Raw genomic sequence first — 57,329 nt, 5'->3', positions numbered from 1 at the left:
CAGCCCGGAGGGGTCGCCCACCGGCGTGCCGTCGGCCCGGAGGATGACCGGCCGACCGTCCTGGCCGAGGACGGGCTGCCCGTGTTCGTCGAGCTTGACGGTGAGCCCGGGCACGCCGACCAGCTGTTTGCCGTCCTTGCCCGCGAGCAGGACCAGCCCGGTGCCGTCCGCGCCGAGCACGCCCGGTTCGCCGAGGGCGACGGGCAGTCCGGCGGCGAGCGGGTCGAAGGCGCCGGTGCGATACGAGGCGGCGGTGATCCCCGTCCCCTGCGCGGTGCCGAGCCGGAGCAGGGCGACGGCGGCCGGTTCCTTGAGCACGGTGGCGAGCGCGTCCTTCATGGCACGGCCGAGTTCGGCGAGCAGCCCGCCGATCTTCAGCGCGGCGGCGTCGACGACGACGGCCGACACGCCCGCCGCGACCTGCTCGGTGGCAGTGTTCTGCACCGTGGTGGCGAGGCCGCCGACGGCCTTCTTCAGCCCGCCGACCACCCCGCTGTTCTCCGCCCCCGGGCCGGGGGCGCCGTCGACCGCCGCAGCGAGCTTGCCCGCCGCCTCCTTGGCCTTGGCGGCCTGCTCCTCGGCCTGCGCGAGGTCGGCGGCGAGCTGTTGCAGGGTCGCGATGATCTCGGCCTTGCAGGTGTCCACGGCCCGCGCGGCCGTGTCGAAGGCGCTGGCGACCAGCCCGACCGCGGCGTGCGCGTCGTCCAGGTGGCCTTTGCCGCCGCCGCTGAAAGCCTGCCAGTACGCGCCGAAGGCTTCGACCGCGTGGCCGGAGTTGTCGGCGGTGACGCGCTGGACGGACTCGCCGCAGCGGCGGGTGAGGCGGTCGGCCTCCTTGCCGAACTCCCGCCAGACTCCGGCCGCCTTGCGTAGGCCCTCCTCGTCGGCCTGCGGCCACTGGTGGCCGGTCCTGGCCAGCACCGGGGCCAGTTCCTCGGGCAGTTTCCGGGACACGCGCTTCCCCCTCCGAGCCGGGTCCGTCAGACCGACATGTCCTTGGGGACGGCGGGCGCCGCCCCCGGGGTTGCCCCCGTCGTCGAATAGACCGCGGACACCGCCGCCGCCCCGGGCCCGGGCCCGGTCACGCCCTCGGCCCCACCGCCGACCCCACCGCCGAAGCCGCTCGCCGCCGAGGTGTCCGTGTCCGTCGTCCGCTCGGCCATCGCGTGCAGCCCGGTCCCGACCTTCCCCACCCGCCCGGCCAACCCCCGCAGCCCGCCGACGAGTTCGCCGTGCGCCGGACCGTACACGGTGGCGAAGCCGCTGCCCGGCGTGTCCGTTCCCCAGGGGGCGCCGAGCGCGGCGAGGTCCCGTTCCAGGGCGGCGACGGCCTTCGTCAGCTCGCCCCCGATCTTCTCGAACTCCCGCCCCTCGCCGTGCAGTTCCCACGGCTTGAGGACGAACGCGCCGCCCGCGCGGTCGGACGCCCCGGTGCTGCCGCCTGCCATCCCCGTACCTCCCCGTAGCGGACCGCCATCCTAGGCACGCTCCCGGGCCCGCCCGCAGCGCCCGACGGACCTCTTCACCCCGCCTTCACCCGTACCGGGCCCCCGCCCGGCCCCGTGCCGAAGCCGGCGCCGAACCCGGCCTGAGCCCGGCCCGAACCCGGCCCGAGCGCCGTGCCGAAACCGCCGCCACGCGCACCGACCCCGTCACCACGCCCGCGAAAGCTCTACCCTTGCCGGGTGGCACCAGCAGAAACGTCCAAGAAGAAGGCCAAGGCGAAGCCCCCGGCCTCCCCCGCCCCCGTCGACCTCGCGATGCCGACCCTGCGCCGCGAGATCCCGCGCGACGAGGTCCCGCTCGATTTCCCGCGCGCCTGGGTCGAGTTCGCCGACCCCGCCGACGAGGAGCAGGTGTTCCGCTGCGACCTCACCTGGCTGACCTCCCGCTGGTCCTGCGTGTTCGGCCAGGGCTGCCACGGCATCCGTGAGGGCCGCGGCGAGTCGGACGGCTGTTGCACGCTGGGCGCGCACTACTCGGACGAGGACGACGAGAAGCGCGTCCTGGGCCACGCGGCGCGGCTGACGCCCGAGCTGTGGGAGAACTTCGCCGAGGGCACCGACGCCAAGGGGCGACTGGTCTCCGACCCCGGCAACGGCGGTAACGGCGACGCCCGCGGCATCACCATGCTGGACGAGGACGGCGACCGCCAGACCCGCCGGGTCAACGGCGCCTGCATCTTCGTGAACAGCCCGGACTTCGCGGGCGGCGCCGGCTGCGCCCTGCACGCGCTGGCGCTCAAGGAGGGCCGCGAGCCGCTGGAGACCAAGCCGGACGTCTGCTGGCAGCTGCCGATCCGCCGCACCTACGACTGGATCGACCGCCCGGACGACACCCGCTACCTCCAGGTCTCGATCGGCGAGTACGACCGCCGTGGCTGGGGCCCGGGCGGCCACGACCTGCACTGGTGGTGCACCGGCGCCCCCGCGGCCCACCAGGGCGCGGAGCCGGTGTACGTCAGCTACCGCCCCGAGCTCACCGAGCTGATGGGCGGGGCGGCGTACGACGTGCTGGCCCGCCTGTGCGAGGAGCGGATCGCCACCAAGGGCGACCGCAGGGTCGCCCCGCACCCGGCCGACCCGATCAGGAAGGACCCCGCCAAGAAGGCGGACCCGACCAGGACGGGCAAGAAGGCCAAGAAGGACTGACCTCCTTGAAGGTCTGACCTCCTTGAAGGTCAGACCTACTTGTCGATGTCCCCGACGACGAAGAACATCGACCCCAGGATCGCCACCATGTCCGCGACCAGCGTCCCCGGCAGCAGTTCGGTCAGCGCCTGGATGTTGTTGAAGGACGCCGAGCGCAGCTTGAGCCGCCAGGGCGTCTTGTCGCCGCGCGAGACCAGGTAGTAGCCGTTGATCCCGAGCGGGTTCTCGGTCCACGCGTAGGTGCTGCCTTCGGGTGCCTTGAGCACCTTGGGCAGCCGCTGGTTGACCGGGCCGGGCGGCAGGGTGGCGAGCTTGTCGAGGCAGGCGTCGGCGAGGTCCAGGGCGTTGAGGCTCTGTTCCAGCAGGCATTCGAAGCGGGCCAGGCAGTCGCCCTCTTCGCGGGTGACCACGGTGAGCACCTGCCGCAGTTCCTCGGAGCCGTACGCGAGGTAGGGCTCGTCGCGGCGCAGGTCGAGGTCGAGGCCGCTGGCCCGGGCGATGGGGCCGCTGACCCCGTAGGCCTCGGCCTGTGCCCGGGTGAGGGTGCCGACGCCGGCGGTGCGGGCGCGGAAGATCTCGTTGCCGAGGACGAGTTCCTCGAACACCGGCATCTCCGACCGCACCTTGGCGACGGCGGCGCGGACCCGGCCGAGCCAGCCCGCCGGGAGGTCCTCCTTGAGGCCGCCGACCCGGTTGAACATGTAGTGCATCCGGCCGCCGGAGGCCTCCTCCAGGACGTGCTGGAGGTCTTCGCGGCCGTGGAAGGCGTGGAAGATCGGGGTGATGCCGCCGAGCTCCAGCGGGTAGGAGCCGAGGAACATCAGGTGGTTGAGCACCCGGTTGAGTTCGGCGAGCAGGGTGCGGATCCACACCGCCCGCTCGGGGACCTCCATGCCGAGCATCCGCTCGACGCCGAGGACGACGCCGAGTTCGTTGGAGAAGGCGGAGAGCCAGTCGTGCCGGTTGGCCAGCATGATGATCTGCCGGTAGTCACGGGCCTCGAACAGCTTCTCCGCGCCCCGGTGCATGTAGCCGATCACCGGCTCGGCGGTGATGATGCGCTCGCCGTCGAGCAGCAGGCGTAGCCGCAGCACGCCGTGCGTGGCCGGGTGCTGCGGACCGATGTTGAGCACCATGTCGGTGGTGCCCGCCGCGCCGCTGACGTTCTCGGCTCCCGCCCCGATGCCGACCGTGGTCTCCCTCATGCCCCCAGAGTCTGCCATCCCGGCAGGAGCTCCAAGCTCGCCGGTACCGGCATGCGGACAGCCTGCAGCAGCCACCCGAAGCCGCCCAGCCCGTTCGGGTCGGTCAGCTCGGCCCCCTCCCCCGCCCCGCTCAGCGCCCGCAGGTAGCCCGCCGGGTCGGTGGAGGCGAGCAGGAGCGGCGGGCGCCCGCCGCTCACGCCGAGCGCGCGCAGGGCCTCGCGCTGTGTCGTCCACAGGCTGTGGAGACCGGGGACGGCGATGGCGTCCAGGGCCACGTGCGCGGTCACGTCGCAGGAGCCGTCCGGCACCGGGGACACCTCCCGGCCGTCCCGGAAGCCGGTGAAGGTGCCGAAGGGCGGCCGCCGCCCCGCCGTGTGCCCGTAGTCGACCGCGACGGCCAGGCCGCGCTCCAGTCCGGCGACGGCCCGCGCCCAGGCGGCGTCCCGCGGTCCACCGAACTCCACCACCTCCCCGGGCTCCGAGACCGGCCACCAGCGCGCGGCCCAGGCCGATTCCGCTTCCGGCGCCTCTGCGCCCAGCCGCAGCGCTCCGCTCTCGGTGTCCACCTCGACGCAGCGCAGCACTCCGTCCTCGTCCACTTCGCCGGCGTCCAGCGGCACGTTGTCCAGCCACTCGTTGGCGAACAGCAGCCCGGTCACGCCCTGCGGCAGCTCGTCCGTCCACAGGGCTGTGGACGGGAGCCCGGCCGGGCGGTCCGCGATCTCCACGCCGTACGGGCGCAGCCGCGCCAGCACCTCGGCGGGCAGCTCGGCCAGGACGCCGGTCAGCAGTTCCCCCCGCCCGGCCCCGACGTCGACGAAGGCCAGCTCCTCCGGACGACCGAGGGCCGCGTCAACCTGGAGGAGCAGCCGGGCCACCGCACGGGCGAACCTCGGCGAGGCGTGCACCGAGGTGCGGAAGTGCCCGGCCGGGCCCTCGGGCCTGCGGTAGAAGCCCCGGTCGGGGTCGTAGAGGGCCTGTTCCATGGCGGGCGCCCACCGCATCCAAGTCATGGGGCGGGACGCTACCCGGCAGTCGGAAGGCCCTCCCAATCGGAGCCGGGGCTTCTCCGACCTACGGAGTAGGACGGATCGCCCTACCGGCGGACCTGGACACGCGGAGCGACTGCCTACGCTGGACACGTGCATCGACTCAACGCCTGGCTCCGCCGTCACCCCATGGTGGTCGACGCCGCATGGGCGGCGATCGTGCTCTTCCTCGGCCTGCTCCCGGACGGCAACTTCCCCGACGGCGGCTGGCGCTTCGACGCGAACATCCTGGTCGCGCTGGTGCTGCCCGCGCTGATGGTCGTCCGCCGGCGCTATCCCGACGTCACGGTGGCCGCCGCCACCGGCCTCGGCGTCAGCCAGGTGCTCGCCGGCGTCGAGCCGGGCGCCTCCTCGATCGCCTACCTGGTCTTCGCCTACACCGGCGCCGCCTTCGGCCAGAAGTGGACCTCGCGGCTGGCGCTGGTCGCCGGGCTGTCCGCCGGGCCGCTGGTGTTCTGGCAGATGCACCCGATGAAGACGGTCCGCGAGAACTCCGGTCACTACATCTCCCGCGACTACAACCTCGGTGAAGCAGCGCTGATCATGCTGCTGATGAGCACGCCGTTCATCCTGTGCTGGGCGTGGGGCCGGCTGACCCGGGTGCGCCGCGCCTACCTGACCGAGCTGGAGGACCGCGCCGCCCGGCTGGAGCGCGAGCGGGACGCCCAGGCCAAGGTGGCGGTCGCCGCCGAGCGGGCCCGGATCGCCCGCGAGCTGCACGACGTGGTCGCGCACAACGTCTCGGTGATGATCGTCCAGGCCGACGGCGCCGCGTACGTCCTCGACAACTCCCCGCAGCAGGCGAAGGAGGCGCTCGGCACGATCGCCTCCACCGGCCGCCAGGCGCTGGTCGAGATGCGCCGCCTGCTGGGCGTGCTGCGCACCGCCGATACCGCCGAGGAGTACGTGCCGCAGCCGGGCGTGGAGGAGCTGCCGGAGCTGCTGGAGCAGGTCCGCACGGCCGGACTGCAGGTGGACTACGCGACCTCCGGGCACCCGCGCGAGCTGCCGCGCGGTGTCGAGCTGACCGTCTACCGGATCGTCCAGGAGGCGCTCACCAACGTCCGCAAGCACGGCGGCCCCGATGTGCACGCCCGGGTCGCGGTCGACTTCGGCGAGCGCGAGCTGGCCGTGCTGGTGGAGGACGACGGGCGCGGCAGCACCGACGAACAGCTGGCCTCCGGCGGCACGGACGGTCTCGGCCACGGCCTGATCGGCATGCGCGAGCGGGTCGGCATGGTCAGCGGCAGCCTCGACGTGGGCCCCCGCCCCGGCGGCGGCTTCCGGATCCGCGCCGTCCTGCCGCTCAAGGCCGCACACTGACCCTCCGCCCTCTCTCTAGGAGCCACCTTGACCATCCGCGTGATGCTCGTCGACGACCAGGAACTGCTGCGCACCGGGTTCCGGATGATCCTGCAGTCGCAGGGCGACATCGAGATCACCGCCGAGGCGGGCGACGGCGCGCAGGCCCTGGAGCTGCTGCGGCACACCACGGTGGACGTGATCCTGATGGACGTCCGGATGCCGCGCCTGGACGGCGTGCAGGCGACCCGCCGGATCTGCCTCGCCGAGGACGGCAGCCCGCTGCCGGGCGCCCCGCACGTGCTGATCCTCACCACCTTCGACCTGGACGAGTACGCCTTCGCCGCGCTCAAGGCCGGCGCCAGCGGTTTCCTGCTCAAGGACGTCCCGCCAACCGAGCTGGTGGCCGCGATCCGCGCGGTGCACGGCGGGGACGCGGTGGTCGCCCCGACCACCACCCGCCGGATGATCGACCGCTTCGCCGAGGTGCTGCCCACCCCGCAGAGCGCGCCCGGCTCGGACGTCCTCGGCCCGCTGACCGAGCGCGAGCGCGAGGTGTTCCTGCTGGTCGCCCAGGGCCTGTCGAACGGCGAGATCGCGGCCCGGCTGGTGCTCTCCGAGGCCACCGTGAAGACCCACGTCGGCCGGATCCTGGCCAAGCTCGGCCTGCGCGACCGGGTCCAGGCCGTGGTGCTGGCGTACGAGGCCGGGCTGATCCGCGCCGGGGCCACCGACTGAGCCGCGCCGGGGCCACCGACTGAGCCTCCTCGGCGTCCGGGCGCCGACCGTAGACTAGGGCGGTACGTCCGGTACCCGATGAGTGGACCGGAACGGTCATTCACGACAAGGGTGGATGCGTGGATCCGTCCGACTTCGCCGAATTCGGCGAGTTCGCCCCGCTCGCCGACGGCCTCGGCGACCCGAGCGATCCCGGCAACCGTCCGGCCCGACTCGCCGTCGGCGTGGTCGGCACCGGCCGGGTCGGCCCCGCGCTCGGCGCCGCCCTGCAGCTCGCCGGGCACACCGTGGTCGCCGCCTCCGGGGTGTCCGCCACCTCCCGCCGCCGCGCCGAGGCGCTGCTGCCGGGCGTGCGGATCGTCACCCCGCCGCAGGTGCTGGCCGCCGCCGACCTGGTCCTGCTGACCGTCCCGGACGACGCCCTGGCCGACCTGGTGGTCGGGCTGGCCGCCACCGGCGCCGTCCGCGCCGGCCAGCTGGTCGTGCACACCTCCGGCGCGCACGGTGTCGCCATCCTGGAGCCCGCCACCCGGGCCGGGGCGCTGCCGCTGGCCCTGCACCCGGCGATGACCTTCACCGGCACCTCGGTCGACCTGGACCGGCTGGCCGGCTGCCCGTTCGGTGTGACCGCCCCCGAGGAGCTGCGGCCGGTCGCCGAGGCGCTGGTGGTGGAGATGGGCGGCGAGCCCGAGTGGGTGCCCGAGGAGGTCCGCCCGCTCTACCACACCGCCCTCGCGCACGGCGCGAACCACCTGGTCACCCTGGTCGCCCAGGCGATGGAGCTGCTGCGCACGGCCGGCGTCGCCGAGCCCGGCCGGATGCTCGGCCCGCTGCTGGGCGCCGCCCTGGACAACAGCCTGCGCTCCGGCGACGCGGCCCTCACCGGCCCGGTCGCCCGGGGCGACGCAGGCACCGTACGGCGTCACCTGGCGCAGCTCAGTACGGTGTCCCCCGACATCCCGGCGGCGTACCGAGCGATGGCCCGCGCCACCGCGCAGCGGGCGCTCGCCAACGGAACGATCGACGACACGTCGGCGGCGGCGCTGCTGGACGTACTGAACGAGGAGAAGCCCTGATGGCACGCGGCAAGCAGCCGAACAAGCCCCAGCGGACGCCGAAGGTCCACCGGGCCGTCGTCACCCGCACCGTGGACGACTTCGAGGCCGCGTTCTGGCCGGACGAGCAGCCGGTGGACAACGCCGTGGTGATGACCATGGGCGCGCTGCACGAGGGCCACGCCGCGCTGATCCGGGCCGCCCGCAAGCAGGTCGGCCGGGACGGCCGGGTCGCGGTGACGGTCTTCGTCAACCCGCTGCAGTTCGGCCCGAGCGAGGACCTGGAGCGCTACCCGCGCAGCCTCGACGACGATGTGAAGCTGGCCGAGGAGAACGGCGCCGACGTGGTCTTCGCGCCGTCCGTCGAGGAGGTCTACCCGAACGGCGAGCCGCAGGTGCGCATCGTGGCGGGCCCGATGGGCGAGCGTTTCGAGGGCGCCACCCGGCCCGGCCACTTCGACGGCGTGCTGACCGTGGTCGCCAAGCTGCTGCACATCACCGACCCGGACTTCGCCTTCTTCGGCGAGAAGGACGCCCAGCAGCTGGCGGTCATCCAGCGGATGGTCGCCGACCTGGACTTCGACGTCGAGATCGTCGGCGTGCCGACCGCCCGCGAGGAGGACGGCCTGGCGCTGTCCTCGCGCAACCGCTACCTCTCGGAGGAGGAGCGCGCCCGCGCCCTGGCCCTGTCCAAGGCCCTGTTCGCCGGCCGGGACGCCGCCGCCCAGGGCCCGAAGGCCGTCCGCGAGGCCGCCTCGGTCGTCCTGGACGCCGCCGAGGGTGTCACCCTTGACTACCTCGCCCTGATCGACCCGCACGACTTCAGCGAAGCGGCGGACGACTTCCAGGGCGAGGCGGTGCTGGCCGTCGCCGCGCAGGTGGGCTCGACCCGCCTCATCGACAACGTCCGCATCATCGTTCGCTAAGCACCACCGTTCGGTAGCCCAGCCCTCAGGCATGCACTCACAGGAGGCGTGACCCCATGCTCCGCACCATGCTCAAGTCCAAGATCCACCGGGCCACCGTGACCCAGGCCGACCTGCACTACGTCGGCTCCGTCACGGTGGACGAGGACCTGCTCGACGCCGCCGACCTGCTCCCCGGCGAGCTGGTCCACATCGTCGACATCAACAACGGCGCCCGGCTGGAGACGTACACCATCGCCGGCCCGCGCGGCTCCGGCGTGATCGGCATCAACGGCGCCGCCGCCCGGCTGGTCCACCCCGGCGACCTGGTCATCCTCATCGCCTACGGGCAGATGGACACGGCCGAGGCCAAGGGCTACGAGCCGAGCATCGTCTTCGTGGACGAGCGGAACCGGATCACCGGCCTGGGCGGCGACCCGGCGGAGGCCCAGGAGGGCACCGGGCTGCTCCGCGGCGACGCGGCGTACGGTGGCCGGGACGACGCGGCCGACGCCGCCTCTCGCTGAAGGAGCCACTGAGCCATGTCCGTTACGCATCGCCTCACCGCCCCGGCCCCCGGCTGGACCGCCGCCACCGACGTGGTGGTGGTCGGCTCCGGCATCGCCGGTCTCACCGTCGCCCTCAACGTCCGCAAGGCCGGCCTGCGGGCCATGGTGGTCACCAAGGCGATGCTGGACGAAGGCTCCACCCGCTGGGCCCAGGGAGGCATAGCCGCCGCCCTGGGCGAGGGGGACACCCCCGAGCAGCACCTGGACGACACTCTGGTGGCCGGCGCCGGGCTCTGCGACGAGGAGGCCGTGCGCACCATGGTCACCGAGGGCCCGGACGCCGTCCGTCGGCTGATCGCGGTCGGCGCCGCCTTCGACCGCGACGAGGCCGGCGAGATCCTGCTCACCCGCGAGGGCGGCCACCACCGCCGCCGGATCGTGCACGCGGGCGGGGACGCCACCGGCGCCGAGGTCTCCCGCGCCCTGGTCGCCGCCGTCCGCGACGACCCGGACCTGGAGCTGATCGAGCACGCGCTGGTGCTCGACCTGCTGACCGACGCCGAGGGCCACACGGCCGGCCTCACCCTGCACGTGATGGGCGAGGGTCAGCGGGACGGCGTCGGCGCCGTCCGGGCCCGCGCGGTGGTGCTCGCCACCGGCGGCATGGGCCAGGTCTTCTCCGCCACCACCAACCCGGCGGTCTCCACCGGCGACGGTGTGGCGCTCGCGCTACGGGCCGGCGCCGCGGTCACCGACCTGGAGTTCGTCCAGTTCCACCCGACCGTGCTCTGGCTCGGCCCCGAGGCCGAGGGCCAGCAGCCGCTGGTCTCCGAGGCCGTCCGCGGCGAGGGCGCCCACCTGGTGGACGCGGACGGCGTCCGCTTCATGGTCGGGCAGCACGAGCTGGCCGAGCTGGCCCCGCGCGACATCGTCGCCAAGGCGATCACCCGGCGCATGCAGGAGCAGGGCGCCGAGCACATGTACCTGGACGGGCGGCACTTCGGCGCCGAGATGTGGGAGCACCGCTTCCCGACCATCCTCGCCGCCTGCCGCGCCCACGGCATCGACCCGGTCACCGAGCCGATCCCCGTTGCACCGGCCGCCCACCACGCCTCCGGCGGCGTCCGCACCGACCGGCACGGCCGTACCTCCGTCCCCGGCCTGTACGCCTGCGGCGAGGTCGCCTGCACCGGGGTGCACGGCGCCAACCGGCTGGCCTCCAACTCGCTGCTGGAGGGCCTGGTCTTCGCCGAGCGGATCGCGGCCGACCTGGCCGGGCGGCACCTGGCCGGCGAGCTGCCCGAGCGCGCCGTGGACGTCGCCGCCGCGCAGGCCGCGCACCCCGTCCCGCTGCCGCCGTCCGAGGCACGCGCCGACGTCCAGCGGCTGATGTCGCGCGGCGCGGGCGTGCTGCGCTCGGCCGCCTCGATGGCCGACGCCGCGGCCGGGCTCACCCTGATCGCCGAGCAGGCCTACGCACACGTCGCCGAGGAGAAGCCGGCCGACCCCCGGGTGGAGACCTGGGAGGCCGCCAACCTGCTGCTGGTCTCCACCGCGCTGGTCGCGGCCGCCGCGCAGCGCGAGGAGACCCGCGGCTGCCACTGGCGCGAGGACTTCCCCGAGCGCGACGACGCCCACTGGCGGCGCCACCTGATCACCACCCTCGCCGCCACCGGCGGCCCCGTCAGCACCCCTGAGGAGCAGTAGAACCATGACCCACTCCCACGAGGAACTCCCCCTGGCCGACCAGGGCGGCTGCGGCGACGGCTGCGCCTGCGGGGACGGCGAGGGCTACGAGACCGGTCTGGACCCGCAGCTGGCCGAGCTGCTGGAGCAGGCCGGGCTGGACCCGGTCGAGGTCGAGGACATCGCCACCCTGGCGCTGGCCGAGGACCTGGCCGGCGGCGAGGACGTCACCTCGGTGGCCACCGTGCCCGCCGACGCCGTCGCCACCGCCGACTTCACCGCCCGTCAGGCCGGCGTGGTGGCCGGTCTGCGGGTCGCCGAGGCGGTCGTCTCGCTGATCTGCGAGGAGGAGTTCGAGGTCGAGCGGCACGTCGAGGACGGTGACCGGGTCGAGGCCGGCCAGGTGCTGCTCTCGGTCCGCTCCCGCACCCGCGACCTGCTGACCGCCGAGCGCAGCGCGCTCAACCTGCTCTGCCACCTGTCCGGCATCGCCACCGCGACCCGCGCCTGGGCGGACGCCCTGGAGGGCACCGGCGCGGTGGTCCGCGACACCCGCAAGACCACCCCGGGCCTGCGGGCGCTGGAGAAGTTCGCGGTGCGCTGCGGCGGCGGCGCCAACCACCGGATGGCGCTGTCCGACGCCGCCCTGGTGAAGGACAACCACGTGGTCGCGGCCGGCGGTGTGGCCGAGGCGTTCCGGGCCGTCCGGGCCGCGTACCCGGAGCTGCCGGTCGAGGTCGAGGTGGACGAGGTGGAGCAGATCGCGCCGGTGCTGGAGGCCGGGGCCGACCTGATCCTGCTGGACAACTTCACCGTCGAGCAGCTGAAGGAGGCCGTCGCGCTGGTGGCCGGCCGGGCGAAGCTGGAGGCCTCCGGCGGACTGACCCTGGCCGACGCGCGCGAGGTCGCCCAGACTGGTGTGGACTACCTGGCCGTGGGCGCGCTCACGCACTCCTCGCCGATCCTGGACATCGGCCTGGACCTGCGCGCCTGACCGTCAGGACCAGCGCAGACCCGTCCCGACTCGCAGAAAGCGCCCCATGCTCCTCACCATCGACGTCGGCAACACCCAGACCACGCTCGGCCTGTTCGACGGCGAGGAAGTGGTGGAACACTGGCGGATCTCCACCGATCCGCGCCGCACCGCCGATGAACTGGCGGTGCTGCTGCAGGGGTTGATGGGCAACCACACCGCGGCCCGGGAGGCCACGGTGGACGGCCTGGCGATCTGCTCGTCCGTTCCCGCCGTGCTCCACGAGCTCCGCGAGGTGACCCGCCGTTACTACGGCGACGTCCCCGCGGTGATCGTGGAGCCCGGCGTGAAGACCGGGGTGCACGTCCTGATGGACAACCCCAAGGAGGTCGGCGCCGACCGGATCGTCAACGCCCTGGCCGCCAACCACCTGTACGGCGGCCCGTGCATCGTGGTCGACTTCGGCACCGCGACCACCTTCGACGCCGTCAACGCCCGCGGCGACTACGTGGGCGGCGCGATCGCCCCCGGCATCGAGATCTCGGTGGAGGCCCTCGGCGTCCGCGGCGCCCAGCTGCGCAAGATCGAGCTGGCCCGCCCGCGCAACGTGATCGGCAAGAACACCGTCGAGGGCATGCAGTCCGGCATCCTCTACGGCTTCGCCGGGCAGGTCGACGGCCTGGTCGACCGGATGGCCCGCGAACTCGCCAAGGACCCGGACGACGTCCAGGTGATCGCCACCGGGGGCCTGGCCCCCCTCGTCCTCGGCGAGGCCACCACCATCGACGTCCACGAGCCCTGGCTCACCCTCATCGGCCTGCGCCTGGTCTACGAACGCAACCGTCCGAGCTGACCGGCTCCCCCCGTCGGGCCGAACGTGGGTGGTTCGGCGCGACGTTACCGACAAATCGGATATTCGTCACGTAGTGTCCACCCATGCCTACGCCACACGGATCGCGCGGCGGCATGGCCTTCAGCGCCGACGAAGTCCGCGTGCTGCGCCGAGCCCTCGCCCAAGCCCTGCACCCCGCCGTTCCCGTCCATCTCCAGGTGCCCGACCGGCCGGCCCTCACCGGGCCGGGCGCCGAACTGTGGGCGGAGGACGTCCAGGACGCGCTGCGTCTGACCGAGGCGATCGACGAGGCCGTCCAGGAGGGCGGCCGACTGCGCGCCTTCCTGCTCGCCGACCTCGGCCGCTACCGCTCCGCCCTGCCCGGCAGCGCGCCCGGCTACCTGGAACGGCTGGAGGAGGCGGTGTCCGACGGATACCTGCCCGGGCCCGAGGACCTCACCGCACTGCGCGGGCTGATCCGTCAGCCCTGCGGCCACGGTGAACGGTCGCGCCGTTCGCGGCTGGCCGGGCGCTGCCACGCGCTGGCCGAGGCCGCCGTCCGCGAACGCCTCGCCCTCACCACCGGCCAGCCGCGCCACCTGGTGGCCGTACCGAGCCCCGCCGCACCCCCGAGCAGTCACCCCACCCCTGTAGGAGGACGGACCACCATGAGCAGCACCGACTCCCGCCCGGAGCAGCCCGCCGAGCCCGCCGCCGCGAACACCCCGCCCCGCCCGCACCGGATGCCCACCCCGGCCGAGCTCTTCGGCCGCCGGCCCAAGCCCCCGGCCCGGCCCGCCCCGGCCGCCGACGAGGCCCCCGAGGAGATCGAGCTCGCCACCGGCACCGGCTGAGCCGCCCCGCCCGCCCCGCAGGGGGGGGAGACCGCGACGGCGGTCTCCCCCCCTGCCGCGTCCCGGCCTGTCCTTCCTGCCGGTCCCGGCCCGCTTCCCGCCGGTCCCGTCACGGAGCACCGTGTGTGGCTGGCTACCCTTGTGGGGTGAGCGATCAGAGTCTTGTTCCCGCGACCGACGACCTTCCCGAGCAGATGCGCGTCCGGCGCGAGAAGCTGGACCGGCTCCGGGCGGCCGGCGTCGACCCGTACCCGGTCGGATTCCCCCGCACCAGCACCATCGCGGACCTGCGTGCCAAGCACCCGGACCTGGAGCCGGACACCGCGACCGGCGAGCGGGCCGGCATCACCGGGCGGGTGATCCTCTCCCGCACCGGTGGCAAGCTGTGCTTCGCCACCCTGCGCGACGGCACCGGCGACCTGCAGGTGATGCTCTCCCTGGACAAGCTGGGCGCGGAGCGGCTGGCGGCCTGGAAGGCCGACATCGACCTCGGCGACCAGGTCGGCGTCGAGGGCGAGGTGATCACCTCCAAGCGCGGCGAGCTGTCCGTGATGGTGGACCGCTGGGAGCTCACCGCCAAGTGCCTGCGCCCGCTGCCGGACAAGCACAAGGGCCTGACCGACCCGGAGGCCCGGGTCCGCCAGCGCTACGTGGACCTGATCGTCAACCCCGAGGCCCGCGAGATCCTGCACCTGCGCAGCCGCGTGGTCCGCTCGATCCGCCGCACCTACGAGGACCGCGGCTACATCGAGGTCGAGACCCCGATGCTGCAGCCGGTGCACGGCGGCGCCAACGCGCGTCCGTTCAAGACGCACATCAACGCGTACGACATCGACCTCTACATGCGCATCGCCCCCGAGCTGTATCTCAAGCGGCTGGTGGTCGGCGGCGCCGAGAAGGTCTTCGAGATCAACCGCAACTTCCGCAACGAGGGCGCGGACTCCACCCACAACCCGGAGTTCACCTCGCTGGAGTCGTACGAGGCCTACGGCGACTACGACACCCAGGCCGAGCTGATCCGCGAGACGATCGTCAACGCGGCCCGGGACGCGCTGGGCACCACGGTGATCAAGGGCGTGGACGCCCACGGTGTCGAGCACGAGATCGACCTGGCCGAGCCGTGGGAGGAGGTCAGCGTCTACCCGGGCATCTCCGCCCGCCTGGGCGCCGAGGTCACCCCGGAGACCGGCGTCGAGGAGCTGCGCAAGCTGGCCGCCGAGCACGGCATCCCGTTCGAGAAGGACTGGGGCCACGGCCAGATCGTCCTGGAGATGGTCGAGCGCCTGCTGGAGGAGAACGCCGTCCGGCCGACCTTCATCAAGGACTACCCGACCGAGGTCTCCCCGCTGACCCGCCAGCACCGCTCGATCCCGGGCGTGGCCGAGAAGTGGGACCTGGTGATCTTCGGCACCGAGATCGGCACCGCCTACTCCGAGCTGGTCGACCCGGTCGAGCAGCGCGCCCGCCTCACCGCCCAGTCCCTGCTGGCGGCCGGCGGCGACGTCGAGGCGATGCAGGTGGACGAGGACTTCCTGCGCGCCCTGGAGTACGCGATGCCCCCGACCGGTGGCCTCGGCCTCGGCGTGGACCGCCTGATCATGCTGCTGACCGGCAAGAACATCCGGGAGACCGTGCTCTTCCCGCTGGTGAAGCCGGAGCCGAAGGCTGCCGCCGCGACGGCGGAGAAGACCGAGGAGGAGTGACCTGATGGACTACGTCAGCGCGATCGTGCCGCCGCTGGTCATGGCGATCGGCTTCGGGTTCCTGGTGCGGGCCATCGTCCGCAGCCAGGGCGGGAGCCAGCGGGCCAAGGAAGACTTCGACTGATCCCCCGGGGTCCCGGACGGTTCCGGGCCCCGGACGACCGGCGCGCCGCCATTCCCGATTCCCCGGGGTGGCGGCGCGCCGGTTTGGTGCACTTCACAAGATTTGCCCCAATCACTCCCTATCCTGGCCGCACTATGGTCCGGCAACTCGGCGAACTTGAGAACGCCATCATGACCCGGGTGTGGCAGTGGAACCGACCGGTGACGGTTCGCGAGGTTCTCCTGGATCTGCGGTCGGAACGCGAAATCGCGTACACCACGGTGATGACCGTCCTGGACAAGCTCCACAGAAAGGGCTGGCTGCGCCGCGAGCGGGTCGGCCGGGCCTATCGATATGAACCGGTCTCCTCACGTGAGGCGTACACGGCGGCCCTGATGAACGACGCCTGGGCCACCAGTGACAATCCGGCGGCCGCCCTGGTGCACTTCTTCGGCCTGATGTCGCCCGAGCAACGCGAGGCACTCCGGGACGCGCTGCGGGTCGCCGCGCTGCCCCCGCCCGATCCGCCGGGGGCCGATTCCCCGGCGGACGGGCCGGATACCGACGGGGCGGAAACCGGCGGACCCGATACCGGCGGACCGCATACCGGGGAGACCGCGCCGGGGCCGACGCGATAACGTCCCGCCATGGAGGTCACCATCCGCCGCGCACGGACCACGGACGTGCGGGCAGTACGCAGGCTCATCGACGCCTACTCGCGCGACGGCATTCTGCTGGACAAGCCCACTGTCACCCTGTTCGAATCCGTCCAGGAGTTCTGGGTCGCGGAACGCGACGACAACGGCGCGGTGGTGGCCTGCGGCGCCCTGCACGTGATGTGGGAGGACCTCGCCGAGGTCCGGACACTCGCGGTGGATCCGGCCTGCCAGGGCTTCGGCATCGGACATCTGCTGCTGGAGAAGCTGGTACAGACGGCGCGCTGGCTCGGCGTCCGTCGGATTTTCTGCTTGACGTTCGAGGTCGCGTTCTTCGCGAAACACGGTTTCGTCGAGATCGGGGAGCTCCAGGAAACCGATGATGGTACGACAGACCCGGCGGCGATCGCTACGGATGTCTATGAAGAACTCCTCCGCTCGTACGATGAAGGCGTCGCCGAGTTCCTTGACCTGGAGCGGGTGAAGCCCAACACACTGGGCAACTCGCGCATGCTGCTGCACCTCTGAGCGGCTCCGCCGGGGTCAAGGGTTTGTGTTTTCCGGAGAAAAGCGCTTTCCTTTCCTTAGGCAATGGGTCGTTTAGCGGAAAGGGAAGCCCGTGGCACAGAGGGTGCAGGTCATTCTTGAAGACGATCTCGACGGTGGTTCGGCGGACGAGACGGTGACGTTCGCGCTCGACGGCGTTGCCTACGAGATCGACCTGAAGAGCGCCAACGCGGACAAGCTCCGCGGTCTGCTGGCGCCGTACGTGGAGAAGGGCCGTAAGCAGAGCGGCCGGCTCGCCGGCCCCCGCCGCCCGGGCCGCGGCACGGCCCAGCGCCCCTCCGGCAGCGCTCCGGACACCGCGAAGGTGCGCGCGTGGGCCAAGGAGCAGGGCATGGATGTCAACGACCGCGGCCGCGTGCCGAGCACGGTCCGCGAGGCCTACGACAAGGCCAACGCGGCCTGACCCCGGCGCTGCCGGCACGCCGGAGCGGGTGCGGGGCCCCGGCGGCTGTGCACGGCGTCGACGACACACGCGCGGGGCGCGGAGGAGCCTCCTCCGCGCCCCGCGGCGCGTACCCGAACGACCGGGGCGCCGCCGGTACCGGCTCCGGTCCCGGAGGACGTCCGGGGGTCGGACTCGGGCGGCGGAACAATCACGAGCTGTGCAACGCTGTAGGGGCGAAGCGGTAACGCGGACACCACCGGGATGGCGTACCGACCACCTGGGCCTCCGTTGAACCACCGTCACCACGGCCCGACTTCTCGCCAGGCGAACACCGCCACCGCGGAAACTGCGCGAGAACCGCCCCGATACCGGGTATGAATGCAGGTGGACGGGTTCTGCGCCCGTCCAGGGGCAGTATGCGCGACCGGCCGGAGGGAGTCCGACCGCGTCCGGCGGCGCTTGTTCGCCGATGGCGTAGCGGATTCCGGTGCATCCGGCCCACCAGTGGGAACACCGAATCCCAGCATCAGGTTGGGATTGGTGTCGGCTGGTCGCGCAGCATCTCGCTCCTCTACCGGGGAGTGAATCCGTGGGCCGCGCCGCTGAGCGGGACTAGCATGCGGAAGGACAGGGCGGGGACGGACCCCGAACTGCCCGACCGCTCTGAGGAGCGATAAACGATGTTCGAGAGGTTCACCGACCGCGCGCGGCGGGTTGTCGTCCTGGCTCAGGAAGAAGCCCGGATGCTCAACCACAACTACATCGGCACCGAGCACATCCTCCTGGGTCTGATCCACGAGGGCGAGGGCGTCGCCGCCAAGGCCCTGGAGAGCCTCGGGATTTCTCTTGAGGCCGTTCGCCAGCAGGTCGAGGAGATCATCGGCCAGGGCCAGCAGGCCCCGTCCGGTCACATTCCCTTCACCCCCCGGGCGAAGAAGGTCCTGGAGCTGTCGCTCCGAGAGGCCCTGCAGCTCGGCCACAACTACATCGGCACCGAGCACATCCTGCTCGGCCTGATCCGCGAGGGCGAGGGCGTCGCCGCCCAGGTCCTGGTCAAGCTGGGTGCCGACCTCAACCGGGTACGCCAGCAGGTCATCCAGCTGCTCTCCGGTTACCAGACCAGCGGCGGCAAGGAGTCGGCCACGGCCGGCGGGCCCGCCGAGGGCACCCCGTCGACCTCGCTGGTCCTGGACCAGTTCGGCCGCAACCTCACCCAGGCCGCCCGCGAGGCCAAGCTCGACCCGGTCATCGGGCGCGAGAAGGAGATCGAGCGGGTCATGCAGGTGCTGTCCCGCCGCACCAAGAACAACCCGGTGCTGATCGGTGAGCCCGGCGTCGGCAAGACCGCCGTGGTCGAGGGCCTGGCGCAGGCGATCGTCAAGGGCGAGGTCCCGGAGACGCTCAAGGACAAGCAGCTCTACACGCTGGACCTGGGCGCGCTGGTGGCCGGCTCGCGCTACCGCGGTGACTTCGAGGAGCGCCTGAAGAAGGTGCTCAAGGAGATCCGCACCCGCGGCGACATCATCCTGTTCATCGACGAGCTGCACACCCTGGTCGGCGCGGGCGCCGCCGAGGGCGCCATCGACGCCGCCAGCATCCTCAAGCCGATGCTGGCCCGCGGCGAGCTGCAGACCATCGGTGCCACCACCCTGGACGAGTACCGCAAGCACCTGGAGAAGGACGCCGCGCTGGAGCGCCGCTTCCAGCCGATCCAGGTCGCGGAGCCCTCGCTGCCGCACACCATCGAGATCCTCAAGGGCCTGCGCGACCGCTACGAGGCCCACCACCGGGTCTCCATCACGGACGCCGCCCTGGTCGCCGCCGCCACCCTGGCCGACCGGTACATCTCGGACCGCTTCCTGCCGGACAAGGCGATCGACCTGATCGACGAGGCCGGCTCCCGAATGCGCATCCGCCGGATGACCGCGCCGCCGGACCTGCGCGAGTTCGACGAGAAGATCGCCGACGTGCGCCGCGAGAAGGAGAGCGCGATCGACGCGCAGGACTTCGAGAAGGCCGCGTCCCTGCGCGACGACGAGAAGCAGCTCCTGCAGGCCAAGGCCAAGCGCGAGAAGGAGTGGAAGGCCGGCGACATGGATGTCGTCGCGGAGGTCAACGAGGAGCTCATCGCCGAGGTCCTGGCCACCGCCACCGGCATCCCGGTCTTCAAGCTGACCGAGGAGGAGACCTCGCGTCTGCTGCGCATGGAGGACGAGCTGCACAAGCGCGTCATCGGCCAGAAGGACGCCATCAAGGCGCTCTCCCAGGCCATCCGACGCACCCGTGCGGGCCTCAAGGACCCGAAGCGCCCCGGCGGTTCGTTCATCTTCGCCGGCCCGTCCGGCGTCGGTAAGACCGAGCTGTCCAAGACGCTGGCGGAGTTCCTCTTCGGCGACGAGGACGCGCTGATCGCGCTCGACATGTCCGAGTTCTCCGAGAAGCACACCGTCTCCCGGCTGTTCGGCTCCCCGCCCGGCTACGTGGGCTACGAGGAGGGCGGCCAGCTGACCGAGAAGGTCCGCCGCAAGCCGTTCTCGGTCGTCCTCTTCGACGAGGTCGAGAAGGCCCACCCGGACATCTTCAACTCGCTGCTGCAGATCCTGGAGGACGGTCGCCTGACCGACTCCCAGGGCCGCGTGGTCGACTTCAAGAACACCGTCATCATCATGACGACCAACCTCGGCACCCGGGACATCTCCAAGGGCTTCAACCTGGGCTTCGCGGCCACGGGTGACACCCAGAGCGGGTACGAGCGGATGAAGGCGAAGGTCGGCGAGGAGCTCAAGCAGCACTTCCGCCCCGAGTTCCTGAACCGTGTCGACGACATCGTGGTGTTCCACCAGCTGTCCGAGGAAGACATCATCCAGATCGTCGACCTCATGATCGACAAGGTGGACGAGCGGCTCAAGGACAAGGACATGGACCTCGAGCTCAGCGTCGAGGCCAAGAAGCTGCTGGCCAAGCGCGGCTACGACCCGATCCTGGGTGCCCGTCCGCTGCGCCGCACCATCCAGCGCGAGATCGAGGACCACCTCTCCGAGAAGATCCTCTTCGGGGAGCTGCGGGCCGGCCACATCGTCGTCGTCGACGTCGAGGGTGAGGGCAAGGAGGCCAAGTTCACCTTCCGCGGCGAGGAGAAGTCGGCCGTCGCGGACACCCCGGCCGCGGTCGCCTCGTCCGGTCCCGACCTGACGAAGTAGCCCAACTTTTAACAGACAACTTCACAGCAACCGAGCCCCCGGCGTTCGCGCCGGGGGCTCGGTGCGTTCCGCCCCGCCGAAGCGGGTGCCACCACCGGCCGGAGCGGGCGGCCCCCGGGCTGGTTAGTACGGATGCGCTCGATTTCTCAGGCAGGTTTAACGAACATACGGTTGACAGATGGTCAGCTGACGGGAAGTCGCGGAGCATAGCGCCGTGGCCATGTCATGGTCAAGGTCTATCTTTTTTGTGCACGCTTGTATCAAATGACGTCCACCTGTCTTTCATTTTGGTTTGCCGGGCTTTGGCTAAGAGCTGGCCCCGGTCGGGGAGGACGTCACACCGTTGAAGAACACCAGGAGAACCGCTGCGGCCGCGACGGCCGCGGCGGTCATAGTCGCGCTCGGCGCGGGTCTTTTCCCGAGCACCGCCGTCGCCGCCGGCTCGGCCCCCGTGCCGAAGGACCCGGCTGATGCCGTCCAGTCGAACACCGAGCACAACATCCCGGGCCCGTTGACCGCGAAGGTGGAGGCCGAGCAGAAGGCCGCCACCGAGCAGGTGCTCAACGGCACCGCCCAGGTCGAGCAGCACAACGGCAGCACCAGCGTGAAGCTCGGCAAGGACAAGTACGTGGAGCTCGCCCGCGAGCGCACGGACAAGATCTTCACGATCCTCGTCGACTTCGGCGACCAGGTCGACAACACCACCAAGACCGCCGACGGCAAGGTCAAGTACGGTGGCGAGGCCGGTCCCAAGCACAACGAGATCGCGGCGCCGGATCGCGCCACGAACAACTCGACCGCCTGGCAGGCCGACTACAACCAGCAGCACTACCAGGACCTGTACTTCTCCAAGGACAAGCCCTCGCTGAAGACCTTCTACGAGAAGCAGTCCTCGGGCCGCTACTCGGTCGACGGCGTGGTCTCGGACTGGGTCCGGGTGCCGTGGAACGAGGCCCGGTACGGCTCCGACTACTGCGGCTCCAACGTCTGCGCGAGCGCCCAGGACCTGATCCGCGACGCCGTGGACATCTGGTACAAGGACCAGCTGGCCAAGGGTCAGACCGACGCGCAGATCAAGGCGACGCTGGCCCAGTACGACCAGTGGGACCGCTACGGTTCGCACCACGACGGGAACTTCAACCAGCCCGACGGGTACATCGACCACTTCCAGATCGTGCACGCCGGTGAGGACAAGTCGGCCGGTGGCGGCAAGCAGGGCACCAAGGCCCTGTGGGCCCACCGCTCTTACGTCTACGGCAACCTGACGGGCCAGGCCGGCCCCGAGGGCAACAAGCTCGGTGGCGTCCAGGTCGGCAGCTCCGGCCTCTGGATCGGCGACTACACGATGCAGCCGGAGAACGGCGGCCTCGGCGTCTTCGCCCACGAGTACGGCCACGACCTCGGTCTGCCGGACCTCTACGACACCGCCGGCAAGGGCATCGACAACTCGGTCGGCTTCTGGTCGCTGATGTCCTCCGGTTCCTGGCTCGGCGAGGGCAAGGACAACATCGGCGACATGCCGAACGACCTCGACGCCTGGAGCAAGTACCAGCTCGGCTGGCTGAAGGTCGACCGCGCCAAGGCGGGCACCGAGTCGACGCACCACATCGGCCCGGTGGAGTACAACACCAACCTGCCGCAGGCGCTCCTCGTCGACCTGCCGAAGAAGAGCATCACCACCGACATCAACAAGCCGTTCGCGGGCGGCAACGAGTGGTGGAGCGGCAGCGCCGACAACCTCAACGTCACGCTCACCCGTGAGCTCGACCTGACCGGCAAGACCAAGGCCAGCATCAACGCCAAGGCCTGGTACGAGCTGGAGCCGGACTTCGACTACGCCTTCGGCGAGGTCTCCACCGACGGTGGCAAGACCTGGACCGTCGTGGACGGCACCTGGAACGGCGCCCCGCTCCCCAAGGAGAACGGCCGCCCGGCCGTCAACGGCCTCGCCGCCGCCTGGGGCGACCTGTCCTTCAACCTGGACGCCTACGCCGGCCAGAAGGTCCAGTTCCGCTACCACAACACCACTGACGGCGGCCTGCACTACCGCGGCTTCGCGGTGGACAACGTCTCGGTGACCGCCGACGGCGCCACCGTGTTCAGTGACGACGTGGAGAACGGTGTCAACGGCTGGGCCGCCACCGGCTTCACCCGCTTCGGCGGCTCGTACACCAAGGACTACGCGCAGTACTACATCGCGGAGAACAAGCAGTACGTGTCGTTCGACCAGACGCTGAAGACCGGCCCGTACAACTTCGGCTTCGCCGACAAGCCGGGCTGGGTCGAGCACTACGCGTACCAGCCCGGTCTGCTGATCTGGTACTGGGACGCGTCGCAGACCGACAACAACGTCAGCGCCCACCCGGGCCACGGCCTGGTCCTGCCGGTCGACTCGCACCCGACCCCGGTCAAGTGGAGCGACGGCAGCCTGATGCGTCCGCGCGTGCAGGGCGCCGACTCCACCTTCGGCTCGCGCCGCGTCCCCGCGCTGACCCTGCACAAGGCCGGCGTCGAGACCGTCATCCCGAAGGCGAAGGGCGTCGACGAGTTCAACGACCTGAAGTCGTGGTGGTCCAAGGACAACCCGTACAGCGGTGTGGACGTGCCGAAGACCGGCACCAGCATCGAGGTCGAGAACGAGTCCTCGAACTACCTGGAGACCTGGATCCGGGTCCGTCCGGTCGACAACTGATCGAGCCCGTAGCGATCAGCCTGTGACCAGGCAGCTCTGACAACTCCACGTCCGGCCCGTCCCCGCATCGCGCGGGGGCGGGCCGGACGCTTTGCCGGGCCTGCCGGTTACCGGGCCCTGTCGGTCCGTCGGTCAGGCCCTGCCGGTCAGGTGCTGTCGGTCAGGTGCTGTCGGCCTTGTGGACGGCGGGCAACCGGTCCAGGAAGGCGGCGGCCGCCACCTCGACGTCGGTGCCCGTCCAGTCCAGGGCGGGCGAGGCGACCGTGACCTCGGTCATCGCCAGGCCCGGCAGCTCGCGCTCGCGCCAGGCGCCGAACAGCCCGATCCCGGTCTCCTCGGCCAGCGCCAGCGAGACCTCCTCCAACTCCTCGGCCGGGTACGGCAACCAGAGCCGGAACTGGTGGGTGTGCGGCGGGGCCGGGTGCACCTGGGCACCGGGGACGGCGGCGAAGGCCCGGGCCAGCGCCTCGGCGACCGTCCGGGCGTGCGACACGTACCGTTCCAGCAGCGGCAGTTCGCGCTCCAGCCCGGCCAGCGCGGCCAGCGCGAACGGCCACTGCTGGAAGAGCTGCCCGCCGTAACGGTGCCGCCAGGCCCTGGCGGTCCGGACGAAGCCGGCCGGACCGGCCAGCGCGGCGCCGCTGATCCCGCCAAGGGTCTTGTAGAAGGAGACGTAGACGGAGTCGGCCAGGGCGACGACCTCCGGCAGCGGGCGGCCGAGGGCGACGGCGGACTCCCAGATCCGGGCGCCGTCCAGGTGCAGCGCCGCACCGTGCTCTTCCCGCACCACCGCGGCCAGGGCCCGCAGCCGCTCCCAGTCGGGCAGCACGAACCCGGCGTCGCGTAGCGGCAGTTCCAGGCTCAGTGCGGCATACGGCTCGTCCAGGGCGCGCAGCTCCGCGGCGGTGGGCTGGCGCGGCGCGGTGGTCGGCCAGACGCTGCGCAGACCGGTGAGGACGCCGAGCGCGTGCCGCTCGTGCCGGTCGGTGTGGGCCAGCGGGTGGGTGGCGACGGTGGGCAGCCCGGCGGCCTCGGCGTGGATCCGCAGGGCGATCTGCTGGGCCATCGTGCCGGTCGGGAAGAAGGCCGCGTCCTCGGTGCCGAGCAGCCCGGCGACCCGGAGTTCCAGGGCGCGGACCACGCCGTCCCCGTACTGGTCCGGCCGGCGGTCCAGGCCGGGGGCGGCCCCGGCCGCCTCCGACAGTGGGTCGGCCAGGGCGGCGAGGCGTTCGCGGATGGTCTGCGGCCGGGCGCCGGACAGGATGCGCTCGCAGCCGCGCAGGGCGGCGAAGCGGCGGTCCGCCGGGTTCGGGCGGTCACTGGCGTCGGGGTCTTCGCTCCTGTTGCCATACATGGGTCGATGGTCCCCCAGCGGGCCGGGCCGGTCAGCGGTGCGGACGGAAGCGGTCCGAGCCCGTCAAACCCCGGCCGCGCGTGGGCCTGGTCACAGGCCTCCGGCCCGGTACGACCGAAGGTAGTAGTCGGTCGGGTCGGGCCCGCGAGCCACCCCGAAGCGGCGGTGGGCGACCGGATCTCATGATCGTCACCCCGTAGGTTCGAACATCCGGCGCCACGCCGACTACACGCGGTAGTACGTCACACGGTTTGGGAGTCCGTTCGGTGGCGGTTACACCTGAGTGGTCCCCCGCTCAGCACGCGCCCGAACGGGTCTCTCGTGCTGCCCTCGTACAACCCGTGAGGTACGGCCACCGATGTCCACCGTCCCGCCCGTGGGGCCGGCCCTGCGCCGGCTCGCCGCCCGAACGGCGGCCCAGGCGGCGGCCTGGCAGCCCCGACTCGGCCACGCCGTCCGCACCCACGCCGCTCCGCTGCGCACGCTCGCCACGCCCCGGCACACCACCCTGCCGGGCAGCCGTCAGCGGGCCGAGCACGACCACGCGCTGATCTCGGTCGGGGCGGCCGCCACACTGCTCGCCGGCGTGCTGCTGGTGGCCGCGCCCGGCAGCGCCTCGGCGCAGACCGTACTGCCCACCACGCCGGGCAGCTCGGCCTTCACCGCGCCGCGGGCGGAGGTGCCCAACGCGGGGCTGGTCCAGGTGGCCGGGCCCAGCCCGTACAAGCTGCCCGAGGACGGCGACACGGCCCAGCAGTTCGTGGCGGTGGCGGTCAACCTGCTGCCGCTCGAGCCGCCCGCCCCGGCCGCGGAGCCGGAGCCCGCCGCCGCGCCGGCGCCCGAACCCGAGGCCGCACCCGCGCCCGCGCCCGAGTGGTCGGCGCCGGTGCCGAACGCGCCGACCAGCAACCCGTACGGGGTGGCCAACCGCGGGTACGCGGCCGGGTACCACACCGGGGTGGACTTCGCGGTCTCCCCGGGCACGCCGCTGCTGGCGGTCGGCAACGCGACCGTGGTGTCGGCCGGTTGGGACGGCGCGTACGGCAAGGAGGTCGTCCTGCGGCTCGCGGACGGGCACTTCGCGCAGTACGCGCACCTGTCCTCGCTCGCGGTCTCGGCGGGCCAGCAGGTGTCGGCCGGCCAGCGGATCGGGCTGTCCGGGAGCACCGGCAACTCGACCGGGCCGCACCTGCACTTCGAGATCCGCACCAGCAACCGCTACGGCGCGGTGGTCGATCCGCTCGCGTACCTCGCGGGGCACGGCGTCACGGACTTCTGACCGCGCGCCACTAGCGGACGGGGGCCGGCGCGGGTGCGGGCGGTGCCGGGGCAGGCGCGGGGACGGGGGCCGGGGCGGCCGGTGCCGGGTGGCTGATCCGGCCGCCGATCTCCAGCGCGACGTCCCGGGCCGCGCCGATCGCCTCGTCCAACGTGGCCGCCGTCTCCAGCGGCTCGCCCCAGACGTTCTCGGCGTGAGCGCAGTCCGGGGCGTTGTCCTGCTTGAGCAGGAACAGCGCCGAGTGGACGGTGAACAGTGCCATCGCGGCCCGCAGCCGGTCCGGGAAGTCCGCCTCCGGCCCGTGCACCAGCTGGATCATGGTGACCATGCGGTCCCGGAAGGCCAGCCCGGCCGGGGACTCCCGCAGCGCGGGCTGGTTCTCGTGGAAGAAGCGCAGCAGCGGGGCCCGCTCGGCCATCCCGTCCGCGAAGCGGCGGATCAGCTCGTCCCGCATCTGCGGGCTCCAGGACTGCTTGCGACCCCACTCGATGGTCTCGTCGATCGGCGCGGCCATCCGCTCGACGATGCCCAGGACGATGTCGTCCTTGGTCTTGAAGTGGTAGTAGAGGGCGGCCTTGGTCACACTCAGGCGGTCGGCGATCTCGCGCAGTGAGGTCTGCTCGTAGCCATGCTCGGAGAAGAGCTCCAGTGACACCTCGATGATGCGAGCCCGGGTGTCGCTGCGGGGGCTGTGCGGAGTGCCCATGGCCTGCCTCATGACTGCGTCGGTGACTGCTGCGGACTCCCGGGTGGCGTCCGCCCCGGGCACCATTCTCCCTGCCCAGGTGGCCGGTTCGAAAACTGGCTTGACGACCGGCTAGTAAACAACTTACCGTGCCGACGATCGATAAAACTAGCCGGGCGACAAGTAAGTGAGCCGCCGCACGGCCCGACGCTCCGTCCGAACCACCCCTCCGGGAGACACCACCTCATGTCACAGTCCAAGACCGCCGGCCCGGTACCGGAGGACAAGACGGCCGAGGAGGAGCAGCCGCGGTCGCCCCGCGAGATCCGCCTCGTGATGATCGGCCTGGTCGTCACCATGCTGCTCGCCATGCTCGACAACCTGATCGTCGGTACCGCGATGCCGACCATCGTCGGCGATCTCGGCGGCGCCGAGCACCTGTCCTGGGTGGTCACCGCGTACACCCTGGCCACCGCCGCCTCGACCCCGATCTGGGGCAAGCTCGGCGACATGTACGGCCGCAAGGGCACCTTCCTCACCTCGATCGTGATCTTCCTGGTGGGGTCGGCGCTGTCCGGCCTGTCGCAGAACATGAACGAGCTGATCGGCTTCCGCGCCGTGCAGGGCCTGGGCGCCGGCGGTCTGATGGTCGGCGTCATGTCGATCATGGGCGCACTGGTCCCGCCGCGCGACCGCGGCAAGTACCAGGGCATGTTCGCCGCGGTGATGGCCCTCGCCACCATCGGCGGCCCGCTGGTCGGCGGCTTCATCACCGACCACCTGAGCTGGCACTGGACCTTCTACATCAACCTGCCGCTCGGTGTGGTCGCGCTCGCCGTGGTCATCGTCACCCTGAAGCTGCCGAAGGTCCGCAGCACCGCCAAGATCGACTACCTCGGCGCGATCCTGCTCACCACCGGCATCACCTCGCTCGTGCTGATCACCACCTGGGGCGGCCAGCAGTACGCCTGGGGCTCCAAGCAGATCCTCGGCCTGGCCGCGCTCGCCGCCGCCTCGCTGATCGCCTTCTGCTACGTGGAGCAGCGGGTCGAGGAGCCGATGCTGCCGCTGAGCCTCTTCAGGAACCTGAACTTCACCCTGGTCTCGATCATCGGCTTCATCGTCGGCTTCGTGATGTTCGGCTCGACCGTCTTCCTGCCGCTCTACCAGCAGGTCGTCCAGGGCGCCTCGGCGACCAACTCCGGCCTGCTGCTGATGCCGATGATGTTCGGCATGCTGGTGATCTCGCTGGTGGTCGGCCAGGCGGTGACCAAAACCGGCAGGTACCGGATCTACCCGATCATCGGCACGATCGTGATGACCGGCGGCCTGGTCCTGCTCTCCACCATGGGCACCGGGACCAGCAGCTTCACCTCGGCCTGCTGGATGATCGTGCTCGGCGCCGGCATGGGCTTCCTGATGCAGATCACCATGCTGGTCGCGCAGAACAGCGTCGAGCTCAAGGACATGGGCGTGGCCAGCTCCACCGCCACCCTGTTCCGCACCATCGGCGGCTCCTTCGGTGTCGCGCTGTTCGGCGCGCTGTTCAACAACCGGGTGACCGACACCATGAAGGAGAAGCTCGGCGAGCAGGCCGCGGCGGGCGGCGGCGTGAAGGACCCGGGCCAGATGAGCCCGGCCGCCCTGCGCAAGCTCCCCGAGAACATCCAGGACGCCTACCACCACGCGGTGTCCAACGGCATGCACACCGTCTTCCTGGTGGGTGCCGGGGTCGCCGTGATCTCGATCGCCGCCGCGCTGTTCCTGCGCGAGGTGCCGCTGCGCGGGGCGGGCAAGGGCGAGAAGCCGGCCGAGGCCTCGCTGGAGGCGGCGGCCGTCTGACCGCCCCCGCTGCGAACGGCGCCCCGGGAGTTCCGCTCCCGGGGCGCCGTCGCGTTCCGGCGCCTACTGGGGAAGTCGGTAGACGCCCTGCTCGACGGGCTCGACCAGACCGTCCGCGACCAGGCCGTCCAGGGCCCGGGCCCGCTGCACGGCGTCCGGCCAGACCGCGTCCAGCCGGGCCTGCTCGACCTCGCCGTGCGCGTCGCGCAGCACCGCGAGCAGCTTGCCGCGCACCTGGCGGTCCGTCCCCTCGTAGGACTGGCCGCGCCGGGCCGGGCCCTCGTGCGGCGGGCGGCCGGCCCGCTGCCAGGCACAGCCGGCGAACAGCGGACACTCCCCGCACTCCGGGCCGCGCGCGGTGCAGACCAGCGCGCCCAGCTCCATCACGCCGACCGCCCAGGTGGCGGCGGTCTCGGCGTCGTCGGGCAGCAGCGTGGTGGCGGTGCGGCGCTCGGCGGCGGTGGTGGCCTGGGCCGGGTACTCGACGCCGGTCACCGCGCGGGCGAACACCCGGCGGACGTTGGTGTCCAGCACCACGTGCCGCTGGCGGAAGGCGAAGGACGCGACCGCGGCGGCGGTGTACTCCCCCACGCCGGGCAACGAGAGCAAGGTGGCATGGTCGTCCGGGACCTCGCCGCCGTGCTCCTCGGTGATCGCCACCGCAGCCGCGTGCAACCGCAGCGCGCGGCGCGGGTAGCCCAGTCGACCCCACATCCGGACCGCCTCGCCGGGCGCCTCGGCGGCGAGGTCGGCCGGGGTCGGCCAGCGGGTCAGCCAGGCCTCCCAGGCGGGCAGCACGCGCTTCACGGGGGTCTGCTGGAGCATGAACTCGCTCACCATGACCGCCCAGGGCGTCGCGTCGGGGGTCCGCCAGGGCAGATCGCGCTTGGTCGCCTCGTACCAGTCCAGGACGGTCGAGTGGAACAGCGGCAGGGGCATCGGGAGCCGGGCGGCTTCGGTGGCGGCGGCGGTGGCGGTGGCGGTGATGGCAGTCATGGCCCTTCGATCCTCCCATGCCCGCCGAGCCGGTCGAAGTGGAGTCGGGACGGAGTCGACGTGGAGTAGAAGCGGCGTCGAAGCGGAGGAAATTACTCCGGATCCCTCGGAGGATTTCCCGGAAATCAGCCCTCCGGGGCTCCCTCGAACGGATCAAATGGCGGATCATGTGAAGGAAGGGACGACTGTGCGGTGTTGGTGAGTCAAACGCCACACACAGTCTCGTAGAGTTTGATCGTGCCCTCTCTGCGTCAACCCGTGGGACCGCTGCCGGCCTCGATCTACTGGCGTCGGCGCGTCGTCGTGCTCGCCGCCGTCGCGGCGGTCATCGCCCTGATCGCCTGGCTGATGACCGATCAGGGCGGGGGCGGTGACGGCGGCTCACCGAGCAAGGCCGCCCAGGCCGTTCCCTCCCAGAACCAGACTCCGGCCCAGGCCATCACGCCCGGCGCCTCGCCGAGCGGCCCCGCGGCGCGCCCCGGCGGATCGGGCAACCCCGCCGGCGGCCCGGTGGCCGGCGGCGGCGGCACCGAGGTCAACCTCAGCGGCGGCGGCACCGGCGGAGCCAACCCGGCCCCCGCAGGCGGTTCCGGCGGCACGGGCGGTGGGGCCGGCGGCACCGGTGGCGGCGCGGCGGGCGGCTCCGGCGGCGGTGCGGCAAGCGGCTCCGGCGGCGCCCCGGCGTTCAACACCCCCGAGGTCATGGCACTTCCGGTCTGCGCCTCCTCGCAGGTCGCCCTGGAACTGGCCGGCGCCCAGAACTCGTACCAGCCCAAGGACAAGCCGCGGCTCGCCCTGACGGTCAAGAACTCCTCCGGCGCCAACTGCCGGGTGGACCTGGGCCGGGTCGCCTCCGCGATCACCGTGAGCGCCAGCAACGGCGACCGGGTCTGGTCCTCCGGCGACTGCCCGGCCGACAAGGGCAGCATCTGGGTGCAGCTGGCGGCGAACGGCAGCCAGACCGAGACCTTCACCTGGGACCGCAGCCGCAGCAAGCCCCAGTGCGCGACCGCGGACGCGGCGCCGCCGGCGAACGGCACCTACGTGGTACTCGCCGAGCTCACCGGGCTCTCCGGGGACAAGGTCTCGGCGCGGGCCTCGATCCGGCTGGACAACTGAGGGACGGTCGACTCCCTTCGGAGCCCCCGGTCGCCGCGCGGCCGGGGGCTCCGGCATTCCGGGCTCTTCCAATTCTTTCGGGCTTCGGGCTCCTTCGGGCTAGCCGGCTCTCAGGCTTGCGGCAAGGGCACCGGGCCGGGACGCGGGACGGCCCCCGGGGAAGCGTTTTCCCCGGGGGCCGGCCGCCGTTCGCGCGTCGGGTCAGACGTAGCGCTCCAGGATGGACGATTCGGCAAGGCGGGACAGGCCCTCGCGGACCGAACGGGCCCGGGTCTCGCCGACGCCCTCGACCGTCTGCAGGTCGTCGATGCTCGCGGCGAGCAGCTTCTGCAGGCCGCCGAAGTGCTCGACCAGGCGCTCTATCACCGTGTTGGGCAGCCGCGGGATCTTCGCCAGCAGGCGGTAGCCGCGCGGCGAGACGGCGGAGTCCAGCGACTCCGGCGTACCCGAGTAGCCGAGCGCCTTGGCGACGGTCTGCAGGTCCAGCAGCTCGGCGTGGGTGAGCGCCTCCAGGTCGGCCAGCACCTCGTTGACCGTCCGGCCCTTCTTGGCGGCCCGCTCCGGGAAGTAGTCCCGGGCGACCAGTTCGCGCTCCGGCTCCACGCCCGCGATCAGCTCGTCCAGCTGCAGCGAGAGCAGACGGCCGTCGATGCCGAGCTCCAGCACGTAGCCGGCGATCTCGGTGGCGATCAGCCGGACCATCTCCAGGCGCTGGGCCACGGCCGTCACGTCCCGGACCGTCACCAGGTCCTCGATCTCCAGCGCGGAGAGCGTGCCGGCCACCTCGTCCAGACGCAGCTTGTAGCGCTCCAGGGTGGCCAGCGCCTGGTTGGCACGGGACAGCACGGTGGTGGAGTCCTCCAGCACCCGGCGGGTGCCGTTGACGTACATCGCGATCAGCCGCATCGAGTGCGAGACCGCGACCACCGGGTAGCCGGTCTGCCGGTTGACCCGCTCGGCGGTGCGGTGGCGGGTACCGGTCTCGTCGGTCGGGATGGTCGAGTCCGGCATCAGGTGCACGCCGGCCCGGACGATCTTGGTGATGTCCTTGTCGAGCACCACCGCGCCGTCGAGCTTGCACAGCTCGCGCAGCCGGGTGGCGGTGAACTCGACGTCCAGGACGAAGCCACCGGTGCAGAGGGGCTCGACGGTCCTGTCGAAACCCAGCACGATCAGGCCACCGGTGTTGGCCCGCAGGACCCGCTCCAGGCCGTCACGCAACGCCGTGCCGGGCGCGATGGCGGTGAGGGAGGCACGCAGCAGGGCCTCCTCACGGGAGGCCTTGTCCGCCCCCCGGTCGCTGGCTGCCACGTGACTCCTCCGGTCGACCCCGTGCCGCGCGCCTCGCGCCGTGCGACGGTCCGCGGTCTGTTGCTCTGTCGCTCAGTACCGCTCGGTACTGCCTTCTGGCCAATGAGACTGGGGAAAGTCTAACTGTGTGTGGCTTCGGCAGGGCTTGGGTCAGCGGAGTTCGTCGGAGTCGAGCGGCTCCCAGCCGTCCATCAGCTCCTCCGGGTAGGCCGCGACCCGGGCCGAGCGCGGGGCCGGCGGCGCCGACGGTGCCTCAGTGCGGGCCTCGCCACGGGCCTCGGCACGGGCCTCGCCGCGCGGTTTGGCGGCGGCCCGGCGGCGGCCCGGGATGGCCCGCAGCGCCTCGCCGATGTCGGCCACCTCGACCACCTTCATGCCCGTCGGCACCTTGCCCGGGTCCGGCGGGACCAGGGCATGGGTGAAGCCCAGCCGGTGCGCCTCGGCGAGCCGCCGCTGCACACCCGTCACCCGCCGCACCTCGCCCGCCAGGCCGACCTCCCCGATCGCCACCAGGTTGCTGGGCAGCGGGGTGTCGGTGGAGGAACTGGCCACCGCGAGCGCGACCGCGAGGTCGGCGGACGGCTCGCTCAGCTTCACCCCGCCCACCGTCGCGGTGTAGATGTCCTGCTTGCCGAGCTTCACACCGCCGTGCCGCTCGACGACGGCCAGGATCATCGCGATCCGGGGCGACTCCAGGCCCGATGTCGTCCGGCGCGGCGAAGGGATCTGCGAATCCACCATCAGCGCCTGCACCTCGGCGACCAGCGGGCGCTTGCCCTCCAGGGTGACGGTGAGGCAGGTGCCGGGGACGGGCTTGTCACGCCTGGTCAGGAACAGGCCCGACGGGTCGGCCAGGCCGACGATGCCCTCGTCGTGCAGCTCGAAGCAGCCCACCTCGTCGGTCGCGCCGTAACGGTTCTTGACCCCGCGGATGAGGCGCAGCCGGGCGTGCCGGTCGCCCTCGAAGCTGAGCACCACGTCCACCAGGTGCTCCAGCAGGCGCGGGCCGGCGATCTGACCGTCCTTGGTGACGTGACCGACCAGCAGGGTGGCCATGCCGCGCTCCTTGGACGCGCGGATCAGCGCGGCCGCCACCTCCCGGACCTGGGCCGGGCCGCCCGGGGCGCCGTCCAGCTCGGCGGAGGCGATGGTCTGCACCGAGTCCAGGATCAGCAGGCCGGGGTTGACCGCCTCGATGTGCCCCAGCACGGCGCCCAGGTCGGACTCGGCGGCGAGGTAGAGGTGCTCGGAGAGGGCGTTGATCCGGTCGGCGCGCAGCCGGACCTGGCCGGCCGACTCCTCGCCGGTGACGTAGAGCGTGCGGTGCCGGTCGGTGGCCGCCTTGGCCGCGACGTCCAGCAGCAGGGTGGACTTGCCGACGCCGGGCTCGCCCGCCAGCAGCACCACCGCGCCGGGGACCAGCCCGCCGCCGAGCACCCGGTCCAGCTCCGGCACGCCCGTCGAACGGGCCGTCGCGACCTGGCCGTCCACCTGGGCGATCGGACGGGCGGGCGCGCTGACCGGGCCGGCGGCCGTCGTCCGGATCGGCACGGCGCCGTACTCCTCGACCGTCCCCCAGGCGTTGCACTCCGGGCAGCGGCCGACCCACTTGGGCAGCTGGTTGCCGCACTCGGTGCAGCGGTACGCCGGGCGCGGCTTGGCGGTGGTCTTGGAACGCGGAGGCATGCGGCCCACGGTAGCGCCTGGGTACGACAGCGACCGTCCGCCACCGGACTCGCCGTGCATCCACACAGATGGGCGATGTTGTTACCCGAAAGAAGTACATACCCGTCGATTGGCGGGGACAGGCCGTCCGGGGTCTCTACCGTCGGACGGGTGACAACGCGAACTGTTGGGCCGGCCGGGCCGCAGACACCCGCCGTACTCGCGGCGTACGACCGGCAGGCGGACGGCCTCTTCACCTACTGCCTCTCGGTGCTGTGCGAGCACGACGCCGCCGCCGACGCCCTGCGCGAGGTCCGTGAACTGGCGCAACGGCACGGCGCCCGGCTGGCCGAGCCCGGGCTGGTACGGGCCTGGCTGTTCTCGCTGGCCCGGTACTGCTGCCTGCGGCGACTCGCGGACGGGGTCGGGACCGGGGCCGGCGCTGGGGTCGGGGTCGGGGGCGGGAATGGGTTCGAGGGCGGGCGGCCCTCCGGAGTGGAGCCGAGCGAGGCCGAGGCGGCCCGGCGGCGCCGCGAGCTGGCCTCGCTCGCCTGGCCGGAAGCAGCCGGCACCGACCCGGAGCAGCGCGAGGCGCTGGAGTTGTCCGTCCGGCACCGGCTGACCCCGCTGGAAGTGGCGGCGGTGCTGGGCCAGCCGTTCGAACGGACCCGCGAGCTGCTGGCCGGTGCCGAGGCCGAGGTCGCCCGGACGAGGGCGGCGCTGCTGGTGCTCGGTGTGGGCAGCTGCCCGGAGCTGGACCGGCTCGGCGGGGCCGGGGCGGAGTCCTGGCGGGACTGGGTGCTCGGCCCGGCGCTGCGGCGGGAACTGGTGCAGCACGTGGTGGACTGCCCGACCTGCCGGGGGACGGCGGAGCGGGTGGCCGGCGAGGCGGCGGAGGGGTCGGCGGGGCTGTCCGGGCTGCCGTTGCTGGGCGCTCCGCAGGGTTGGGTGGGGGTGGCAGGTGCCATGCCTGTCCGGGGTGTCGCGGTTGTCGGGGGTGCCGCGGTTGTCGGGGGTGTCTCCGGTCGGGGGGTGCCGGAGCCCGCGCTGCGGTTCGACCAGAGCGGCTTTCCCCGGCACCGGGCGCCGGACGCCGGGCGCGGGCTGGCGGTCCGCCGACGGGTGGTGACCACGGGGGTGCTCGCGGCCGTCCTGGCGGCACCGGTGGTCGCGCTCTGGGCCGGGCACCGGAACGGCGGCGGGCCGGGGGCGGCGGCCTCCGTGTCGGCGGTGCGAGTGGACGAGGCCGGTCGGGAGACCGGGCAGCGGCCGCCGAAATCGGGGGTCGGGGGCCCGGCCGGGCCGGGGGTACCGGGGCTGGAGCTGGCGGGGGCGGGCGGTGCCGGCGCGGGCGGTGTCAGCGGTGCAGAAACGTTGCTTCCAGGTTTTCCACGGCTGACCTTCCAGGGCGCGGTGATCCCGGTCCCAGCCCACGGCGCCACCCCGCTCAGCAGCCCGACCCTGGTCGCCGCCCCGGCCCCCGTCGTCGACCGGGCCTCCGCACCGGGGACGCCCGAACCGGCCCCGGCCGGACTCCTCACCGTCGAAGCCGGCGAGTACGGCAGCCGTACGGTCCTCACCCTCACCAACTCCGGCACCACGGAGATCCGCTGGCACGCGGTGACGGACGCCGGCTGGCTCCGGCTCAGCCGCGACTCCGGCACACTCGCGCCCGGCCAGCGGATCACCGTGATCGTCACCGTGGACGAGGACCTCGCGCCGAGCACGCACTGGACCGCCCGGATCGCACTGCCGCCCTCGCAGGCGGTGGTCACCCTGGAAGGCGGCCCGCACAACCGCGGCGGCTCGACCCCCACCCCGGCCGACCCGTCCCCGACGGCCACCGCCCCACCGACGGCCACCCCTTCGCCGACCGCCACGGGCGCGCCTTCACCGTCGGGCTCGCCGTCGTCGCCCTCGTCACCGGCGACGCCGTCCGGCACGCCGACGGGTTCGCCGTCCCCCTCGGGCACCCCGACGGCAGCGCCGACGAGCAGCGCCTCTCCACATCCGACGGGGACACCCACGGCTCCGGCGTCAGCACCGGCACCGGCATCGGCGCATTAGGGCGAACGCCGGTTCGGCAGAGGTGTCACCCGACGGGCGTTTCGGGCTTCCGAGCCGCGTGAGCCGTGCACGGGAAGTCGACCAGGCCGACTTCCCGTGCACGGGTGACGGAGCTTGGCCGGGCTTCGGTGCCGGGGCTGGGGTGGGTGTCAGGTGCGGTGGATCGGGGGGACCTGGTAGGTGCCGTCCAGGACCAGGGGTTTGGGCTGGTAGAGGCGGATGATGGGGCGGAATTCGCCGGGTGGGGTGGGGAGCCAGTTGGCGGCGGCGGTCGGGTCCTCGGGCTGGTCGTGCTGGAGGGTCAGGGTGAGGGAGCCGTCGTCGCCGTAGACCAGGCCGGGAGTGCGGTCGCCGATCGAGTAGCGGTCGATCGGGTTCTCCACCAGGTAGTAGTCCGGGACGGAGTACATCGTGACGGACCAGAAGGCCTCGGTCGGGGGCAGCAGGTCGAAACGCAGGGTGTAGCTGTTGGCGCCGGTGAGGGGGCGGCCGTCCGAGTCGTCGTAGGTCATCGCGTACGAGGCCTCGTAGGCGTGGTTGCCCCAGAGGCCGGCCCGGGCGGCGGCGGCGCGGCTGAGGTAGGCGGCGCGACGGTCGGGGATGCGCCATTCGGGGTCGTCCAGGGTGCCGGGGCCGAGGTGGTCGGTGTTGTAGTCGAAGAGGTGGAGTGCGGAGCGCCATTCGCCGGGCGGGTGGTCTTCGGGTGGGCGGGTGGCGTCCTCGACCCGTTCGCGGCCGGCGGCCAGGCCTTTGGCCAGTGAGAGGGTCCATTCGGGGACGGCCGCGCGGTACGGGGAGGCGCCGTCGTCCAGCAGGCCGAGCGGGGCGAAGCGCCGCTGGTACTCGATGTCCGCGGTGGCCGGCAGGAAGGCCTGCATCCACACCCGCAGGCGTTCGAAGAAGGCCAGCCGCTCGGGGACGTTCGGGTCGGGCTCGGGCAGTCCGGCGACCAGGCCGCCGGGCTCCAGCGGTTCCAGGACGAGGGCGGACTGCAGGGCCCGGACCCGGGGCAGGTCGTCCGGGCCGGTGCAGGCGAACCGGCCGACCACGGTGCCGACCGTGGTCGGCAGCTCGATCACGCGGTCCGGGTCCGGCGGGGTGCCGTGCCAGCCGGGCGGGACGATCAGCCAGGTCTGCGCGCTGGTGCCGGTGGCGCGGCGGCCGAGGTAGGCGACGTTGTCCGTCCAGGCGTCGATGAACTGCAGCACGTAGTAGGAGCCCGCGGTGTCCGGGACGTGGAGCACCTGCGGGCCCTCGGAGAGGTCGAGCTGGGCGATCGAGTAGATGGTGTCGTTGTTGACCGAGACGAACTCGTCGGACGGGCCGGCCAGCCGGGTGGCGTGGCTGAAGTGGTTGAACGGCGCCGCCGGCAGGGTGCCCAGGCCGCCCCGGGTGAAGCGATCGACCATGGTGAGGCCGGCGACCAGCGGGTAGCCGTAGACGTACGCGTCGGCGGCCAGTGCCTCCAGCTCGGGCTGGTTCATCGGGGGTCCTTCGTACGGTCGGTCGGAACAAGGGGGTCAGTCGGGACAACGGGGTCGGTCGGGACGAGGGGCGGCTTTCGTCAGCGCGGGTCGAGCGGCGGGAGCCGCCAGCGGCCGTCGAGGACGGCCCGGTGCGGGCCGTAGAGCCGGAGCACCACGGTGAACGGGCCGTCCGGGGCGGGCAGCCAGTTGGCGGAGTGTTCGGCGTTGGCGGGCCGCTTGTGCCGGACATAGAGGGTGAGTCCGCCGTCCGGGTCGCGGACCAGTCCGGGGGTGCGGTCGCCGATCGAGTAGCGGTCCAGGGTGTTGTCGACCAGCCGGTGGTCCGGGAGCGCGTACAGGGTGGCGGACCAGGCGAAGCGGGCCGGCGGCAGCGCGTCCGGGGTGAAGCGGATGACGTGGTCGCGGTCGCTCGCGTCCGGCGGCCGGCGGCCCGTGCCATCCGCCTCCCAACGGCCGTACCAGGCCTCCTCGGTGGGCAGTCCGTGGAGGTCGGCCGCGGCGCCGACGGCTTGCCGGAGGAAGTCCGCGCCGACCTGCTCGCGGGTGCCGAACAGCCCGGCGCGGTCGCGGAGTTCGGCGGTGGCGCGCCGCAGCCGCGCGCGGCCGTCGGCGATGCCTCGTTCGATCTCGGCGCGCAGCTCCAGCGGGAGGGCGGCGGGCTCGAACTCGCCACGGCCGTCGACGCCGAGGTCGGCGAGGCGGCCGCGCAGGTCGGTCTCGGCGGGCGGCAGCCGGACGGGGCCGTCCGCCGGGAAGAAGCCGAGCAGGAAGTCGAGGAAGGCGAGGAACTCGACGCCGTCCGGGACCTCCTCACGCCAGACCGGCCAGAGCGGCTCCGGGGCGGGCGGCGGCGCGGGAGTACCGGCGTATTCGTGCAGCGGGCGCAGCCGATACCGCTCCTGGACGGCGGCGAGCTCGGCGACCTCGGCGGGGGTGTTCCCGGCGAGCCGGGTACGGCCGAGGATGCCGACCAGCCGGGTGGCGGTACGGATCACGCCGCGGATGCCGGGCGGGGGCTCGCCCTGCCAGTCGGGGCCAGCCACCAGGTGGTCGCCGGCTTCCGGGCCGGTGGTCCGGGAGCCGATGAAACCGGCGTACACGGTGTCGAGTTCGTGCAACGGGAGGACGTAGTAGCGGTCCTCAGCGGGAACCGAGACCACCCAGGGCTCGGTGCGCAGGTCGAGCCAGGCCCGGGAGTACGGGGTGTCCCCGGCCTCGCCGCCGGTGATGCCGCCGGTCAGGGGCTCGGCGGGCGTGCGGGCGGAGGTGTCGGCGGGGGTGGGTGGCTGCGGGTGGTGGCGGAAGACGCCGAAGCCGCCGACGTACGACGGGTCCGCGTCGTCCAGGGCCTGGGCGTAGAGGGCGCGGTAGTTGCGCAGCATCGGTTGGGCGCGGATCCAGGCCTCGGCGGCGGTCGCGCGGACGGTGGCCGGGTCCACGAGTGCCGGGTTGACCATGCTGTCGCTCTCCCACTCCGAATCCGGTGGAACCGCCACAGATCTGTACAGACCTGTACAGATGGGATGCTAAGTGGGGCGGGAGGGGGCGGCATGTCGGATCGGGTGCCTCGCGGCATCTGCTCGACGCTGCGGCATTCGCTCGACACCTCGGCATTCGCTCGGCGCCACGGCATTCGCTCGACACCGCGACATCTGCTGAGCGCGAATCCGGGCGTACGGGCGGAGCGACGGGGAGAGGGTGAGCGGTATGAAGATCCTCTTGCTCGGGGGCTCGTCCTTCCTCGGACGGGCCTACGCCGCCGAAGCCCTCGCCCGGGGGCACCAGGTGACCACCTTCAACCGCGGCCACAGCGCCGCCGACCTGCCCGGCGTCGAGGCCGTCCGGGGTGACCGCGACAGCGCCGAGGACCTCGCCCGGCTGGTCGACGGCCGCGACTGGGACGCCGTCGTCGACACCTCCGCCCAGCAGCCCGCCCAGGCCTCGCTCGCCGCGCGGCTGCTGCGCGAACGGGCCGGGCACTACACCTTCGTCTCCTCTGTGCACGCCTTCACCGACTGGCCCGCCCGGGTGATCGGCGAGGACTCCCCACGACACCCCTGCCCCGCCGACACCCCGCCCGACCAGCCGTTCAGCCCCGCCCTGAAGGCCGGCTGCGAACGCGCGGTGCTGGAGGGCTTCGGCGCCGAGCGCTCGCTGCTCCTCAACAGCGGGCTGCTCATCGGACCGTACGAGAACGGCGGCCGGCTGCCCTGGTGGCTGGAGCGGATGGCGCGCGGCGGGCGGGTGCTCGCCCCGGGGGATCCGCAGCGGACCATGCAGGTGATCGACGTCCGGGACTTCGCCGCCTTCGGGCTGGACCTGCTGACGGCCCGGACGACGGGCCGGTTCCTCACCACGGCGCCGCCCGGACGGCTGCGCTTCGGCGAGTGGCTGGAGACCTGTCGGGCGGTCGCGGGAGCCCCGGACACCGAACTGGTCTGGGTCCCGGACGGGCCGCTGCTCGCCGAGGGGCCGGACCGGGTCGAGCCGTGGACCGAGCTGCCGCTCTGGGCCCCGGATCTGCCCGAGATGGCGGGCGCCTGGCTCGCCGACACCAGCCGGGCGGAGGCGGCCGGGCTGCGCTGCCGGCCGTTCGCCGAGACCGCGCGGGACACCTGGGAGTGGCTGCGGACCCGCGGGCCCGCCGAGGACACCGATGCCGACGGGCGCAAGGGGCGGCCGGGCGCGGTGGCGCGACAGGGCATCGAACCCGCGAAGGAGCGACGGCTGTTGGCCGCCTTCGGGTGAGCGAGCCCGCGGAGCGAGCCGGGTGAGCGAGGGCCGGAGCGAGCCGGCGGAGTGGGAAGTCGGACCGGCCGACTTCCCACTCACCAACGGCACCCCACGCGTACGGCCTCGGTGCGTCCAGCCTCAGGGCGTAGAGCCTCAGTGCGTCCGGCGGGTGACCAGCTCGGCGAGCGTCAGCAGTTCGTCGGCCGCGGACGGTTCCGGTACGGCGGCGGCCAGCTGCGCCATCGCCGTGGCCATCCGCTCACAGGACTGCCCCTGCGCCCAGCCGCGCCCGCCGGCCCCCTCGACGGCCGCCGCGCACTGCGCCAACTCCTCGGGGCTCAGCGCGCGTTCGAGTGCGTACAGCTCGGCCAGCCGCTTGCCCTCGACGGTGTCGGAGCCCAGCGCCGCGACGACCGGCAGGGACTTCTTCCGGGCGACCAGATCCGCGCCGACCGGCTTGCCGGTCACCGCCGGGTCCCCCCAGATGCCGATCAGGTCGTCGATCAGCTGGAACGCCAGGCCGATCTCCCGGCCGAAGCCGTCCATCGCCTGCGCCGCCTCCTCGGACGCGCCGCCGTACAGGGCGCCCATCGCGCAGGCGGCGCCGAGCAGCGCGCCGGTCTTGGCCTCCGCCATGGCCAGGCACTCGGGCAGCGAGACGTCGTTGCGCTGTTCGAAGGCGCAGTCGATCTGCTGGCCCTCACAGAGTTCGACCACGCAGTCGGCGAGTCGGCGGATCGAGCCGTGGGCGGCCGGGTGGGTGTCCTCGGCGAGCAGGCGCAGCGCGAGGGAGTGCATGGCGTCTCCGGCCAGGATGGCCTCGGTGGTGCCGAACACCCGCCAGGCGGTGGGCCGATGGCGCCGGGTGTCGTCCCGGTCGATGACGTCGTCGTGGAGCAGGGTGAAGTTGTGCACCAGCTCCACCGCGGCGGCCGCGGCGGCGGCCTCGCCGGGCGTACCGCCCAGGGCCTGGGTGGCGGCGAGGACCAGGGCCGGCCGGATCGCCTTGCCGGAGGAGGCCGCGGCGGGCGTGCCGTCCGCCTCCCACCAGCCGAAGTGGTAGCCGGCGACCTTGCGCATCGTGCCGGGCAGTGAGTCGACGGCGGCCCGCATGACCGGGTCGACCAGTGCGCGGGCGCGGGCGAGGATCTCGGCCGCCTCGTGCCCCTCTTTGTGGTCCCGCTCCAGCGTGGGACTCGTCATGGGTCTCTCCCCCTTGTTGGCGCCTGTCGTGGGATGGTCCGGCGCGGGGCGGGCCGGGGTCGTGCCGCTGTGGGTGTCGGGCGGTGTCCGGGTGCGGCGGGACGCATCGGGGCCCGCCGGGATGCGTCGGAACGCGCCGGAACACGTGGAACGCACTGCCGGCCGGGGTGCGGTGGGCACCTCCGGCCGGACGGCGCGGATCTCCGATCGGCCCCGCCGGGCCCGTCAGCGCTGCGCGATGTCCACGTTCTCCAGGACGCCGACCGCGTCCGGCACCAGGATCGCGGCGGAGTAGTAGGTGCTCACCAGGTAGGAAATGATGGCCTTGTCATCGATTCCCATGAACCGCACCGAAAGGCTCGGCTGGTATTCGTCCGGAATTCCGGTCTGGTGCAGCCCGATGACACCCTGGTTGTCCTCGCCGATTCGCATCCCGATGATCGAGCTGGTGTTTCCGACGATCGGGATCTTGTTGCACGGGAAGACCGGCACCCCGCGCCAGGACATGATCTGCTTGCCCTCGACGTCGACCGTGCCCGGGTTGATGCCGCGCTTGTTGAGCTCCCGGCCGAAGGCGGCGATGGCCTTGGGGTGGGCCAGGAACATCTTGGTGCTGCGGCGGCGGCTGAGCAGCTCGTCCATGTCGTCCGGGGTGGGCGGGCCGGAGTGGGTCTGGATCCGCTGGTCGTACGCGGCGTTCGCCAGCAGGCCGAACTCGGGGTTGTTGACGAGCTCGTGCTCCTGGCGCTCGCGCAGGGCCTCGATGGTCAGCCGGAGCTGGTGCTCGGTCTGGTTCATCGGCTGGTTGTAGAGGTCGGCGACGCGGCTGTGGACCTTGAGGATGGTCTGCGCGACGCTCAGCTCGTACTCACGCGGCTTGAGCTCGTAGTCCACGAAGGCGCCGGGCAGCTCGTACTCGCCCAGGTGGCCGGCGGAGAGGTCGATCGCGGCCTCGCCGTGCTTGTTCTGCGCCTGCTGGAAGCCGTTCAGGTATTCGATGACCTGCAGTTGCAGCGCCTCGGAGCGGTCGTGCAGCTCCTCGAAGGAGGGCCAGGACAGCGCCATCACGGTGCCGGAGGTCGCGGCGCGGACGGTGTACGGCCAGGTGCCGCCGTCCTGCTGGACCGCCTCGTCGCCGAGGTGGTCGCCGTCGGCGAGGGTGCCGACCACCGTCTCCTCGCCGTACTTGCCGGTGCCCATCCGGTCGAGCTTGCCGTGCGCGATCAGGAAGACCTCACTGATCGGCGTACCGGCCTCGACCAGGACGTCCCCCGGGTTGAACTCCCGCTGCACGAAGCGCGAGGCCAGCTCCTCGAGCACGGCCTCGTCCTGGAATCCGCGCAGCACCGGCACCTCGGCGAGCGTCGGCGGGACGATCCGTACCTCGGCGCCGGTCTTGACGAAGCTCACCCGGCCGCGGCCGACCGCGTAGCGCAGGCGGCGGTTGACCCGGTAGGTCCCGCCGGAAACCTGCACCCAGGGCAGCCGCCTGAGCAGCCAGCGCGGGCTGATGCCTTGCATCTGCGGCGCGGACTTGGTGGTCGTGGCGAGGTTCCGCGCGCCCGCCGTGCTCAGACTCTGCTGCTGCCGGATATCCGCCTGCGCGCCGGGCGCAGGAATACCGGCATTGGTTTCGGTCGACATGAGGGGAACCCTTCGCGTGCCCGATGAAGTGTCGCTCTGCACATTCGTGTTGCAGCTTCATGGTGGGTCCGTTCGAGGGCAGCCCGCAATCACTCATTCGAGTGGTTTGGAATAACCGAACAAATAGTACGACTCGATCACCTGATCGAAGTTCATTCGACTATTTATTCGAAAGTACTGGAATCCCGCACCCCATCTTCCCACGGCCCCGGCCCCGGCGACGGCGATTCGCCTGCTACAGCGGCCCGTTCCAGTCGAGCGTCGGCTCCAGCACCCCCTCCAGGGTGAGCAGCCAGCGCTTCACCTCGATCCCGACCCGGCCGCCGCCGAAACCGCCGATCCCGTCCGCCGCCACCACCCGGTGGCAGGGCACCAGCAGGGCGACGGGGTTGGCGGCCATCATCTGCCCGACCGTCCGGGCGGCCAGGCCGGGCTCCGTGACGTCCTCGAACACCCCACTGCGGGCGGCCAGTTCGCCGTAGGTGACGGTCCGGCCGTACGGCACCTCGCGCCAGAGCGTCTGCAGGACGGCGCGGTGCGGACCGGAGCTCAGGCTCCAGTCGATCGGCAGGCCCAACTCGTGCGTGCGGCCCGCCAGGTAGGCGCCGATCCGCTCGGTGACGGCGGCGACCTTCGACTCGTCGGTGCACGGCGGCGCCTCGTCCTCGCGCCCGCCGTAGCCGGCCGCCGCCACGCCCAGCGGGGTCACCGCGATGTGCATCGGGCCGCTGGGCAGCGGCGTCGACACGGTCAGCCAGGACATCGACCAGGACTGCGGCACGCTCGGGCCCCCACCCTCCGCCGGACCGGCCGCCGGCCACCCCGGCACCCGGAGGACGTCCCCGCCCCGCGCGCCATCGTACGGCGGGCGGCCGACGGCCTGGCTGCGGTCGGTTGCCCGGTCATGGTCGGCAGCCTGATCGTGGCCGGTTGCCCGGTCGCGATCGGCTGCCCGGTCGCGATCGGTTTCCCGGCCGCGGTCGGCTTCGGTCAGAGCCGCCCCTTCAGCTGGGTGGCGAGCGCCTGCGACCAGTGCGCCAGGCCGGCGCGGTCCGGGGCGCGGCCCTCGCACAGGAGGGCGAGCTGCGCGTCGTTGATCCGGTTCGGGCCCGGAATCTCCAGCAGGTACGCCAGCTCGGCCAGTACGGTGGCGAGCCGCTCGGCGTCCGCGTGGTCCAGGGAGACCGCGGACTCGTGGTGGCTGATGGTGAGCGAACCGGGCATTGGACAACCTCCTCCATACCCCCGCACCCTCCACGGTACGACCGGGTCGGCCGCCCCGCCCGCCGCGGAGGCGTGCGTGCGCGGGTGGGGCAGCCGGTTGCGCTCCGGGGCCGGCCGGGCACGGTGCGCGGTGGGCCGCACCGGGGGCCGGGGGTGCGCCCCGAAGCCGTCCGAGGGGTGGGTCAGTTCTCCGGGCCCTCCTCCCAGCGGCGATTCCGCACCGCCGGTATGGCCAACACTACGGCTCCGGAGGCCAGTTGCCAGAGCGCGCCGGGCAGCAACACGCCGTCCGTCCCGAACCGGCCGGCCAACGGACCGGCCACCGCCAGGCCGAGCGGGCCGAGGGCGAAGGAACCGAGCGCGCCGAAGGAGGTCAGCCGGCCGAGCAGTTCCACCGGCACCCACTTCTGCGTCGTCGCGCTGTAGAGCGTCCCGCAGACCGCCGAACCGACCCCGGCCACCAGCGCACCGGCGACCACCCAGAGCAATGAAGCCCCGGCCGCGAGCGCCCCGGAGGGCAGCGCCCAGCCCAGGCCGGCCACGGTGGCCACCGCGAGCGGGCGGCCCGGCCTGCGGCCGAGCATCAGCAGTCCGCCGAGCACCGCGCCGGCGCCGTACACGCCCATCACCAGGCCCCAGGCGCGGGCGCCGCCGAGGTCCCGCTGCGCGGTGAGCGGGCCGAGCACCAGGAAGGGCGCCCAGACCAGCAGGTTGAACAGGCCCATCTGCGCGGTGGTGATCCACAGCCACGGGCGGGAAGTGAACTCCGACCAGCCGGCCCGCAGGTCGTCGAGCATCGAATCCCCGCCGCCGTCCGCCGGTCGGCGCTCGGGCAGCCGCAGCCTGGCCAGCGCGAGGGCGCCGACGCCGTACGTCACCGCGTCGACCAGCAGCACCGCGGCCGGGCCCTGCGCCGCGGTCACCAGGCCGGCCGCGGCCGGTCCGACCACCGTGGACACCGAACGGGACAGCCCCAGCAGGGTGTTGGCGTCCGCCATCAGCTCCTTGCGGCGCACCAGGTCCGGCACGATCGCGCCGAAGGCCGGCATGAACAGGCCCTCGCCGATCCCCCACACCGCGACCAGGGCGACCATCGCCCAGACCGGCGCGTGCCCGACCACCAGCAGCCCGGCGAACAGCGCCTGCACCAGGCCGCGCAGGACGTCCGAGCCCAGCATCACCCGACGGCTGCCGACCCGGTCGGCGATCACCCCGCCGGCCAGCAGCACCAGTACCACCGGGAGGATCCGGGCCGCCATCACCCAGCCCAGGTCGGTGCCGCTGCCACCGCCGTCGAGCACCGCGAACGCCACCGCCACCGGCGCCATCGAGGAGCCGAGGAGGGAGGTCGTGTACCCGGTGAAGAACCACATGAATTCGCGCTCGCCCAACACGGCGAGACGGTCTCCCAGGCGCCTTCGGCGGGCCGGGATCCGTTCGATGTCCACTGCCATGTGGAGAGAGTCTGGGGTTCCGGGGAGGCGGGATTCAAGGGTTTCCGGGAAAAACTTGAGCCCTGGGGCATCAATTTCTCGAATGGCGGCATCTGCCGCAGTAAATCAACGCGTCCAGGGGCCTCCACCTGCTCTTTACTGCGAATCCCGGGTATTCCCGGGTATTCTTTCGACGACTGATGATGGCCGATTTACTGCGGAAACAAGGTGACCGTGACAGACACCGCGACAGGGCTCCCACCGGTCGAGTACGCCGTCGCCGTCGAGCGCTACCTGGCCGCCTCCGGGCTCGCCGAAGGCTCCCGGCGGATCTACCGGATCGCGCTGCACACCTGGGCCTGGGCGCTCGCCGACCGGCCCGCCCCCATCGGCCCCGAACGGCGGCGCGCCAGGCCGCCCGTCCTGCCGCTGGCGCTGCTCGACCACCCGGACGCCGCCGATCGGCTCCGCGCCGCCGTCGCCCACCGCGGCACCGACACCGACCCGCGCACGCTCAACCGGGAGCTCTCCACCCTGCGCGCGGCCGCGGCCTGGTGGCGGGCCCGCGGCTGGATCGACGGCGACCCGACCGCCGACCTGCGCCCCCGCCCGCTGCCCGAACCAGCCCCGGCCGCAAGCCCGTTGACCCCCGACGAATTGCACGCCCTGTTCGCCCTCCGCGCGCCGCTGCGCGAGCAGACGCTCTGGCACCTGCTGCACGAGTCCGGCGCCGCGATCGAGACCGTCCTGGCCCTGGACACCGACCACCTCGACCTCCCCCGCCGCCGCACCCGCCCCGGGCATACCCCCGTCCACTGGCAGTCCGGCACCGCCCGTCTCCTCCCCCTCCTCCTCGCCGGCCGCAGCACGGGCCCGCTCTTCCTCACCGACCGCCGCGCCCCCGCCGGCACCCCCGCCCCCGACCGCTGCCCCTACACCGGCCGCGCCCGCCTCTCCTACCGCCGCGCCGCCGAACTCTTCGCCGGCCACAGCGGGAAGCTCGGGCCGGGCCGGACCCTCCGGCAGCTGCGAGCGGCGCGGTAGCCGAGGCTGCCCGGGTGCGGCCGGCGCCGGTCATTCCTCCGGCGGCACCCAACGGCGCCCCTGGGGGAGCAACTCGTCCAGGGTTTCGGCCAGTTGGGTCAGGCGCGGGCGGGCGGCGGGATCGAGGTGGAGGCAGTCGTCGATGGCGGCGGCGAGGGGGCGGGGAAGGCGGCGGCTGCGGGCGACCGGGGGGACCGGGCCGTGCGGGGACGGGCCGGGGAAGGGAGTGGTGCCGGTGGCGGCTTCGTAGAGGGTGATGCCGATGCCCCAGACGTCGGTGGCCGCCGTGAGCAGGCCGCCGGAGGCCTGTTCGGGGGCGAGGTAGCCGTCCGTGCCGATGCCGGGGGTGCCCGGGCCCGGAGGGCGGGCGATGCTGAGGTCGAGCACGATAGCGCGCCGGCAGTCGATCACGATGTTGGAGGGCTTGAGGTCGAGGTGCAGGAGGCCCTGCCCGTGCAGGTAGCGGGTTGCCGAGCAGAGGTGCAGTCCGAGCATGGCCAGGTCGGTGGCGGCGGGGCGGCGCGGTCGGGTGTCCAGCAGGTGGGCGAGGGTTTCGCCGGTGAGGGTCTCCAGCACGGCGTACGGCTGCGGGCGCTCGCCCGTGCCGTAGCCGCGCACCAGGTGCGGGTGGGTGAACTTGGCCAGCCAGCGGCCTTCGCGGAGCAGGCGCTCGCGGAGTCGGCGGTCGCGGCGGCGGTCGGGCCGGAGCACCTTGACCACGCAGCGGCAGTCCCGTTCCTCGCTCCAGCAGTCGTACACGTCGAGCCAGCCGGTGCGGCACAGATGTGCCAGGACGCGGTAGCCGGGGGCGATGGACTCGCCTGCGGGGAGCGGCTGTCGGGAGCCCATCAGGCCACCCCCTGGAGCGGTGGCCGGTGCAGCCCGTCGAGCCGGGCGTAGCCGTCGTCGCGGGCGAGCAGTTCCCGGTGGGTGCCGCAGGCGGCGACGCAGCCGCCGCGGAGCAGCACGATCCGGTCGGCGTTCCGTACGGTCAGCAGGTTGTGCGAGATGATGATCGTCGTCCGGCCGCGCATCAGCCTGCCCAGCGGCTCCAGGATCCGCCGTCCGGACTCCGCGTCCAGCCCTGTGGTCGGCTCGTCGAGCAGCAGGACGGGCGCGTCCCGGACCATCGCCCGGGCGATCGCGATCCGCTGCCGCTGCCCGCCGGAGAGCAGGCCGCCCTGCCGGCCCACCAGCGTGTCGTAGCCGTCCGGCAGCCGGCTGACGAACTCGTGGGCGTCGGCGGCCTTCGCGGCCGCGACGACCTGGGCGTCGGTCGCGCCCGGCCGCCCGTAGGCGATGTTCTCCCGGACGGTGCCGTGGATCACCAGGGTCTCCTGCAGCAGGACCGCGATGTGCTCGCGCAGGTCGGACAGGGCGAGTTCGCGCAGGTCGATGCCGTCGAGCCGGACGGCCCCGCGCTCGGGGTCGTAGAAGCGCAGCAGCAGCTTGGCGCTCGTCGACTTGCCCGCCCCGCTCTCCCCCACCAGGGCGACCGTCTCGCCCGGCTCGGCGCGGAAGGACACGTCGAACAGCGCCACCCGGGTCGTGCCGGGGTAGCGGAACCACACCCGGTCGAAGGCCACCGCGCCGCGGATCCGGCCGGGGCGCAGCGGGGTCGGCGGATCGGCCACCTGCGGCCGCTGGTCAAGCAGTTCGATGATCCGCTCGGCGGCGGCCGAGGCGGAGTAGAAGCCGTTGCTGAGCCGCGAGATGCCCCGGATCGGGCTGTACAGCCGACTCAGCAGAGCGACGAAGACGAGGAGTTCGCCGAGTGTCAGACGGCCGGTGGCGAGTTCCCAGGCGCCCAGCCCGAGCACGATCAGCGCGCCGACCAGCTCCAGCAGCTCCACGATCGGCGCGAACAGGGCCCGCAGCCGGGTCGCGGCCATGGTCGCCCGGAACCGCGCCAGGTTCTCCCGGTGGAACCGGTCCTGCTCCCAGTCCTGCCGGTTGTACGCCTGCACCAGCGCGATGTTGTCGAGGGTCTCCTCGGCGAGCGCGCTCACCGAGCCGCTGCGCCGCCGCCGCTCCCGCGACGCGGCCTTCACCAGCACGGAGAAGCGCCGCGCGGTGAACCAGAACACCGGCGCGACGACGAGGGCCACCGCGGCGAGGTCCCACCGCAGGTAGAACAGCACGGCGAGGAAGACGGCCAGCTCGGCGACGTACGCGACCGCGTCGAGGACGCCCGAGAGGAGGAAGGTCTCGACCGCCTCGACGTCCGAGGTCAGCCGCGACAGGACGTCGCCGAGCCGCCGCCGCTCGAAGAAACCCAGGGAGAGGCCCTGCAGATGCCGGAACACGTCCGTGCGCAGGGCGAACAGGAAGCGCTCGCTGACCCAGGTCGAGGTCGTCTCGTCGGCGAAGCGCAGACCCCCCGCCACCAGCGTCAGCCCGGCGTAGCCGAGCGCGACCGGCAGGAACAGCCCGAGCCTGCGCGGCACCAGCACATCGTCGACGACGACCTTGAACAGCCAGATCGCGGCCACGTCGACCAGCGGCCCGAGCAGGACGAACCCCAGCAACAGGGCCAGCCAGCGCCGACCGCCGCGGGTGTAGGGCCAGAACCGCCCGAACGTCCGCCGCAGCGGGACGGCCGGGGCCGGTTCGACGACCGGGTCCGCCCGGCCGTCGCCGTCACCCGCGTCGACGGCCATCAGGCGCCGCAGCGACCACACGGTACGAATCCAGCCCATGGGACGTGGCCGGGCCTGTGACGGCCCGGCCCTGACAGGACGGCGAAGCCGTCAGTGCCGCGAGTTGCTTCCACGACGGCGGCGACGGTCGTTCGTCTTCGAGTGCCTGGTCTCCTTGCCGGTCCCGGTCCGCTTGCGCGGATGCCGCATCGCCGGCACCAGGTTGGCCAGCATGCTCATCGCTGTCACCTCTCTGTTGGTCCCGCTCGGTCCCCCACCCAGAGGTACGCGCCGGGGGGCGGGGGCGCTCACCGGCGCGTCGATGCGATGCGGAGGGTCTTCGTGGGCGGTGCGGAGTGACTTCGTGGGCGGTGCGGAGTGTTCGTCGGTGCCGGTGCGGGTGCTTCCGGCGGCACCGGGCGGCGACGTCACGGCCCGCGGTGACGTCGCCGCCCGCAGCCGTTACGCAGCCGATGGCCGACCGTGACACGACCGGCCGAGGACCGCGACACGGCCCTCCTACCGTCACTGTCGACGCCCCGGCCGTAGCGGCCGCGCCGGCCGTACCGGCTCCGGCTGTACCGGCCGGTGGGCGTCCGTGACGAGGACGTGCGCGTCCGGCGCCGACGACGAACGTCCGCGACCGCTGCGCATCACGCCGCGTCACGCGATCCGCGACGTCCCGAGCGACGCGATTCGCGAGGCCGCGCGTGACGCGATCGGTCCGCACCGACGACCGACGTACACCACCGATGCAGATGGAGAACACCGCATGAGCACGAGCAGGAGCCGTACCGACCGTTCGCCCGCCCGCCGCCTCCTGGCGGCCTGCACCCTGACCGGGGCCGCACTGCTGACCGTCCTCACCGGCGGGCAGGCCTGGGCCGACGGCGCGCCGAAGCCCGTCGCGACCGCCCCGGGCGGCGCCGTCGCCTCGCCGGCTTCGGGCGCCGTGCCCACCGCCGCCCCGGCGCCGGCCAACCCGAAGGCCCCCGCCGCCGTGGCCTCGCCGTCCGAGAGCCCGCGGGCCGTGCCCACCCCGCAGGCCCCCAACGGCGCCCAGCCGCAGGTCCGTGAGGTGCCGAAGGGCGCCGCGCAGGCCGGTGACGGCTCCGGTGCCGCCGACGGCTCCGGCCTGATGCTCGCGGGCGGCGGCGCCGTCGCGGCCGTCGGCGCCGGGGCGCTGGGCTTCGCCGTCCTGCGCCGCCGTTCCGGTGCGCGCGGCTGACACCGGTCCCGAGTCCGCCGGGCACCCCGGCGCCGTTCCCCCGCACCTGGCCAGGCGGGGAAGCGGCGCCGGGGCCGCCCCGGCGGTGGGGACCGGCAGCCACCGCGACGTCGGGGCCGGGCAGGCCCGCGGCCGCGGGCACGCGCGCGGGCGGCGTCGAGCCGCCAGACCCGGGCCGAGCGCCCTGCGCCGTACGGCCTTCGGCGCGGCGGGCCTGCTCTGCGTGGTGCTCGGCACCTCGCTGGCGCTCTCCGGCCGGGACACCCCGGTGGTGCGGATCGAGACCTCCGGCCACGGCACCGCCGACACCCCGCCCGCGGCACCGGCCACCGGGGCCGCCTCGGCCCCCACGAGCGCCGTGCCCGGCGCGCCGAAGCCCTTCGCGCCCTCGCCGCCGACCCGCCTGCTGATCCCCTCCGCCGGGGTGGACGCGCCGGTGACCGACCTCGGCCTGAACTCCGACGGGACGGTCCAGGTGCCGCCCGCCGACCGGGGCGACGAGGTCGGCTGGTACCGCAACGGCCCCACCCCGGGCGAGACCGGGCCCGCCGTCCTGATCGGGCACTACGACACCGTGCACGGCCCGGCGGTCTTCCGGCAGCTGCCGAAACTGCAGCCCGGCGAGCTGATCCGGGTACGGCGCGCGGACGGCAGCACCGTGGACTTCAAGGTCCGTACGCTGCTCCAGGCCGCCAAGGACGGCTTCCCCACCGAGCAGGTCTACGGTGACACGCCCGCACCCGCGCTGCGGCTGATCACCTGCGGCGGGCGGATCGGTTCGGACGGCCACTGGACGGACAACATCATCGTGCTGGCGGACCTGGCCTGACCGGGCCCGACCTGCCCGTCGTCCCGGCCTGACCCGCGCCGCTCCGGCCCGGGCGGAACCGCGGGCCGCCGTCCGGGCGACCTACCACCAGGACGGCCACGGGGCGACGAACCGGCACCGCGCCGCAGACCAGGAGGACGAACACCGACCGTGGCAGCATCACCCGCACCCCGTCGCCGGCCCGGCGCCGTCCCCGTGGCGGCCCTGGCCGGCCTGGTCGTTCTCCTCGCCCTCGCCGCCCTGGCCTTCGGCCGGGCCACCCCCGGCGGCCTGCGGGACCAGGGCCCGGCCCGGGCCGTCACGCCATCGCCCGTCCCCCGGCCGCTCTGGCCGAACCTGGCCTCCTCGCAGTCGACGCCCCCGCCCGACACCGGGGCCGGCGGCGCCACCCAGGCGCCACCGCAGCCCGTACCGGACCTGACCGTCCCAGGGCGCGACATCACCGCGCTCGACGTCCGCACCATCCTCGCCAAGGACCCGGCGGTGACCCCGGAGGAGCGGCAGGCGCTCGGCTCCTGCACCGGGTGCGAGGTCCGCAGCCCCGAGTTCCGCGACCTCACCGGGGACGGACGGCTCTCGCTGATCACCACCGTCAGCACCCCCGGACCGGTGGTGCTGCACGTCTACACCCTCGCCCCCACCGAGGACCGGCTCCTGCCCGTCCTGCGGGTGCAGGTCCAACGGACCTTCAGCGCCGAGACCATCGGCTCCGAACTGTGGCTGTACGAGTCGACCAGCGTCTACGTCCGCACCAGCAGCCACTACCGCTGGGACGGGGTCAGGCTCGTCCTGCTGGAACGCAAGGACGAAGGCCTCGGCGTGCTGCCGCCCACCGGCCCGGACAGCGCCCAACCGCCCAGCGCCAGCCCCAGGTCCCCCGCGTCGCCGGCCCGCTCCCCCGTCGTCGGACCGCCGGAACCGGCCCCCGGCGCGGCCGTCCCCTCCGCGCGCGCGGCCCGCCCGACCTCCCAGCCCGCCGCCCCCACCGCGACCCCGGAGCCGAAGCGATGACCGCCCCCGCCCACCCGCACATCCTCCTGGTCGAGGACGACGAGGTGATCCGCGAGGCCACCCGGATGGCCCTGGAGCGCTACGGCTTCCCGGTCACCACCGCCGCCGACGGCCTGGAGGGCCTGGAGGCCTTCCACGCCGTCCGGCCCGACCTGCTCCTGCTGGACGTCATGCTGCCGCTGCTCGACGGGGTCGGCCTCTGCCGCCGGATCCGCGAGGAGAGCCAGCTGCCGATCCTGATGATGTCCGCGCGCACCGACCCGGTGGACGTGGTCTCCGGGCTGGAGGCCGGCGCGGACGACTACGTCGTCAAGCCCTTCGAGAGCGCCGTCCTGGTCGCCCGGATCCGTACGGTGCTGCGCCGCATCCGCGTCGTCCCGGCGGCCGACGCGCCCGGCATCCCCTCGGCCGACTCCCCGGCAGCCGGCTCCCCCACAGTCGGCATCCCCGCAGCCGCGACCGACGCCCCGCAGCCCCCGGACGCCCCTGCGCCCCCGTTCTCCGCCGCCGTCCGCAGCTTCGACGGCCTGCGAGTGGACACCGACAGCATGGAGGTGCGGGTCGACGACCGCCTCGTCCCGCTCACCCCCACCGAACTGCGGCTGCTGCTGGAGTTCACCGCCGCGCCCGGCATCGTGCTGGAGCGCTCCACCCTGCTCGAACGGGTCTGGGACTACGAGTGGGGCGCCGACACCCGGGTCGTGGACGTCCACGTGCAGCGGCTGCGCGCCAAGATCGGCTCCGGCCGGATCGAGACCGTCCGCGGGTTCGGCTACAAGCTTCGGCGCCCGGCATGACCCTGCGCCGCCAGATCGCCACCGCCGTCGCCGCCATCTCCGTCCTGGTCGCGGTGGCCGTCGGCCTGCTGGTCCACCAGGCGATGATCCGTCAGCACGTCGACCAGGCCCGCGCCACCGCGCTCGCCGCCCTCGACTCGGCCCTGACCGACTACGGCCGCAACCGCGAACTGGCCGGCCGGGGCGCCGCACTGGACGACCCCGCCCTGCCCGGCCCCCTGCGCGCCCTCGCCGGGGGCGGCCGACAGGGCTCACTGCTCGCGGCCGACGGGAAGGGCGAGTCGATGTGGGCGGCCTCCCCGGTCCAGGACGGGGTGCTCTCCGTCCGGGTGGACTTCGCCCAGGACCGGCAGGCCATCGCCGACCTGGACCGGATCATCCTGCTCACCGTCGTCGCCGCGGTCTTCACCACCGTGCTGGCCGGCGTGCTCGTCGCGGACCGGATCAGCCGCCGCCTGCGCACCGCCGCCACGGCCGCCCGGGGCATCGCCGCCGGCGGGACGGACACCCGGATCGGCGAACTCGTCGACGGCAAGGACGAGGTCGCCGACCTCGCCGCCGCCGTCGACCTGATGTCCCGCACCCTGCACCGCCGCCTCGCCGACGAGCAGCGCTTCACCGCCGACGTCGCCCACGAGCTGCGCACCCCGCTCACCGGCCTCGTCACGGCCGCCGAACTGCTGCCGCCCGGCCGCCCCACCCAGCTCGTCCAGAACCGGGTCCAAGCCCTGCGCGGCCTGGTCGAGGACCTCCTGGAGGTCTCCCGCCTCGACGCGGACGCCGAGTCCCCCGACCTCTGCGCCGTCCCCCTGGAACGCGCGGTGCGCCGCACCGTCTCCCTCACCGGACTGGACGTCACGGTCGAGGTCACCGGAGCCACCGCCGACCGGCAGGTCCGCACCGACCTGCGCCGACTGGACCGCATCCTCGGCAACCTGATCCTCAACGCCCACCGCCACGGCGCGGCCCCGGTCCACCTCCACGTCGACGGCCACCGCATCACCGTCCGCGACCACGGCCCCGGCTACCCCGACGACCTGCTCCGGCACGGCCCCCAGCGCTTCCGCACCAACGTCCCCGAACGCGGCCGCGGCCACGGCCTCGGCCTCACCATCGCCACCGGCCACACCCGCGTCATCGGCGCCACCCTCGCCTTCGCCAACCACCCCGCCGGCGGCGCCCTCGCCACCCTCACCCTCCCACCCGACTGACGCCCCGGGCCGGTCCGCTGACCCATGGCACGGGCTTCGGCCGCCTTTGGCCGCAGTCCTTTGCCGACGCTAAGGTGTGGCGCCTACGCGGCGGATCGCTCCCCTGAGGAAGGTTGGGATGGGGCTCATGGATGCAGACCACGCGGGGCTGGTGGTCGCGGCGCAGGCCGGTGACGACCGGGCGCGCGAGGAGCTGATCGCCGCGTACCTGCCGTTGCTCTACAACATCGTCGGGCGTGCGCTGAGCGGACATGCCGACGTCGACGACGTCGTCCAGGAAACCCTGCTGCGCGTGGTGCGCGACCTGCCTGCCCTGCGTGCCCCGGAGAGCTTCCGGTCCTGGCTGGTGTCGATCACGCTCCGTCAGATCAGTACCCACCGCCACCGGCAACGCGTCTTCGCCGGCCGGAGCGCGGTCATCGACGAGGCGCACCAGATACCGGACGCCGGCGCCGAATCCGAGGACATGACGATCCTGCGTCTGCACGTGTCGGACGAGCGCCGCCAGGTCGTCGAAGCCGGCCGGTGGCTCGACCCGGACCATCGGGTGCTGCTGTCGCTGTGGTGGCAGGAAGGCGCCGGCTCGCTGAGCCGTGACGACCTCGCCGCCGCGACGGGGCTCACGGCCGCCCACATCGGAGTGCGCCTGCAACGCATGCGCGAGCAGCTGGATCTGAGCCGGACGATCGTCGCCTCGCTGAACGCCGACCCGCGCTGTCCGCAGTTGGACGAGACCGTCGTCGGCTGGGACGGTCGCCCCGCATCGGTGTGGCGCAAGCGGATCGCGCGGCACACCCGCGGATGCCCGGTCTGCGCGGCGACGACGGCCGAACGGATTCCGGCCGAACTCCTGCTCCTCGGCGTCGCGCCGCTGGCGGTCCCGGCCGGGCTCATCGCCGCGCTGGCCGCCAAGGGCTTGCTGTCGGGTACGGCCGCGAGCGCCGCCGGGCTGGCCACGGCACAGGTCGCGGCGGGCACGGCGACGGGGGGAGGCGGCCTGCACAGCTCGCTGATCGCCAAACTCTCCGCGGTGACCGCTCATCCGCTGGTGAGCCTCGCCACCGGCGCGGTGCTCATCACCGGCGCCGCCACCACCTACGCGACCTGGCCCGAACCGGCGCCTCGGGTGCCCGGCGTCACCGCCGCTCCCGCGGTCGGCAGTCCCACGCCGACCTCGCCGGGCACCACCGCGTCGGCCGGACCGTCTCCGGTGAGCCCGTCCGCCATCGCAGCCGTGGTTCCGCTGGGCGCACAGTCGCTGGAGTCCGTGGACGACCCCGCCCTGTACCTCACGTACACCGGCGACTTCGCGACGCTCGGCCGCGTCGACGCGTCCAGCAGCGCGCAGACGCGGCAGCGGGTCACCTTCACGGTCATCGGGGGCCTGGCCGACACCCGGTGCGTCACCTTCCGCGCCGCCGACGGCCGCTATCTGCGCCATCGCGACCTGCGGCTACGGCTGAGCACCGACGACGGCAGCGGGCTGTTCCGTGAGGACGCCACCTTCTGTCCGCTCCCCGGGGCGGTGGCCGGGTCGGTGACCCTGCACGCGCACAACTATCCCGGATCGGTACTCCGCTACCGCGACGGTGGCATCTGGCTCGACGGCTCCGACGGCACTCGGGCCTTCGCCGGCCAGGCTTCCTTCATCATCCGCAAGGCCTGACGGGGACGACCAGGCCGCAGGGCTCGGCGTAACGCTTTCCGCCTGCGAGATGCATCACCGGGCAATCGTCCGGATCGCGCCACCTTTTTCGTTACGGGGCCGTGAGTCCGGAGGCCTCCCATGTGTGGGGTGCTCTTCCCGCCGCTCACCCTGACGGGCCGGCATGGGAGGTGCTTCCCCACTGAGGAATCCCCGGAAGAAAGCCGCTCCAATGATGCGACACACCCACGAACCCCCGGCCGAGGCGCGCACGATCGCGGCGCCAAGGGTGACCCGCAGCCCGCGGGGAGAGTCATGAAGGGCCTGCACCGGCTCAGCCGGCGTCGCCAGGTAGTGGCGGTAGCAACGTCGGCCGCGGCGCTGGTGGCCGGTGTCGTGGCGCTCCTCCCCAATTCCGCCGGAGCCGCCGCCCTGGGTGCCCAGGCGACCCCCTCCGGCAGGTACTTCGGCACCGCTGTGGCCGCCGGCCGACTCGGGGACTCGACGTACACCGCGATCGCGGACCGGGAGTTCAACATGATCACCCCGGAGAACGAGATGAAGTGGGACGCGATCGAGCCGTCCCGCGGCAACTTCAACTTCGGGAGCGCCGACTCGATCGTCAACCACGCCTCGGCGCACGGCCAGCGGATGCGCGGCCACACCCTGGTCTGGCACTCGCAGCTCCCGTCCTGGGTCAGCTCTATCGGCGACGCGAACACCCTGCGCGGCGTGATGGACAACCACATCACCACCGAGATGTCCCACTACAAGGGCAAGATCTACGCCTGGGACGTCGTCAACGAGGCCTTCGCCGACGACGGCAGCGGCCGGCACCGCAGCTCGGTGTTCCAGAACGTGCTGGGCGACGGCTTCATCGAGGAGGCCTTCCGCACCGCCCGGAACGTCGACCCCTCGGCCAAGCTCTGCTACAACGACTACAACATCGAGAACTGGACCGACGCCAAGACCCAGGGCGTCTACACCATGGTCAAGGACTTCAAGTCCCGCGGCGTGCCGATCGACTGCGTCGGCTTCCAGAGCCACTTCGGCGCCGGCGGCCCGCCGTCCAACTTCCAGACCACACTGTCCAATTTCGCCGCTCTGGGCGTTGACGTCCAGCTCACCGAGCTCGACATCGCCCAGGCGTCCACCACCGCGTACGCCAACGCGGTGAACGCCTGCCTGTCCGTCGCCCGGTGCACCGGCATCACGGTATGGGGCATCCGCGACAGCGACTCCTGGCGCAGTGGCGAGAACCCCCTGCTGTTCGACCGCAACGGCAACCCCAAGCCCGCCTACACCGCCGTCATGAACGCCTTCAAGGCCGCCTCCGGCACCGGAACGGGTGGGACGAACGGAGGGAGCGGCGCCGGGGAGATCAAGGGCGTCGCCTCCGGTCGTTGCATCGACATCAACGGCTTCACCACCGTCAACGACACCCAGGCGCAGCTGTGGGACTGCAACGGACAGACCAACCAGCGGTGGACCTACACCTCTGGCAAGCAGCTGATGGTCTACGGAAAGAAGTGCCTGGCCGCCAAGGCCAAGGGCACCAGCAATGGCACGGCAGCGGTCATCGGGGACTGCAACGGCGGCGCCGACCAGCAGTGGAACATCAACGCGGACGGCTCGATCGCCGGCGTCCGGTCCGGGCTGTGCCTCGACGCCGTCGGCGCGGGCACCGCCAACGCCACCAAGATCCAGCTGTACACCTGCTGGTCCGGCGGCAGCAACCAGAAGTGGACCGGCCTGTCCGGGACGTCGACCCCACCGGGCGGCAACTGCACCCTGCCGTCGACGTACCGCTGGTCGTCG

48 protein-coding genes (1 of these 48 running past the window's edge) are annotated in these 57,329 nt (G+C 72.8%); 29 read left to right on the top strand and 19 right to left on the bottom strand.

Annotated elements, in window-relative coordinates; genetic code table 11:
* A protein-coding gene (locus tag ACIBEC_RS32260; protein WP_360495703.1) for a toxin glutamine deamidase domain-containing protein crosses the window boundary here: on the bottom strand, positions 1–954 show its 5' end (the start). 1,803 nt of this gene lie to the left of the window's left edge; only the first 954 of its 2,757 coding nucleotides appear in the window; the start codon lies at positions 952–954; its stop codon lies beyond the left edge, outside the window.
* Between the two features lie 26 nt (positions 955–980).
* Positions 981–1,448, bottom strand: coding sequence for a hypothetical protein (locus tag ACIBEC_RS32255; protein ID WP_360495706.1), 468 nt, complete (start codon positions 1,446–1,448; stop codon positions 981–983).
* A gap of 312 nt (positions 1,449–1,760) precedes the next feature.
* On the opposite strand from ACIBEC_RS32255, the gene ACIBEC_RS32250 reads away from it, so the two are divergent.
* Positions 1,761–2,651 (top strand): hypothetical protein, encoded by an 891-nt coding sequence (locus tag ACIBEC_RS32250; RefSeq protein WP_360496081.1) that lies wholly within the window; start codon positions 1,761–1,763, stop codon positions 2,649–2,651.
* Between the two features lie 35 nt (positions 2,652–2,686).
* Here ACIBEC_RS32250 and ACIBEC_RS32245 read toward each other — a convergent pair whose 3' ends face one another.
* Together ACIBEC_RS32245 and ACIBEC_RS32240 are read right to left on the bottom strand one after the other, a co-directional pair.
* Positions 2,687–3,856 carry an NADH-quinone oxidoreductase subunit D gene (locus tag ACIBEC_RS32245; RefSeq protein WP_360495709.1) on the bottom strand — a complete coding sequence of 390 codons (1,170 nt, stop codon included), beginning with the start codon at positions 3,854–3,856 and terminating at the stop codon, positions 2,687–2,689.
* The gene (locus tag ACIBEC_RS32240; protein WP_360495712.1) at positions 3,853–4,869 is read right to left on the bottom strand and encodes an SAM-dependent methyltransferase; all 1,017 of its coding nucleotides are present in this window, start codon (positions 4,867–4,869) and stop codon (positions 3,853–3,855) included. Before ACIBEC_RS32240 ends, ACIBEC_RS32245 begins: the two co-directional genes overlap by 4 nt.
* Before the next feature lie 165 nt (positions 4,870–5,034).
* Here ACIBEC_RS32240 and ACIBEC_RS32235 point away from each other — a divergent pair, with 165 nt between their 5' ends.
* The 15 genes from ACIBEC_RS32235 to ACIBEC_RS32165 all read left to right on the top strand — a co-directional run bounded on the left by ACIBEC_RS32235 (position 5,035) and on the right by ACIBEC_RS32165 (position 23,065).
* Positions 5,035–6,228, top strand: a complete 1,194-nt coding sequence (locus tag ACIBEC_RS32235) for a sensor histidine kinase (protein WP_396289555.1) — start codon at positions 5,035–5,037, stop codon at positions 6,226–6,228.
* Between the two features lie 27 nt (positions 6,229–6,255).
* A complete protein-coding gene (locus tag ACIBEC_RS32230; protein ID WP_360495718.1) occupies positions 6,256–6,945 on the top strand; it encodes a response regulator transcription factor in 690 nt (229 codons plus the stop codon).
* A 224-nt stretch (positions 6,946–7,169) separates the two neighbouring features.
* Positions 7,170–8,021 (top strand): Rossmann-like and DUF2520 domain-containing protein, encoded by an 852-nt coding sequence (locus ACIBEC_RS32225; protein WP_396289553.1) that lies wholly within the window; start codon positions 7,170–7,172, stop codon positions 8,019–8,021.
* The gene (panC, locus tag ACIBEC_RS32220; RefSeq protein WP_360495723.1) at positions 8,021–8,926 is read left to right on the top strand and encodes a pantoate--beta-alanine ligase; all 906 of its coding nucleotides are present in this window, start codon (positions 8,021–8,023) and stop codon (positions 8,924–8,926) included. Before ACIBEC_RS32225 ends, panC begins: the two co-directional genes overlap by 1 nt.
* A 56-nt stretch (positions 8,927–8,982) precedes the next feature.
* A complete protein-coding gene (gene panD, locus ACIBEC_RS32215; RefSeq protein WP_360495726.1) occupies positions 8,983–9,432 on the top strand; it encodes an aspartate 1-decarboxylase in 450 nt (149 codons plus the stop codon).
* 15 nt (positions 9,433–9,447) lie between these two features.
* Entirely contained in the window at positions 9,448–11,121 is a 1,674-nt protein-coding gene (locus ACIBEC_RS32210) for an L-aspartate oxidase (protein ID WP_360495729.1), read from the top strand.
* 4 nt (positions 11,122–11,125) lie between these two features.
* A complete protein-coding gene (nadC, locus tag ACIBEC_RS32205) occupies positions 11,126–12,094 on the top strand; it encodes a carboxylating nicotinate-nucleotide diphosphorylase (RefSeq protein ID WP_360495731.1) in 969 nt (322 codons plus the stop codon).
* 46 nt (positions 12,095–12,140) lie between these two features.
* Positions 12,141–12,926 carry a type III pantothenate kinase gene (locus ACIBEC_RS32200; RefSeq protein ID WP_360495734.1) on the top strand — a complete coding sequence of 262 codons (786 nt, stop codon included), beginning with the start codon at positions 12,141–12,143 and terminating at the stop codon, positions 12,924–12,926.
* An 83-nt stretch (positions 12,927–13,009) separates the two neighbouring features.
* The gene (locus ACIBEC_RS32195; RefSeq protein WP_360495736.1) at positions 13,010–13,759 is read left to right on the top strand and encodes a hypothetical protein; all 750 of its coding nucleotides are present in this window, start codon (positions 13,010–13,012) and stop codon (positions 13,757–13,759) included.
* A gap of 146 nt (positions 13,760–13,905) precedes the next feature.
* Entirely contained in the window at positions 13,906–15,462 is a 1,557-nt protein-coding gene (lysX, locus tag ACIBEC_RS32190; protein ID WP_360495738.1) for a bifunctional lysylphosphatidylglycerol synthetase/lysine--tRNA ligase LysX, read from the top strand.
* 258 nt (positions 15,463–15,720) lie between these two features.
* Positions 15,721–16,203 carry a BlaI/MecI/CopY family transcriptional regulator gene (locus tag ACIBEC_RS32185; protein ID WP_360495741.1) on the top strand — a complete coding sequence of 161 codons (483 nt, stop codon included), beginning with the start codon at positions 15,721–15,723 and terminating at the stop codon, positions 16,201–16,203.
* Between the two features lie 9 nt (positions 16,204–16,212).
* Positions 16,213–16,749 (top strand): amino-acid N-acetyltransferase, encoded by a 537-nt coding sequence (locus tag ACIBEC_RS32180; protein WP_360495744.1) that lies wholly within the window; start codon positions 16,213–16,215, stop codon positions 16,747–16,749.
* Positions 16,750–16,840: 91 nt separating this feature from the next.
* Positions 16,841–17,191, top strand: a complete 351-nt coding sequence (locus ACIBEC_RS32175; RefSeq protein ID WP_360495746.1) for an Lsr2 family protein — start codon at positions 16,841–16,843, stop codon at positions 17,189–17,191.
* Between the two features lie 662 nt (positions 17,192–17,853).
* Complete coding sequence (locus tag ACIBEC_RS32170) at positions 17,854–20,373, top strand: ATP-dependent Clp protease ATP-binding subunit (RefSeq protein ID WP_360495749.1); 2,520 nt, start codon at positions 17,854–17,856, stop codon at positions 20,371–20,373.
* 343 nt (positions 20,374–20,716) lie between these two features.
* Complete coding sequence (locus ACIBEC_RS32165) at positions 20,717–23,065, top strand: immune inhibitor A domain-containing protein (protein ID WP_360495752.1); 2,349 nt, start codon at positions 20,717–20,719, stop codon at positions 23,063–23,065.
* Between the two features lie 160 nt (positions 23,066–23,225).
* Here the strand turns inward: ACIBEC_RS32165 and ACIBEC_RS32160 are convergent, their stop codons facing one another.
* A complete protein-coding gene (locus ACIBEC_RS32160; RefSeq protein ID WP_360495755.1) occupies positions 23,226–24,419 on the bottom strand; it encodes a beta-eliminating lyase-related protein in 1,194 nt (397 codons plus the stop codon).
* Between the two features lie 358 nt (positions 24,420–24,777).
* Between ACIBEC_RS32160 and ACIBEC_RS32155 the strand changes: the two genes are divergently transcribed.
* Positions 24,778–25,698 (top strand): M23 family metallopeptidase, encoded by a 921-nt coding sequence (locus ACIBEC_RS32155; protein ID WP_360495757.1) that lies wholly within the window; start codon positions 24,778–24,780, stop codon positions 25,696–25,698.
* Between the two features lie 10 nt (positions 25,699–25,708).
* Here ACIBEC_RS32155 and ACIBEC_RS32150 read toward each other — a convergent pair whose 3' ends face one another.
* Positions 25,709–26,404, bottom strand: coding sequence for a helix-turn-helix domain-containing protein (locus tag ACIBEC_RS32150; RefSeq protein WP_360495760.1), 696 nt, complete (start codon positions 26,402–26,404; stop codon positions 25,709–25,711).
* 225 nt (positions 26,405–26,629) lie between these two features.
* Here ACIBEC_RS32150 and ACIBEC_RS32145 point away from each other — a divergent pair, with 225 nt between their 5' ends.
* Positions 26,630–28,225, top strand: a complete 1,596-nt coding sequence (locus tag ACIBEC_RS32145; RefSeq protein WP_360495763.1) for an MDR family MFS transporter — start codon at positions 26,630–26,632, stop codon at positions 28,223–28,225.
* A gap of 63 nt (positions 28,226–28,288) precedes the next feature.
* On the opposite strand, the gene ACIBEC_RS32140 is transcribed toward ACIBEC_RS32145, so the two are convergent.
* Positions 28,289–29,221, bottom strand: coding sequence for an A/G-specific adenine glycosylase (locus tag ACIBEC_RS32140; RefSeq protein ID WP_396289518.1), 933 nt, complete (start codon positions 29,219–29,221; stop codon positions 28,289–28,291).
* A gap of 237 nt (positions 29,222–29,458) precedes the next feature.
* Here ACIBEC_RS32140 and ACIBEC_RS32135 point away from each other — a divergent pair, with 237 nt between their 5' ends.
* Positions 29,459–30,340: a hypothetical protein gene (locus tag ACIBEC_RS32135; protein WP_360495766.1), complete on the top strand. Its 882-nt coding sequence runs from the start codon at positions 29,459–29,461 to the stop codon at positions 30,338–30,340.
* Positions 30,341–30,541: 201 nt separating this feature from the next.
* On the opposite strand, the gene disA is transcribed toward ACIBEC_RS32135, so the two are convergent.
* Together disA and radA are read right to left on the bottom strand one after the other, a co-directional pair.
* Entirely contained in the window at positions 30,542–31,600 is a 1,059-nt protein-coding gene (gene disA, locus ACIBEC_RS32130) for a DNA integrity scanning diadenylate cyclase DisA (RefSeq protein WP_360496087.1), read from the bottom strand.
* Positions 31,601–31,801: 201 nt separating this feature from the next.
* Complete coding sequence (radA, locus tag ACIBEC_RS32125; protein ID WP_360495769.1) at positions 31,802–33,337, bottom strand: DNA repair protein RadA; 1,536 nt, start codon at positions 33,335–33,337, stop codon at positions 31,802–31,804.
* 150 nt (positions 33,338–33,487) lie between these two features.
* Here radA and ACIBEC_RS32120 point away from each other — a divergent pair, with 150 nt between their 5' ends.
* A complete protein-coding gene (locus tag ACIBEC_RS32120) occupies positions 33,488–35,383 on the top strand; it encodes a hypothetical protein (protein WP_360495772.1) in 1,896 nt (631 codons plus the stop codon).
* A 149-nt stretch (positions 35,384–35,532) separates the two neighbouring features.
* Here ACIBEC_RS32120 and ACIBEC_RS32115 read toward each other — a convergent pair whose 3' ends face one another.
* Positions 35,533–36,867, bottom strand: a complete 1,335-nt coding sequence (locus ACIBEC_RS32115) for a DUF1254 domain-containing protein (protein WP_360495775.1) — start codon at positions 36,865–36,867, stop codon at positions 35,533–35,535.
* Positions 36,868–36,947: 80 nt separating this feature from the next.
* On the bottom strand, positions 36,948–38,327 hold the full coding sequence (locus tag ACIBEC_RS32110; protein WP_360495778.1) for a DUF1254 domain-containing protein: 1,380 nt from the start codon (positions 38,325–38,327) through the stop codon (positions 36,948–36,950).
* A gap of 250 nt (positions 38,328–38,577) precedes the next feature.
* Here ACIBEC_RS32110 and ACIBEC_RS32105 point away from each other — a divergent pair, with 250 nt between their 5' ends.
* Complete coding sequence (locus ACIBEC_RS32105) at positions 38,578–39,618, top strand: NAD-dependent epimerase/dehydratase family protein (protein WP_360495781.1); 1,041 nt, start codon at positions 38,578–38,580, stop codon at positions 39,616–39,618.
* A gap of 138 nt (positions 39,619–39,756) precedes the next feature.
* Here ACIBEC_RS32105 and ACIBEC_RS32100 read toward each other — a convergent pair whose 3' ends face one another.
* The 5 genes from ACIBEC_RS32100 to ACIBEC_RS32080 all read right to left on the bottom strand — a co-directional run bounded on the left by ACIBEC_RS32100 (position 39,757) and on the right by ACIBEC_RS32080 (position 45,128).
* On the bottom strand, positions 39,757–40,806 hold the full coding sequence (locus ACIBEC_RS32100) for a family 2 encapsulin nanocompartment cargo protein polyprenyl transferase (protein ID WP_360495784.1): 1,050 nt from the start codon (positions 40,804–40,806) through the stop codon (positions 39,757–39,759).
* Positions 40,807–41,031: 225 nt separating this feature from the next.
* Positions 41,032–42,450 (bottom strand): family 2B encapsulin nanocompartment shell protein, encoded by a 1,419-nt coding sequence (locus tag ACIBEC_RS32095; protein WP_360495786.1) that lies wholly within the window; start codon positions 42,448–42,450, stop codon positions 41,032–41,034.
* 235 nt (positions 42,451–42,685) lie between these two features.
* Positions 42,686–43,231 carry a methylated-DNA--[protein]-cysteine S-methyltransferase gene (locus ACIBEC_RS32090; RefSeq protein WP_360495789.1) on the bottom strand — a complete coding sequence of 182 codons (546 nt, stop codon included), beginning with the start codon at positions 43,229–43,231 and terminating at the stop codon, positions 42,686–42,688.
* 209 nt (positions 43,232–43,440) lie between these two features.
* A complete protein-coding gene (locus ACIBEC_RS32085; protein WP_360495792.1) occupies positions 43,441–43,674 on the bottom strand; it encodes a hypothetical protein in 234 nt (77 codons plus the stop codon).
* A 182-nt stretch (positions 43,675–43,856) separates the two neighbouring features.
* Complete coding sequence (locus ACIBEC_RS32080) at positions 43,857–45,128, bottom strand: MFS transporter (protein ID WP_360495795.1); 1,272 nt, start codon at positions 45,126–45,128, stop codon at positions 43,857–43,859.
* Positions 45,129–45,341: 213 nt separating this feature from the next.
* On the opposite strand from ACIBEC_RS32080, the gene ACIBEC_RS32075 reads away from it, so the two are divergent.
* Positions 45,342–46,151 (top strand): hypothetical protein, encoded by an 810-nt coding sequence (locus ACIBEC_RS32075; RefSeq protein ID WP_360495798.1) that lies wholly within the window; start codon positions 45,342–45,344, stop codon positions 46,149–46,151.
* A gap of 30 nt (positions 46,152–46,181) precedes the next feature.
* Here ACIBEC_RS32075 and ACIBEC_RS32070 read toward each other — a convergent pair whose 3' ends face one another.
* Genes ACIBEC_RS32070 through ACIBEC_RS32060 form a run of 3 tightly spaced genes read right to left on the bottom strand, consistent with a single transcriptional unit; the run spans position 46,182 to position 49,030 of the window.
* Positions 46,182–47,000 (bottom strand): serine/threonine-protein kinase, encoded by an 819-nt coding sequence (locus ACIBEC_RS32070; RefSeq protein WP_360495801.1) that lies wholly within the window; start codon positions 46,998–47,000, stop codon positions 46,182–46,184.
* The gene (locus tag ACIBEC_RS32065) at positions 47,000–48,850 is read right to left on the bottom strand and encodes an ABC transporter ATP-binding protein (protein WP_360495804.1); all 1,851 of its coding nucleotides are present in this window, start codon (positions 48,848–48,850) and stop codon (positions 47,000–47,002) included. The genes ACIBEC_RS32070 and ACIBEC_RS32065 overlap by 1 nt, the downstream gene beginning before the upstream one ends.
* Before the next feature lie 51 nt (positions 48,851–48,901).
* A complete protein-coding gene (locus tag ACIBEC_RS32060; protein WP_360495807.1) occupies positions 48,902–49,030 on the bottom strand; it encodes a hypothetical protein in 129 nt (42 codons plus the stop codon).
* 532 nt (positions 49,031–49,562) lie between these two features.
* Here ACIBEC_RS32060 and ACIBEC_RS32055 point away from each other — a divergent pair.
* From ACIBEC_RS32055 to ACIBEC_RS32025, 7 genes are all read left to right on the top strand, one after another.
* Positions 49,563–50,018, top strand: a complete 456-nt coding sequence (locus ACIBEC_RS32055; protein ID WP_360495810.1) for a hypothetical protein — start codon at positions 49,563–49,565, stop codon at positions 50,016–50,018.
* A complete protein-coding gene (locus tag ACIBEC_RS32050; protein WP_360495812.1) occupies positions 50,005–50,847 on the top strand; it encodes a class F sortase in 843 nt (280 codons plus the stop codon). The genes ACIBEC_RS32055 and ACIBEC_RS32050 overlap by 14 nt, the downstream gene beginning before the upstream one ends.
* 150 nt (positions 50,848–50,997) lie before the next feature.
* Positions 50,998–51,858, top strand: a complete 861-nt coding sequence (locus tag ACIBEC_RS32045) for a hypothetical protein (RefSeq protein ID WP_360495815.1) — start codon at positions 50,998–51,000, stop codon at positions 51,856–51,858.
* Entirely contained in the window at positions 51,855–52,655 is an 801-nt protein-coding gene (locus tag ACIBEC_RS32040; RefSeq protein ID WP_360495818.1) for a response regulator transcription factor, read from the top strand. The genes ACIBEC_RS32045 and ACIBEC_RS32040 overlap by 4 nt, the downstream gene beginning before the upstream one ends.
* The gene (locus ACIBEC_RS32035) at positions 52,652–53,866 is read left to right on the top strand and encodes a HAMP domain-containing sensor histidine kinase (RefSeq protein ID WP_360495821.1); all 1,215 of its coding nucleotides are present in this window, start codon (positions 52,652–52,654) and stop codon (positions 53,864–53,866) included. The genes ACIBEC_RS32040 and ACIBEC_RS32035 overlap by 4 nt, the downstream gene beginning before the upstream one ends.
* Before the next feature lie 127 nt (positions 53,867–53,993).
* On the top strand, positions 53,994–55,532 hold the full coding sequence (locus tag ACIBEC_RS32030; protein WP_360495823.1) for a sigma-70 family RNA polymerase sigma factor: 1,539 nt from the start codon (positions 53,994–53,996) through the stop codon (positions 55,530–55,532).
* 294 nt (positions 55,533–55,826) lie between these two features.
* Positions 55,827–57,329, top strand: a 1,503-nt coding sequence (locus tag ACIBEC_RS32025; RefSeq protein WP_396289507.1) for an endo-1,4-beta-xylanase, incomplete at its 3' end; no start/stop codon positions are given.

Origin of the sequence: Kitasatospora sp. NPDC051164 (assembly GCF_044455625.1) — a bacterium.
Lineage (GTDB): Bacteria > Actinomycetota > Actinomycetes > Streptomycetales > Streptomycetaceae > Kitasatospora.
This window is presented reverse-complemented; position numbering and strand designations above follow the sequence as displayed.

Coding starts and splice junctions, on each gene's coding strand:
- ACIBEC_RS32245 (WP_360495709.1), bottom strand. CDS start 3,856: ATGAGGGAGACCACGGTCGGCATCGGGGCGGGAGCCGAGAACGTCAGC.
- ACIBEC_RS32055 (WP_360495810.1), top strand. CDS start 49,563: ATGAGCACGAGCAGGAGCCGTACCGACCGTTCGCCCGCCCGCCGCCTC.
- ACIBEC_RS32040 (WP_360495818.1), top strand. CDS start 51,855: ATGACCGCCCCCGCCCACCCGCACATCCTCCTGGTCGAGGACGACGAG.
- ACIBEC_RS32100 (WP_360495784.1), bottom strand. CDS start 40,806: ATGACGAGTCCCACGCTGGAGCGGGACCACAAAGAGGGGCACGAGGCG.
- ACIBEC_RS32210 (WP_360495729.1), top strand. CDS start 9,448: ATGTCCGTTACGCATCGCCTCACCGCCCCGGCCCCCGGCTGGACCGCC.
- ACIBEC_RS32080 (WP_360495795.1), bottom strand. CDS start 45,128: ATGGCAGTGGACATCGAACGGATCCCGGCCCGCCGAAGGCGCCTGGGA.
- ACIBEC_RS32195 (WP_360495736.1), top strand. CDS start 13,010: ATGCCTACGCCACACGGATCGCGCGGCGGCATGGCCTTCAGCGCCGAC.
- ACIBEC_RS32170 (WP_360495749.1), top strand. CDS start 17,854: ATGTTCGAGAGGTTCACCGACCGCGCGCGGCGGGTTGTCGTCCTGGCT.
- radA (WP_360495769.1), bottom strand. CDS start 33,337: ATGCCTCCGCGTTCCAAGACCACCGCCAAGCCGCGCCCGGCGTACCGC.
- ACIBEC_RS32240 (WP_360495712.1), bottom strand. CDS start 4,869: ATGACTTGGATGCGGTGGGCGCCCGCCATGGAACAGGCCCTCTACGAC.
- ACIBEC_RS32035 (WP_360495821.1), top strand. CDS start 52,652: ATGACCCTGCGCCGCCAGATCGCCACCGCCGTCGCCGCCATCTCCGTC.
- ACIBEC_RS32110 (WP_360495778.1), bottom strand. CDS start 38,327: ATGGTCAACCCGGCACTCGTGGACCCGGCCACCGTCCGCGCGACCGCC.
- ACIBEC_RS32200 (WP_360495734.1), top strand. CDS start 12,141: ATGCTCCTCACCATCGACGTCGGCAACACCCAGACCACGCTCGGCCTG.
- ACIBEC_RS32115 (WP_360495775.1), bottom strand. CDS start 36,867: ATGAACCAGCCCGAGCTGGAGGCACTGGCCGCCGACGCGTACGTCTAC.
- ACIBEC_RS32250 (WP_360496081.1), top strand. CDS start 1,761: ATGCCGACCCTGCGCCGCGAGATCCCGCGCGACGAGGTCCCGCTCGAT.
- panC (WP_360495723.1), top strand. CDS start 8,021: ATGGCACGCGGCAAGCAGCCGAACAAGCCCCAGCGGACGCCGAAGGTC.
- panD (WP_360495726.1), top strand. CDS start 8,983: ATGCTCCGCACCATGCTCAAGTCCAAGATCCACCGGGCCACCGTGACC.
- ACIBEC_RS32060 (WP_360495807.1), bottom strand. CDS start 49,030: ATGAGCATGCTGGCCAACCTGGTGCCGGCGATGCGGCATCCGCGCAAG.
- ACIBEC_RS32160 (WP_360495755.1), bottom strand. CDS start 24,419: ATGTATGGCAACAGGAGCGAAGACCCCGACGCCAGTGACCGCCCGAAC.
- ACIBEC_RS32065 (WP_360495804.1), bottom strand. CDS start 48,850: ATGGGCTGGATTCGTACCGTGTGGTCGCTGCGGCGCCTGATGGCCGTC.
- ACIBEC_RS32030 (WP_360495823.1), top strand. CDS start 53,994: ATGGATGCAGACCACGCGGGGCTGGTGGTCGCGGCGCAGGCCGGTGAC.
- ACIBEC_RS32105 (WP_360495781.1), top strand. CDS start 38,578: ATGAAGATCCTCTTGCTCGGGGGCTCGTCCTTCCTCGGACGGGCCTAC.
- ACIBEC_RS32150 (WP_360495760.1), bottom strand. CDS start 26,404: ATGGGCACTCCGCACAGCCCCCGCAGCGACACCCGGGCTCGCATCATC.
- ACIBEC_RS32070 (WP_360495801.1), bottom strand. CDS start 47,000: ATGGGCTCCCGACAGCCGCTCCCCGCAGGCGAGTCCATCGCCCCCGGC.
- ACIBEC_RS32145 (WP_360495763.1), top strand. CDS start 26,630: ATGTCACAGTCCAAGACCGCCGGCCCGGTACCGGAGGACAAGACGGCC.
- ACIBEC_RS32235 (WP_396289555.1), top strand. CDS start 5,035: ATGGTGGTCGACGCCGCATGGGCGGCGATCGTGCTCTTCCTCGGCCTG.
- ACIBEC_RS32095 (WP_360495786.1), bottom strand. CDS start 42,450: ATGTCGACCGAAACCAATGCCGGTATTCCTGCGCCCGGCGCGCAGGCG.
- ACIBEC_RS32085 (WP_360495792.1), bottom strand. CDS start 43,674: ATGCCCGGTTCGCTCACCATCAGCCACCACGAGTCCGCGGTCTCCCTG.
- ACIBEC_RS32140 (WP_396289518.1), bottom strand. CDS start 29,221: ATGACTGCCATCACCGCCACCGCCACCGCCGCCGCCACCGAAGCCGCC.
- ACIBEC_RS32255 (WP_360495706.1), bottom strand. CDS start 1,448: ATGGCAGGCGGCAGCACCGGGGCGTCCGACCGCGCGGGCGGCGCGTTC.
- ACIBEC_RS32185 (WP_360495741.1), top strand. CDS start 15,721: ATGGTCCGGCAACTCGGCGAACTTGAGAACGCCATCATGACCCGGGTG.
- ACIBEC_RS32180 (WP_360495744.1), top strand. CDS start 16,213: ATGGAGGTCACCATCCGCCGCGCACGGACCACGGACGTGCGGGCAGTA.
- nadC (WP_360495731.1), top strand. CDS start 11,126: ATGACCCACTCCCACGAGGAACTCCCCCTGGCCGACCAGGGCGGCTGC.
- ACIBEC_RS32155 (WP_360495757.1), top strand. CDS start 24,778: ATGTCCACCGTCCCGCCCGTGGGGCCGGCCCTGCGCCGGCTCGCCGCC.